The following is a 57671-nucleotide window of genomic DNA, read 5'->3' on the forward strand; positions in this document are numbered from 1 at the left end:
CCAAGACGAACTTGCGCTCGCCCACCGCGATGTGGGATTTCTGGTCACTCTCGCCGGAGTCGTTGCATCAGGTCACCATTCTGATGTCCGACCGGGGGCTTCCGACGGACGTGCGGCACATGAACGGTTACGGAAGTCACACTTACAGCTTCATCAATCATGACAACGAACGCTTCTGGGTGAAGTTTCATTTCAAGACTTTTCAGGGGCATCGTCACTGGACGAATGCCGAGGCTGAGGAAGTCGTCGGAAAAACTCGCGAATCGACTCAGGAGGATCTCTTTTCTTCGATCGAAAACGGAGACTTTCCCAAGTGGAGAGTTTGCGTGCAGGTGATGCCGGAAGAGGAAGCGGACAAGACTCCTTACAATCCGTTCGACTTGACTAAAGTCTGGCCACACGGTGACTACCCGTTGATTGATGTCGGGGTGATGGAGTTGAATCGCAATCCGCAGAATTACTTTGCGGAGATCGAACAGGCTGCGTTCTCTCCCTCGAACAAGGTTCCAGGAATCGGTTTCTCTCCGGACAAGATGCTTCAAGCGAGAATCTTTTCTTACGCGGATGCTCATCGTCATCGCCTCGGGACGCACTACGAATCGCTGCCGGTCAACACTCCCAAGTGCCCGGTTCATCACTACCACAAAGATGGGCAGATGAATTTTGCGTGTCACAATGCGAACGCTGATGCTTACTACGAGCCGAATTCGTTCGGAGGACCTGTCGAACGTCCCGAGTTTAAAGAGCCGCCGCTTAAGATCTCAGGAGATGCGGACCGGTATGATCATCGCGAGGGGAACGACGACTACTCGCAACCGCGTGCTTTGTTCAATCTGTTCAACGACGATCAGAAGAATCGCCTGTTTTCGAACATCGCCGATGCCATGCAGGGAGTTCCCGACTTTATCGTGGAACGCCAACTCGGCCACTTCGAGAAAGTTCATCCGGACTATGCGGAAGGCGTGAAGAAGGCTCTGGCGAGTAAGTCAGAGCAGTCGTGAGGATAGTCTTCGATACCTGAAGATATTGCCCGTCGCGGAGTGAATCGCAGATCGTGATCGCTACCTCGACGGGCACTCTTTAATGCAGTCCCTACTACTTAATGCAGTCCCTACTACTTAATGCAGTGCCTACTACTTAATGCAGTGCCTACTACCGCGATTCGCAGGGAGTGACTTCGTTGAGTCGCAGCCATCCGGTACCGTGATGGGTCTCTGCTTCTTCGTGCAAAATCTCTTCGAGAATCTCCGCCGACTCAACAACACGTGGGCCCGGCCGATTGAAGTACTGGTTTCCATCGGTCAAATAGACGCGGTCATTGCGAACAGCTTTGAGGTTCTTCCATTCCGGACGATTGAGGAGCAGGTCGAGTTCCTGAGCGGTTCGCTCGATGTCAAATCCGCATGGCATGACAGCGATGACATCAGGGTCCAGCTCAGCGAGTTCTTCCCATCGCTGATATGGCGAATGCTTGCCGACCTCCGCCATGATGGCCTTCCCGCCAGCAATTTCGACGAGTTCCGGAACCCAATTGCCAGCGATCATCAACGGTTCCAGCCACTCCACGCAAGCGATCGTCGGAGTTGAAGGGCGATTGGCGTTTCGAGTTTGAATCTCGCGAAGTCGCTCTTTGAGCTTGGCATTCAGGTTTGCGCCAGCTTGCGGGTCGTCGAGAGCGACAGCGACTTTTTCGATATCTTTCCAGACGTCATCGAGCTGCATCGGTTCGCATGCGACGATTTCTGGATTCGAATCGACGAACTCACAAACGGCAGCTTGCACGTCCTTGAGATTGACCGCACAGACCTCGCATTGGGTCTGCGTGATGATCACTGTTGGCTCGAGTTGTTCCAACTGATCTTTGAACACCGCGTAAACGGAGAGTGCCTCTCGAACTGCGTTTTTGACAGCGACATCAATTTCGAGGCTCGTGCCTGAGACATCGATGCGTGGTTCCGAGCAGACCGGAAGATCAACAACATTCGCGGGGAAATCACACTCGTGCGATCGACCAACGAGTTGATCCTGGTACCCGAGTGCCGCCACGATTTCCGTTGCACTGGCAATCAGGCTGACGATCCGGTGAGACATCTTGAACTCGCTTTTATTGAAGCTTTGAACGCACTCGCATTGCAGGAATTGATTGATCGCGGTGAAGTCTTGCTCACCAGTGATCTGCGATGACAGAAAACGGAGCGAGCAACTTCATCAGGAAAGAACGCGATGACCGCCGGGGCCGAACGCGTCTCTCCGAGATGAGTGAGAATCAAAAGAGTTATGTGCTTTGCGCTGGAGCCAGAGTATTCGCTGAACGTGCTGCTGGAGCCATCAGGCTGACGCACATTGGGCTGAAGAGAACCGCACTAAACAAACCTGTCGCGATCAGTGAGTTTCTGAGAGTTGGAAGTGCTGCGATGTAGCACGCGAGAAGGCCTTGAGCATTCTGTGGGTAAGTCGTAGATCCGAGCCAGACGGCGTAGTTTGTGATCAGGTAAAACGAAAGGCAACTTGCAATCCCGGCGAAAGCAATGTGTTGAACTCGGCGGTGATTTCGCAGGAAAAATCCAATGGCTGCACAGAGAGCAAGTGCCCCGTAGACGACGAACTGGTCGACTCCGTAAAACGCCCAGTCGGCTTTTCCGGTGACTGCCCAGATTCCGAGATCAGCAACCAGCATCAATCCCATTGGGATGAGCAAAGCTGAGACGCGGGATTGGTAGAACGCTCCGCCAAATAGGCAGACTGCGAACATCGGCGTGAAATTCCAGGGGTAGATGGCGAAGTTCTTCTCGACATCCATTCCGTACTGGAAAAGAATGTACGGCAACAGCTTCACAAGAATCGTGTACACGAGGATGAAAGCCACCCAGTTCCAGTGGAGAACACTTTTCGAAGTCGAAGGCTGACTGTCGGAAGACGGTTGCGAAAGATCTGTCGGTGTAGATGCTGGATTGTTCATATGTTCGAGGCTCCTGCTGTCGCTGATTGATGGTGAGACAAAGTTATCTCTCGAAAGAGAAACTGTCTATCGTAGTGAAATTCGCCAAACTCGATGGCCAGGGATGCTTCCATTTGCGGAGCATCCACAAGAAGTGAGTGAAATTCCCCGTTTTCACCGCATGGATCGATGGAATCGGGTAAGTCTTTGAGAAAGTCTCGGTCGATCTCACGACCGCAAAACGCTTCCGGAAGACGCTCGGTATCGACGCAGCATGTCACCGCGCGAAATCCCCTCTCAATGAATTCTTGAGCGAGCTCCGAAGTATCGCGTTCCCAGAGTGGATAGATGGCTGTCATTCCGACTTGTTCGACGAGTCGATCTCGATAGTCACGGATCTCCTGCAAAAAGAGATCACCGAACGCAACAACGGAAACATCTTTCTCACGCCAATCCGTGAGCGCGGTTTGCATCGCTGCTTCATATCGAGCGTTATCGCATTGAGGATCGATCCAGACTTCGTCTAGGGGGAGACGCAGTTGCCTGGCCTGCTCCTGAATTAATTCGCGTCGAACTCCGTGCATGGATACACGTTCCACATCACGTGTGAACGTCGTCAACAGAGAGACAACTTCGTAATCGCCTCGCTGTTGGATAGCATCCAGCGCGAGCGCACAATCCTTGCCTCCACTCCAGGAGAGGATGCAGGTGCGACTCATTCGGTCTCCTCCTGCTTAGCCGCAATTGAATTGTTGACCCCTTGAAATTCAATGCTTTGTTCTGGCAATGGGCCCTCAAAGCTGAGAGGAGTTCCATGCTTGCGACACTTTCCTACTCCGGGAGTTCGATGGATTTGATCGAGCGGAGGAGCGGGATACCAGCGAGCGCATTCGGGGCAGTACATCGCCAATTGAAGGTTTGATCCGGGGTCTTGCGGATTCTCGGAAGGGAGGTGAATTGAAGCAGGAATGGTGAAGGCCGATCGAGATTTCAAATCGAACGCCACCTGCACTTCGGGCTGTGAAACATTCGCCACCTCCGCGGAGCCGCAACCGGCAGCGAGAATGATGCAAACGCAAATCAGAGGTTTGATTGACATCGTGAATAGTCCCGACGGAATACGATTGATTGAGAAGCAAGACGCTCTTCGGTGGGCTTTTAGCCGCATGTACTTCGAGTACTTCGAAGAAGTCCGGAGATCTGCGGATCGGTTAGTTGTTTGAACATGCGTTCGTCGTGAACAACATCAAAGACGCAGATCGTGGCCCGAAGAGCCCGCCTCAACGAACCTACTTGCGGTCATAGAATTTGTCGGGATTGTCCGTGTCACCGTCAGTCACATGTCCGAGCCGTTTTTCATCCATCAGATTCGCTTGTTCCTGCAAGACGAAATTCGGTCCGGGGACCTGAATGGAGAAGTTGCGTCCGAAGGTTTCGACATGACCATCGAGGAAGGCAACGTTCGCGGAATCAGAGTGACGGAAATGGGTGTTCGGGAAGTTGCGGCTGGGAGCGTCGAGAATCCAGTTTTCCTCGAAGCTGAATTGCGGCGGAGAGAAAGAAGTCATTTTCACTTGTGCACTGTCAGCGAACGCAATGGTTTGACTCATCGATACCACATCTCGGAAGCGACGTGTCGCTGGTTGCCGACTTGGCTGAGCTGCGTAAGTGGGGGGATCCCAACTGATCCCCGAAGACCGGGATAGCTCGTAGCCGTTGAATGCAAATCCGGAAGCTGGCCGGCCGAACCGAACTGTATCCATCTGAGGAGGACCGAAATTGGGGCACTGGAATGAGGTGTAACTCGTTTCCATGTACGAAGCCAAAGGGCCTTTTGCATAGTCGAGTTGCTGGGAGATGTCGGTTTCGTCATAGTCAACAACGCCAAACCAGAACTGAGCAGTCCCCTGCCCGCCGGAGAAGTTCGTGAGGTAGTTCAATCGCTCGGTGTCTTCGATGACGTATGGCACCATCATCTCGTAATGCACATCAGCGTAATTGTGGAGTGCGAGAACGATTTGTTTGAGCCGGTTGCGACACTGAGTTCTGCGTGCAGCTTCGCGGGCCTGTTGTACAGCTGGGAGCAGAAGGGCGATTAGAATGGCAATGATCGCGATGACGACCAGCAATTCGATGAGTGTAAATCCACGCTGAGTCGACAGTTTGCGGGCATAGAAAGATCGCGGATGCCTTCGCCGCAGGCGAGGCACAAGAGAAGTCCACATGACAATTCTCCGTTGTCAATTGAGTGCATTCTGACGAACCAGCATCCGATCAGTTCGACAGCGCGTTTAGCCCTATTTATTCGAACCCACTCTGATCTGTTTCGACGCTTTGATCACATGCGAGAACAGACAGGAAGCAGTTTCGTCTCAAGCAGAGCTAAAACGTTTTCAGCGACGTCCAGGCAGGTCTTCTGACTTCCGGATCAACCGACTCACCGCACCTTCCCGAGATCTGGAGCAGATTCATTAGCTGCTGATGATCTCAGTGGTCTTAACGGCTTTTGTCCCCGGTTACAGCGGCGGGACCGCGACGGATTCGCACCGTCTTCCCTATTCTCTCACCTACAACACGCAAGCAAGCACCTGTGTCGAAGCTGGATCATACATCGCGGAGAAGGGTTGTCAAATCACGTTTTGAGTGTGTCGATTCCCTGTCGCCGTTCGATCGGACCAAACTTTTGTGGCGAAGTTAGATGGTGTTCGGAGGGATTCATTGTGAGTTGCTACTGTCCAACCGGGGGGCTCACTACAATCGCAATAACTTATCTTGATGGGTTCTTCTGAGGAAACATTGAATGCCGATTGCCAAAGTTCGCCAGCAGGTGCGGTCTCTCTCTTTGATCGCTTTGACGATTTGTTTACTCGCGGCGAGCGGCTTGGCTGCAGATCGTCCGAACGTGCTGTTCATCATCTCTGACGATCTGAATAACTCGCTGGAGTGCTACGGGCACGAGTTTGTGAAGTCTCCGAACATCGATCGCCTCGCAGAAGGAGGAGTCAAATTCGAGAAAGCATATTGTCAGTACCCGCTATGCGGACCGAGTCGAAATTCAATGCTGTGCGGGCTCTATCCGAACAGCACCGGAATTCTTTCGAACAGCCAGATCTTTCGACAGACAATTCCCAGCCATCGAAGTCTGTCACATTCATTTCGGATGTCTGGGTATTTCGCAGCCCGGATTGGAAAGCTCTATCACTACAACGTCCCCAAATCTGTCGGGACAAATGGTCACGATGATCCCGGTTCATGGGAATTGGAATTAAACCCTGCCGGGTGCGATCGGCTTCTCGAAGAGCCGGATATCTTCACGTTGAAGCCAAATAACTTTGGCGGAACACTGAGCTGGTATGCATCACCGCGGGAAGACAAGCTGCACACGGACGGAATGCTCGCCAGCGACGCAGAGTGGGTTCTGGAACGCTGTGCTCGTGAGGGGGAACGTCCCTTCTTTCTCGCTGTCGGCTTTTATCGGCCACACACTCCTTACGTGGCCCCTGCTCCCTACTTCGACAATTATCCGGTTGAGGACATGCCGCTTGTTGCCGGAGTCGAGGAAGATGTGAAGGACCTCCCAGCAGATGCACTCGGATCACACAAGAAAGAGCACGACCTGCTCAACGATTCGCTTCGGCAGCAAGCCAAACAAGCTTACTTTGCAAGCATTGAATTCATGGACGCCCAAGTGGGGCGGATTCTCAACAAGCTGGAAGAACTTGGACTCGCGGAGAACACCATTGTCGTCTTCACCAGTGACCATGGGTATCACCTTGGTGAGCATGGGTTGTGGCAGAAGATGAGCCTCTTCGAAGAGAGCGCTCGTGTGCCACTTATCATGAGAGTTCCGGACATGAAAACAGCCGGAAGCGTCGCGGAAACGCCGGTTGGTCATATCGATCTTTATCCAACGCTCTGCGAACTTTGCAATGTCGAGGCTCCCTCGAATCTTCAGGGTCAAAGCCTCGTTGAAATTTTGAATGACCCATCTGCAACCGGCAGAGGTTGGGCGCTCACCGAAGTCGTCCGCGGAGGGAATGCAAAGCGTCGTTTCGGATATTCATTGCGGACGCCACGATGGCGGTATACGGAATGGGATTCCGGAAAAGCGGGGCGAGAACTCTATGACCACGACGCCGATCCGTTGGAGCAAACAAATTTGGCAGAGCGAGAAGAACACCAGTCGCTCATCACGGAATTGTCCTCTCAGATCAGTCAAGCAGTTCAGGGAACGTTTCCCGAATCCGGTGAAATTCCACCGGTTTCAAAATCGACCTGGGCTCCGAATCTGACCGATCCGTGATTCATTGATTTGGATGAGAATCCCGAGAAACTTCCGGGAGTGCTCTCCGGATCTCACTTGTTCTCAGATTCTTGCATCGCGAGCAATCCAAGCGCGCCGTAAACCTTCTGATCGACCATGGTGCGCGAGGTCTGTTTGCGTTGCAACCAGCGAGCAATGCGACCCATCGGGATGACGTGGACCTTGATGTCTTCGGACTCATCTCCGCCACCAGCTTCGACTTGAACGACGTCACGAGTGAGGTAGAAGTCGACCACTTCAGACGTCATTCCAGCGGATGATGGACTTCTCAAGAGAAACTCGAACTTCTCTCCCTGAAAACCTGTTTCCTCCAGCAGTTCGCGTCGGGCTGCCTGCTCGAACTGCTCCTGTTCCTGACCGGGGATGTCTCCAGCGAGTCCGGCGGGCAGATCGACGACTTTTTTCTGAACCGGGGGACGATACTGTTCGGTCAAAACAAGACAGTCGTCGGTGGTCACCGCAATAATGGCCACGACTCCCCTGGCGTTGACGCGCTCTGCGAACTCCCATTTTCCCTGTTTGACCAGTTTGAGATGTTTTCCGGCGAACAGTTCCTCTGTGCGTTGGCGTGGCATCCGGACAAGATCCTCGGATTGAATAATTGGGAGCGTAGAACTGCGTGGTCAGACCATTGCAGCATTTGGTTTTGCGATCGACAATAGAGGAAATTCTCGCCCACCGCACTTGGGAACGAATTGTCCGGTTGCTTCACTTGCGTCCAGCGACCTTCCCTTCAGAATGACAGCGTCATGAACGAATTTCACGAATCTCCATGGGCAGATCGCAATTTGACGACAGGAGTCGTTCGAATTCTCGAGCGAGTCACTGAAGCCCGCTGCGAAGAGGTTTCGTGTTCACTCTTTCAGCTTTTGCTGCATGAACTTTTCATCGATGAAAACCAGGCGAGCACTCTGATCTCCCTGTCTGACGAGTCGATCGCTTCAATCCTCAACGACGCCCAATGGCCAATCGAGCAGGAAGCAGCTTCGGAGCGTGAGTGGCAAATGACGCTGCTTCGCCATGCTGATCGAATTGCGATTGAACATTCCGAGGAAGGTGTGACGGGCACCGAGCATTTGTTGCTCGCTGCGATTGGTCTCAGCCCAGCGATTCACAAGTTTCTCGTCGAACAGGGTGTGGAGCCGGAGAGTCTCGCTGGCCAACTCGAAACTCCTGAGAACACTTTAGAAATCGAAGTCAAAGAGGAATTTCAGATTCGACCGGTTCAGATTGGAGCGGTCGACGAAGCGACGCTGTTCCGAGTCTTGGATGCGTCGTCAAACCGCTGCCGAGAAGGAATTCGCGTCGTTGAGGATTACGTTCGATTCGCGCTCAACGATCGACTTCTCTCTAAATCGCTGAAGAGCTTGCGGCACGACCTGACAACGGTGCTGAACTATCTTGGGCAATCACAGTGGGTGAGTTGCCGCGACACTATCCGCGACGTTGGAACTCAGGAAACGCTCGGATCAGAAACTCGACGGGAAACTTCACTCGACGTGCTTCGGGCCAATCTCAAGCGGACGGAAGAGTCGCTTCGAACGATCGAAGAGTTCTCAAAACAACTCAACCCCGAGTGGAGCCAGCAGCTCGAGCAGATTCGATATCGGTTTTATACGATCGAGAAAGCTGTCGAAACGTGTGTGCACAGCCGAATCCGTTTGGCCGATGCCCGCCTGTACCTGCTCGTCACCTCCGAAAGTTGTCGATACGGGCTTGAGCAGACGGTTCGCAACACAATTACAGCCGGTGTTGACGTGGTTCAGCTGCGAGAGAAGTCGTGGCCTGACCGAAAGTTAATTGATCTCGCAGCCCAGGTGAGAAGCTGGACAGCCGAACACAATACCTTGTTCATTGTGAATGACCGCCCAGATATTGCCGTCGCTGTCGGAGCTGACGGAGTGCATCTCGGTCAGGATGACATGAGCGTCGCTGAGGCCCGGCAGATTGTGGGAAGCCGAGTGTTGATTGGTGTTTCAACGCACAGCCTCGAACAGGCTCGAACTGCAATCTTTGACGGTGCTGATTACCTGGGAGTGGGGCCGACTTTCTCTTCACAGACGAAGGAATTCACTGATTTTCCCGGACTCGACTTCGTGTCCGCCATGGCGAGAGAAACCTCAATCCCCTGGTTTGCGATTGGCGGGATTGACGAAGATCGACTGCCTCTCGTGCTTCAGGAAGGGGCGAGTCGAGTCGCTGTCAGCAATGTGATCTGCAATGCGCCCCATCCAAGAGGGGTCGCCAGAAAGTTTGCGACCGAACTCGCTTCCAAATCGTCCATCTCGTCAGAAATGTGATCTGTGGCACAGACTCGTTGGCGGAATGTCTCGATAATTTAAAGTGTGAAAGTCGATTGAGTCGGTTTTCACTGAGCAGAATACCTGGCGGTTTTGAAAGCCTTCAGAAAACGAAAATCTCAGCGACATCTGTTCCCCAATTTAACGAACTTGGAAGCAGGCTGGTGATGAAACCAATCTTGAGAGACATCTCGCTTCGGTCGAGTTGATCGGGTAAAATCGTCTGCTGTTGTTGAGATATCGAGAACCTGAAAATGACAGGTTTCGAAGTTTCTAAGAGTCGATCAGAGATCGAGGATACATTGATGCAACGTGCATGGTTCGCGGCATTTGCTGTGATTTGCCTATTGTTCCAGAGTTCCGCAACACCTGTTTCGGGACAAGATGCTTTTCCCGGGTTGTTTGAGGTCGAGCAGAAACCTGCTTTTCAGGGCTTGGCTCCAAAGGAAGCAACGGTTGAGGCTGCGCTTCGCCCGACGGATAAGCCAGGTGTCGTTCAATTTGAATTGACGCTGACGATTCCCGAGGGTGCCAACAGCTATTCTCAAAGCAAAGACTTTGCAAAGCCGACTGTGATCGAGCTTTCGAACATCAAGGGCTGGACCGCTCTCGATGACAAGTTCACTCCGAAACCAAAGCCGAAGAAGCAATTCGACGAACTCTTCAATAAAGAAGTCGAGAAGCTCATCGGAACAACAGTCTTTTCACGACGGTACCTCGCTCCGCAAGGGACCGATATCCGCAGCGCCAGCTTCTCCGGAACAATTGATTTTCTCCTGTGTGATGCTGGAAGCTGTACTCCTCAATCTGAAAAGTTTGTGGCCAAGTACTCGCCAGAAAAGAAGGCAGAGTCTGAATCGAACGTCTCCGAATTGTTCGCTCCTCCCGGCGAAGTGATTGACGCTCCCACGGTTCAAATTCCGTCGGTCTCGTCAGAAGAAGTGACCCTTGATGGTCCGTTTAAATACGGGTACGAAATCACCCCACAGCGTAAAAAGCTCGGAGAGCTTGAGGGCGACCCTGTTCGTTTGGGGATTCAACTGACTCCGGCCGACTTCAAAGTTGGCGATGAAGTCACCTTGTCGCTGCAGATGAAGTTGTTGGATGACTGGCATACATACGGGTTAAAAAAAGCTGAGACCCAAATTGAGTTGCCGACCGTCATCAAACTCAAGGAAGTCTCTGGTCTCAAGGAACTCACGGAATTCAAGTCGACACCAGCACCTGAAGCAAAAACTTCGGACTTCGGAACTTCAAACGTCCACGCGGATCATGTGACGTTCAGCAAGACATTCCGAGTCACGAACCCGAGTGAAGTTGGAATCCAGGGGTCGATCTCTTATCAGATTTGCAAGACATCGTGCCTGCCACCCAACCCGACTCTATTCTCGCTGGGGACCTTGCAGCTTCCCGCCGATATTGCCAACGCACGTCCGATTCTTGAGTCAGCCGTGACCTCGACCGAGTCGGCGGAAACTGCAACCGAAGCCGACTCAGGTGAACAGGTCGCGTCATCAGATGCGAAGAGTCCCTCGCCGGTGGACGACCTCTTCGCCTCTGAGACTGAAGGAGCGATCGAATCTCTCGGGGTGGCGATTCCTCTCGCTTTTCTTGGGGGGCTTTTGCTGAACGTAATGCCGTGCGTTTTGCCGGTCCTGGCGATCAAGATTCTCAGTCTAGTGCAACAAGCTGGGGAAAGCCGGTTGCGCGTGCTCTCGCTGAATCTGTCTTACACAGCTGGGGTTCTTCTGGTCTTTCTCGTTCTCGCGGTGGTCTCATCTGCGATTGGTTGGGGAGGACAGTTTCAGAACGACAACTATGTCATTGTGATGACGTTGGTCGTCTTCGCGATGGGGCTTAGCTTGCTGGGTGTCTTCGAACTTCCAGTTCCGGGACTTGTTCCGTCTGCCAATGAGCACAACGAAGGTCTGATCGGTGCATTCAACACTGGGATCGTCGCAACACTGCTGGCGACTCCTTGCACCGGCCCGTTTATGGGTGCTGTCATGGCTTTCGCAGCGAACCAATCAACCGCTGCGAACTTTTTGATTTTCGCCACAATGGGACTCGGGATGGCCTCCCCGTATGTCCTGGCTGGATTCTTTCCACGGATCGTTGACTGGCTTCCGAAGCCCGGTATGTGGATGGTTCGCTTCAAGCAGTTCTCTGGCTTCGTCTTAATGGGGACAGTCATCTGGTTGATGGCGACGGCGTTGAGTGACTCTTATCACATTCCTGTTCTGATTCTGTTGCTAGGCGTGGCACTCTTGTTGTGGATGATAGGACTTGCTCCCGCTTCCGGAAAAGCGATCTGGGGAAAGCCATTATTGACCGCTGTTCTGGTATCCGGTCCGGTGATCGCGGCTGGGCTCTATGGAATGCAGACGTCCGAAAGGCTTGCTGACACGAAACAGGAACAGAGTGAGAAGGTGTCATCGGACGTTCCTGCTGGAATCGACGAAATGCCGTGGGAGACATTTTCAGAGGAACGGATGGTCGAACTTCGCCAACAAGGCGTGCCGATGTTGATCGACTTCACAGCTGACTGGTGCAACGTCTGCAAACAGAATGAGCTTTGGGCGTTGAATCGAACGGAGACGGTCGAGTTCGTCCGGAAACACGGAGTCGTTCCAATGGTCGCCGACTTCACACGTGAGGATCCGGAGATCAAGAAATGGCTCGAACGATTCGGTGTCGTGAGTGTCCCGCTCACGGTGATCTTCCCGGCCAACGTCAATGAGAAAGCGGTCGCTATTCCCGGACCGTATACGATGGATGGAATCATCAGTCGGCTCGAAAAGGCGGTCACCAGCTCCAATGAGAATATGGACGCCGAGAGAGTTTCCATGAAGAGCGACGACGGCAACGCACTTTAGAAGTCACCCGCAAATTCTAAATGACTCAACTCGCGACAGGTTGAACGATTCGCTCCCGACTCTTGGGGGGAGTGAGTTAGAGATCTTGCCCTAACAAGCTGTTCGAACGAAGGCACGCTCGAACAGCTTTGGCGAGAGTAGTTCTAAAACTGGTTTGCACCAATTCGCACGAGGAAACTCAGCTTCCGAATGCGTTAGACCGCGTAAGTGAGTGCACTGGAAAGACTACCTGCTCGAGGTGTCCGGCTTTCTTCGTGAGGAAAGAGGCTCTAAACTCCGTCGAGAGTAGTTCTCCGGAGTCTGGTTGCGGAAGAGTTCATTGTCTGAGTTGCTGCGCCTGAATGGGGTCGAAATCGCTGACACGTTTGCCGAAGCGTTCCCGATGAAGGGAACTCGGGTGATCGTGACCGCGCACAACGAAAAGTGGGCTCAGATCGCGGCCGCAGAGATGTCCGGCAATGCGACGAGTGTGATCGCGTGCGATTGCGAAACTGCACTCGAAACGACGCTTCTCCCTGAAGAGTCTCCCGACGGCCGGCCGGGAGTTTCACTTCTCGTCTTTGCCTTCGATCGAGATTCACTCGCCAAAGCTGTCCAAGGTCGTGTTGGACAATGCGTTCTGACAACTCCGACGTCCGCTTGCTTCAATGGAATTTCCGATTGTCCATCGGATAAGAAGATCTCAGTCGGTGGAGCCCTTCGCTACTTCGGCGATGGATTTCAGTTCTCCAAGAAGCTCGGGAATCGTCGCTTCTGGAGAATCCCGACCATGGACGGGGAATTTCTCTGTGAAGACACCTTCGGGACGGTCACCGGTGTCGGCGGCGGAAACTTGATTATTCTCGGTGAATCACAGGCCTCAGCACTCGCTTCAGCAGAGGCAGCTGTTGAAGCTATCTCGACTGTTCCAGACGTGATCCTTCCCTTTCCCGGCGGGATTGTTCGATCGGGAAGCAAAGTCGGTTCCCAGTATCCAAAGCTCCGAGCCAGCACGAACGACGCCTATTGCCCCACGCTTCGCCCACTCGTTGAATCCAACCTCCCCGAAAATTGCCAGTGTGTCTACGAACTTGTGATCGATGGATTGAGTTTTGATTCCGTTCAAGCTGCGATGCGGGTCGGAATTCAGGCTGCGACTCAAGTGCCCGGAATTCTGCGAGTTACAGCAGGAAACTATGGCGGCAAGCTTGGCAAACACCACTTTCATCTTCGCGAACTCCTGTAACGACAGGACCGCCCAGACATTCAGAGCCCACCTTGTCTACCTCCTCTCAATCGAACTTCCGTTTGTTCACGCTGATCATGCTCACCACATTTCTTGGCGTGATCACCGCTCGACTCGTTGCGACAGCACCTCTCAAGAGCGCGAATGACCGGTCACGGTGGTGTACGGTGTACTCAATCGTCGAGAAGAACACGTATCAAATCGACGAAATCCGGAAGCAATCGGGATGGGACACAATCGACCTCGTCAAACACAATGATCACTTTTACTCGACGAAACCCCCGCTTCTCCCTCGCATCGTGGCTGAGATCTATCGGGCGGTGAAGACGGTTACAGGGCTGACACTGCTCAAGAACACGGAAGCTGTGACCAGAATCATTCTGTTCATCATCAACATCGTCCCGATGACGATTGCGTTATGGATGATGTTTGGTCTGATTCAGCGACATTGCGAGAACGCATTCGGTCAGTACTTTCTCGCCGCTGCAATCACATGGGCCACTCTGCTGGTTCCCTTTTTGACCGTCTTCAACAATCACACCATTGGGGCTTCGTTTCTGATCTACTCGCTGGTCTTGGGGATCTCCATTCTTGTTGAGGAGAAGGTGTCGGGTTGGCGATTCGCCGTGTGCGGTCTGACGGCAGCTTTTGCAGTCTGTAACGAACTTCCCGCTGCTGCCTATGGGCTGATTCTCTTCTTTCTGCTTGTCCGCAAATATCCGAGTCAGACGTGGTCTCTCTTTGTTCCGGCGGCGCTGGTTCCCATTGGACTGTTCATGCTGACTAACTATCACGCGACCGGCGGATGGAAACCGTTCTATATGTACTACGGGACGGAGAAATACCGGTTCATTCACGAAGGCAAGCCAAGCTACTGGATGGACCCGCAAGGAATCGATCAGGCCAAAGAGTCTCCGTTGACCTACTTCATGCACTGCACAATCGGGCATCACGGAATTCTGTCGCTGACGCCGGTTTTCGTTCTGACTGTCCTGAGTTGGCTCTCGGTTGCACTCTGGTGGAAGAACTCGCTTCGCAATATTCACATCGCGGGGATGATGCTGACTGCGATTGTCCTGGGCTTCTACATGACGAAGACAGACAACTACAACTACGGAGGAGTGAGTGTTGCTTTGAGGTGGATGCTGTGGCTGATTCCGTTTTGGATTCTGGCTGTGCTGCCGCTGATGAATCGATTCGGCATGAATCAATTTTTTCGAGGCTTGTGTGTAGTACTTCTGCTTCCCTCGCTCTTCTCAGCTTGGTATCCGGCAGACGCTCCTTGGACGCAACCGTGGATCTTCCAAGTGATGGAGTCAAAAGGCTGGATCGACTATTCAACGCCACGGCCGAAATTCGATCGCAAGTACTACTCGTGGATTGGCGAACTGCCGACGGGAGAGCTCGACGAAGACTACTGGGCGGAGTTCTCAACGGTCACGACAGACGGGGCAACGCAAACTCTGCGACTCGAAGATGCTGGTCCAGCAGATGATGGATGGAGAGCGGTTCGCGTCGTGCTGAATGGAGAAGCAACTGAATATCTCGTGTATCGACCAACTATGCTGAAAGGCCTTCCGCCGGCTGACTACATCAAGGCGAGAGACGGGGGAGCACTGACTGAAGAACAGCTGAAGTTCTTCTACGGAGTCCCCAAGCGACGAGCTTATGCCAGTTCTCGAGTTCGATACATCGACAACATCTTGAAGACTGACGCCATTAAGTCTCACATTGGCTACACATATGTCGATGTCGAGCAGCCAGAAGGCGAGCTTCAGCGATTTCAGCGCGATGTCTGGTTCTCTTCAGAGGTTCCGTTCGGTGTCTTCCAATGGGAAGATCGAGTCAGCGACCCGAAGAGCAAAGCTCAGTTCAGCCGAGCCGCCTGGTCACTCGACAAGGTCGGAAAGTTCCTCCCGCGCGATGGAGAGGCTGATTCACAACCAGCCGACGAGGAGTGACGGAACGTCAAAGGCTTATTGTGAGACTTCGCTGCGCGGATACGATCCGAGAACTTCCAGCCGGACAGCTTTCTTCTCAAGAAGCGTGAGTGCCTTCTTGATTTTCGCGTCCTTGGAATGTCCTTCGAAATCGAGGAAGAAGAGATAACCGGTTTCCGGTCCTCGCAGTGGGAACGACTCGATCCAGGTCAAGTTGATCTTGTTCAACTTGAAGGCATTGAGTGCGTCGGTCAATGAGCCAGGCGAGTGTGGGATCTGAAGCAACAGCGCTGTGCGGTCGCGTCCAGTCGGCTTTGTTTCCTGATCGCCGATGATGGCAAACCGTGTCACGTTGTGAGCATTGTCTTCGATCGACTCCGCAACGATTTCCAATCCGTACTGGACAGCTGCCTGCCGACTGGCGATGGCTGCAGCACCGGGTTTTGTCTGAGCGAGGGCTGCAGCTGTCGATGTGCTAGTCACATCGTAGAGTTTCGCTTGTGGCATGCTTCGGGCAAGCCAGTCGCGACATTGTGAAAGGGCTTGCGGCTTACTGTAAATCTCGGAGATTTCGCTGCGCGGTGAGCGAGACAAAAGATTGTGGTGGACCTCGATTTGGACTTCACCACAAATCCGTAGCGGCAGCCGCGTGAACATGTCGAGGGTATCGACGATGCGGCCATCAGTGCTGTTTTCGATCGGGACGATTCCGTATTCCGCGTGCCCCTTGTTGACCTCTTCGAAGACCGAAGCGATGGAGTTGACCGGGATGAGGACTGCCGTTCGTCCAAATTTCTCGAGAGCAGCGAGGTGCGTAAAACTAAACTGTGGGCCAAGATAGGCGATGCGGACTTCTTTGACCTGTTCGCGAGCTGAGCTGAGAATCTCCCGGAAGATGCTCTTCAAAACGTCCCGACTGACAGGTCCTTTGTTGAAGCCTTCCAGCCGCTCCCAGAGTTCGCGTTCCAGATCAGGATCGAACCAGATATCCCTGCGGTCGGTCAGACCCTGGAGTTCTGAAATCGTGAGCTTGAGCCGCTCGTTGATGAGCTTGACCAACTCTCGGTCAATCGACTTGAGTTGTGCAGCCGGACTTTGAGTCCGCGGCTTTGACGCACTTGCTCCTGAAGAAGAGGGCTTGGTCGCCGCCGAGCGGGACTTGCGAGTGGTCGATTTCTTAGCCATCGGATGCAGTCAAACAAAAGGTTGTGTGTACGCTTGAACAACAAGCGGTGCATCCGTGCGCCCCAGATTGGTCTTAAGTCTTTGAATTCTATGCCAAAGAATCTCAGTTTTTAATGGGGGCATTCATGAATGTCAAGCATCGGAGATCATTGAAGGAGATTGATTCGATAGTTGTAAGTGTTTTCTTTCAAAGTGGTTAAGTTCTGTTTTGAGATCAGGTTTCAGGGAGAGTATTGCGCTGTTTCAAAACATGAACTCGCAGAATCTTTCTAGGTTCTCGAAGCTTTGCTGTTTTCCAGTCTTGCCCGTTTGTTCTGGGTTGTCAGTCGTCCGGAGGTCGAATGGCGGCCAGTTGCGAGTCGGCAACGATCGTTTCTCATGTCATTTGAAGTGCATCGTTAATGAGGCTGACGTACCACAACACGACACGGAAAATGACAAAGATGATAAACCCGGCCACCATCGTCCAGATGGCCCAACCGAGAGCTTCCGTGAGTGACTGCAGGCTCCGCTTGGCGTTTTCCTCAAATTGCGGACTGAGGCGATGTAGTGCTTCGGGAACGGTGCCGGCTGTCTCTGCGACGTCGACCGTCTGAATGAAGTCTTCGGGGAATAACTGGGTGGCATCGAGGGCACTGGTGAGTGATTCTCCTTGATTCACGTCACGGATGACGTGGTCGGTCGACGCAATAAAAGCCCCGTTGGAAGTCGCCCGCATGCTGGAATCGAGGCTCGGATCGATCGCCATGCCAGCATTCTGAGTGAGGTGAAATGCCCATGAGAATCGTGCAATCGCGAAGTCTTGCATGCAGCGACCAACGAACGGAATTCGCATCATTGTGCGATGCATCGATTTTTTACCGACGAGGCTGCGGTTGAGGATCTGGTAGGTGACAAACAGCACGACCGCACCCATCGCCCAGAATCCCAACCACTTCAGAGCGCCAGAGACGCCGACGAGTCCCCAGCCCAGGATGTCGAGGTTCATTCCACTCGAAGCTGCGATCCAACCAAGAATTGTGATCAGACCAGCGACGACGATAATTGCAACGACCAACTGAATCAGCGATGGAGTGATCTGTGAAATGAAGTTTTTCCTCAGGCGAACGCTGTTTTCGTAGTGATCCGCCAAAGCCCGCAGCACTTCGGGCAATGAGCCTGTCTGCTCTCCCACCTGGATCATGTCGCTGAACAGATCGGGGAAGTAAGTTCCGTGAGATTCGACAGCTGTAGCGACGTCTGTTCCCGATTTGACCTGATCGAGAATGTCGTCAAGGATCACCCGGAAGCTTCCCGACGTTCTTCGACTGGCTGACTGGAGGGCCCGAACGACATCAATTCCCGATTCCAGAGAGGTTCCCAGAGACCGGCAGAAGAGCGCCAGTTGTTTCTGTGATGCAGCTGCGGACAACAGGCTCACGATGCGGCTCCTCGTTTGGGAAAGGTTGGGGGTGGTATGTTGAGTTCGGCAAACCTCAGAATTTGTCTGAGCGATCAGGTTGCCGCGAATTTGCAAAGGTCTCCCGCTTTTCTATGATTGCGAAAGTCGATTGACAATCAATTACGTCCCCGGAAAGAGTTTGTTTGTTTTTCGGGAAACTTTTCTGCGGATGATCGTTTCAGCAGCGAGTTGATCACCCCGTATGATGACTCACCGGCTGCGTTTATGGCCGTCAATCGATCCTTCGACGCACCTTCACTTTCCATCCATCCGTCTTTTCGTGCTCTGTTTTGCTGGCTCAAGACTTCGGTATTCACGATCATCAATGATCAATGTCCGCCGATAACGGTCGCGTTTACTTCATGACTGTGAATTCGTGTTTCGCGAGCGAGCGATCGTGAAGACGGTTGCGATAAGGTGCTGGAGAAGTTCAGAAGACAAGACAGACGAAACTGCTGGCGAACACCACTGAGCAGAAATCTGGCTCGGTTCGCTCGGAGTTTCGGATTCGTAATTTGATATGCATTTGTCAGGAGAGAGTTTTGAGCGATCAACTTGGACAACTTTGCAGCGATGCCCGAAAGGCGTTGGACGAACAAGCCGTTCGAATCGTGCAACTTCATTTCGATCCTGAGCTTGGAGCTCCATACTGGCTCGAGAAAGCCAAGGAGCTCGACTTCAATCCACTCACAGATGTGAAGTGCTTCGACGATCTCAAGAAGTTTCCGCTGTTCGAAGACGATGCTTTGCGGGGCGGTCCTGTCCAACGTTTCCTGCCGAAGAAGTGGCACGGAGATCACAAGTACACCTTCGAAACGGGCGGAACGACTGGGGTTCCAAAATCTCGCTGCGTCGTTCGCGATCACTTCATCGACTACGAAGAGTTCTCCAAGACTCTCAGCGACGAAGATTTTCCTCCGGGATCGAACTGGCTCATGCTCGGACCTTCCGGACCTCGCCGCTTGAGACTCGCAGTAGAGCATCTGTGTCAGGTTCGTGGTGGAATCTGCTTCTGCGTGGACCTCGACCCTCGCTGGGTTGTGAAACTTTTGAAGAAAGGCGACGTCGAAGGCGCGAAGGCTTACGCGGATCACGTGATTGATCAAGCCTACACCGTGCTGACAGCTGGGCACGACATCAAGTGTATGTTCGCGACTCCAAAGCTTCTCGAAGCATTGGCAATGCGATTGCTGGATGAGGGGACGAGCATCGCCGAGATCGGCATCAAAGGGATTTTCGCCGGTGGAACTGAGTTCACTCCGCAGTGGTATCGCTTCTGCAAAGAAGAACTTCTCGGCCCCGACGTTTTCGTAACTCCGACTTACGGAAACACATTGATGGGACTGGCCTGCGGTAAGCCATTCGATCCAGCAGATGACTACAAAATCACCTACTACGCACCACAGCCACGAGCGGCAATTGAAGTGGTCGACTTCGATGACTATTCAAAGGTCGTCGACTACGGAGCGACGGGACGCGTTAAGCTGACGACGTTGACCGATGAACTCTTTATTCCCGGGTTCATGGAACGCGATGAAGGGGAACGCGAAAAGCCACACATGAAATATCCTTGGGATGGAATCAGTGGAACTCGACCGTTCCATGTGTTTGCCAAGAAGACGACCGTCGGCGTTTACTAAGACAGCCGCGAGGAATTCTCCGAGAAGTTGTTCCGTGATGCCTGTTGATCTCAGGCGTTTCAGGGACAACTTCACTTTGGAGAACACGTGACACACGAGTCGGTGGACGCAGTGGGTCCGTCAGAGAATTTTGGCGTGTCACTGCGTTTATTCGGTTGTCACCATTTGACCGGCGAGCCGGAGAAAAGCGGATGACGACAGTTTCGAAAGAGCGTCTTCAAAAGAGAATCGAAAAGTACCTCGGCTCTCCTGAGGCTGCGAGACGGTTCGAAGAGGAAACGACTCCACTCTGGATGGGACTGCTCATTTCAGCGGGATCGATTTTCATCGGCTCGGTGATGATTGCCACTGTGCTCGGCGCGTGGCACGGCATCAAACTCGTCTGGTTCGGTCTGCGAGGAGGCGGATTTCAAGGGAACTGCGGAAAGAAGCTCATCGACAATGCCGAGCGAATCCAAGGAGTGATTGGTACGGTTATCATTTCGGGGCCTGCAGTCGGTTCGAAGGGCAAACGTCCGTCGCTCGTTCTCGGTTCGTTTCAGGAAGTTCCACTCAATGACCTCGATCGCTTGGGGACATTCTTAGGGCAACTTTACACGGGAGAAATCGACGACTCCAAACACGAAGAGCTCTCTGAGTTGCTTCACGATGATGTCTATCAACCCGATCGACGTCGCGTTGTTCCCAAGAAGTATCGCATGGGCTATCGGCTCTACTTGTTCGATGTCTTGATCGATTCTGAAGAGGTACATCTGACTGACGATCAGGCCATGGTTGCACTCATCGCACTGGCTGGTCCCGATGGGGCTGCGATGCAGATTCCCTGGAGCGTCGTTCAACCGTTGTTCCGAGAAGGTACTGCAACGGCCAGTCGAGAGATTCTGTAGTTCAATTCTTTCTGAACGTCAGCCTCGAACTTGATTCGAGCCCGCCGTGTCCCTCACACTCTGCAATTTCCTCGATCGCCGAAGCAATTTCGTGATCTCCATTGCTCTGGACACGAATGAGCAGGCGAATCCCGATCCCGAGGCGTCCTTGATCTCGTGCAGCACCGCCAAATGAGTGTGTCACGAACGACCCATACTTCAGTCACTGCGATAACTTATTAGATTTGATTTCATGACCGCTCCGGAAGTCTTTAACTCTGAATCGTGGATCACGCGAATCGATAAGGCGATGATTACGGATCGTCATGAACTTCGCCGCATGGTCAAGACGGTTGAGCGTCGAGCCAATCAAGGACAGCCGTTCGATCGAAGTCTGAATAAACTTCAGCGGAAGATTGAACAGTCCGAAGCTGTTGCCAGCACGCGAAGTGATTCAGTCCCCGAACTCAAATTTGATGACGCCTTGCCCGTCAGCCATCGGCGCGAAGAGATTCTAAAGGCAATTCAATCACACCAGGTGATTGTTGTTTCCGGAGAGACAGGCTCGGGGAAATCGACACAGCTTCCGAAGATTTGCCTCCAGGCCGGACGCGGCGTGCATGGGATGATTGGCCACACACAGCCACGACGAATTGCTGCTCGAAGCGTCGCAGCCCGCGTCGCGGAAGAACTGGGCTCAACCGTCGGAACTCAAGTCGGCTACAAGATCCGTTTCACGGATTCCACGTCGGAAAAGACGTTGATCAAGTTGATGACCGACGGAATTTTATTGGCGGAATCTCCTTCGGATCGTTACTTCGAGCAATACGATACGATCATCATCGACGAGGCACATGAGCGCTCGCTCAACATTGACTTCCTCTTCGGATACCTCAAGCGAATTCTCCCGCGGCGTCCCGATCTCAAATTGATCATCACCTCAGCGACCATCGATGCTGAGCGATTCGCGGAGTTCTTTGCTGATGACGATCAACCCGCCCCGATTATCGAAGTCTCCGGGCGAACCTATCCTGTCGAAGTGCGTTATCGCCCCCCTGTCGACTCTGATGAAGACGACGTCGACTGGCATCGTGCTGCGGCGGATGCGTGTGAAGAACTCGCTGCGGAAGGACCAGGCGATATTCTCGTTTTCATGCCGACTGAACGAGACATTCGAGAGACCGCCCGGGTGTTGAAAGGACGGCACTTCGCCGGCGACTTTGAAAACCGAGCGACTGAAATCCTCCCGCTGTTCGGACGACTTTCCGAGAAGGATCAGAATCGAGTCTTCAAGCCGCAAGAGCACCGACGGATCGTCGTGGCCACAAACGTCGCTGAGTCCTCATTAACTGTTCCGGGAATCGTCTACGTCGTCGATCCAGGAACCGCGAGGATGAGCCGCTTCTCAGCGACATCCCAAGTTCAGCGTTTGCCGATTGAGCCAATTTCCCAAGCTTCAGCAAATCAGAGAAAGGGCCGCTGCGGACGTGTTGCGCCCGGTGTTTGCGTTCGCTTGTATTCAGAAGGCGATTTCAACTCTCGCGATGAGTACACTCAACCTGAAATTCAGCGAACGAATCTCGCGTCTGTGATTCTGCAAATGAAGTCGCTGAAACTCGGGAAGATCGAAGACTTCCCCTTCATCAATCCGCCAACACCGTCGGCGATTCGTTCCGGAGTGAAGTCGCTTTTCGCACTCGGTGCCATCGACGAAGAAGAAGAGTTGACCTCAATCGGTAAGACGATGAGTCGTCTGCCGGTCGATCCCCGGATCGCTCGCATGATCCTTTCAGCTGAAGAGGAACAATCACTTCCAGAAGTATTGATCATCACCTCTGCTCTCGAATTACGAGATCCACGAGATCGACCGATCGACAAACAAAAGCAGGCGGATCAGGCACACGAGCAGTTTAATCATGAGAATTCCGACTTCTTGTCGTTGCTCAAACTTTGGGACTTCTTCACGGGTCTCGAAAAGAAACTGTCGCAAAGCAAACTCCGAAAAGCCTGTGCTCAGAACTTCCTCTCCTACAACAGAATGCGGGAGTGGAAAGACTTGCATCGTCAGCTCCGAGACGTCGCCAAGAACAACGGGCTGAAATTCGCTGATCGGCGTAACAACGAAGATGCTGTCCATCGTGCAATCCTTTCCGGCCTACTTTCGAATGTGGCGTTGAAAGGTGAAACACACGAATACACCGGGTCTGGTGGTCAGAAGCTGTTCATCTGGCCGGGGTCGGTCGCATTCTCGAAGAAGCCGAAATGGATCATGGCTGCCGAGTTGGTTGAAACGACCAAACGCTATGCTCGCTGTGTTGCTCCCGTTCAAACAATCTGGATTGAACGTGCTGCGAAGCATCTCGTCAAAAAGACTTACAGCGACCCGCACTGGCATGAAAAATCAGCGTGTGTCATGGCGTTTGAGAAGGTGCTGCTGTTCGGCCTTCCGATTGTCCCTCGCAGGCGTTGCCGATACAGCCACGTCGATCCTGAGTTTTGCCGCGAGCAGTTTATCAATCAGGGACTGATGGAGGGGAAGTATCAGTCTCCGGGAGAGTTCTTTCAGCATAACGTTCAACTCAAAGAAGAACTTGTTGCATGGCAGGCGAAACTCCGACAGGGGCAGTATTTTTCCAGCGAAGATTTGGAGTTCGACTTCTATGATCAGCGGCTTCCGAAAGACATCTTCGATGGTCCGCGATTTGAGAAGTGGAGAAAAGTTGCCGAAGAGAAACAGCCTGATCTGTTGTTCCTGCAAAAACATCATCTCGAACTCACCGATGAACACGTCCCCCGGCAGTCAGCATTTCCCGATGAAATTCGAATCGGGACAATGCAACTTCCGGTTCAGTACCATCTCGATCCCGGTTCGGACATGGACGGGGTGACGCTTCAAGTTCCCGTTGAGGGGCTGAATCAACTCTCGAGCGAAGGTCTCTTCTGGCTTGTTCCGGGATTGCTCGAAGATAAGGTCGCTGCGCTGATCAAGACGCTTCCCAAGGCTCTGCGAATTCTGTTCGTGCCTGCGCCGGAGACGGCCAAAGAAGTCGTCCAGCACTTGAACTATGGTCAGGGAGACCTTCTGTCTGAGCTCGCGGTTCAACTGCGAAGAGTTTCTGGAGAACACGTTCCAGTTTCGGCATTTGAACCGGATCGGATTCCTGATCACCTGCACTTCAATATTCGAGTCGTTGACGATCAGAATCGGGAAATCGCATCCGGTCGAAATCTTGAGAAGCTTCGACAAGAGGCTCGTCAGAAAGCGACCGGAATCGTTCAGTCGATCGAAGACAAGCGTTGGAAGCGTGACGGGATCACCAGTTGGGAGTTCGGAGATCTGCCGCAGCAGGTTTCGTTTAGTCGGGGAGGAGTGACGGTCGTGGCTTTTCCGATGCTCGTCGACCGAGGCGAATCGGTGAGCCTCCGGCTGGCTGAATCACAATTCGACGCCCAGATGCAAACACGTCGAGCACTTGTTCGTCTTGTTCTGCTTGAAGATCAGAAGCGAATTCGCGAACAGGTCCGACATCTCCCTCGACGTCAACAAATCCTCCTGCAAGCTTCGACACTGCCCGATGGGAGAAAATTTGAAGAAGAGATTGGTTTTGCCATCGCTCAGGCAGCATTGTTTCGCACAAACGATCTCCCGAGGAATCGCGCGGAGTGGGATGCCCGGCTTCTTCAAACCCGGAATCAATATGCCGTCGCTGTGCAAGATTTGATTGCAGTGCTTGAACCACTCTTGCAAGGCTATCATTCAACACGACGACTGCTCGAGAGGAAGATGGCCCCAGCGACGCAAGACCTCGTCCTCGATTTGAAAGATCAACTGGCTGATCTGGTGGCTCCCGGATTCTTGTCCGACTATCCACTCGGCTGGTTGGGGCAGTATCCCCGGTACTTTCAGGCGATGGAAATCCGTTGGAATAAAGCGACGACGGGAGGCTTCCAGAAAGATCGCACCCATCAACGTCGAATTGACGTCTACTGGAGACGCTGGAAGCACGCGAAGGAGCAACTCGGTTCGGCTGTTTCAAAAAACTCTCGTCTTGTTCAGTTCCGTTTTCTGATCGAAGAGTTCCGGGTTTCGACATTTGCGCAACAACTCGGAACAGCTGTCTCGGTTTCGGAGAAAAAGCTCGACGAGGTCTGGCAGTCAATAACGCAGCCTGCTGGTGGGTAAGCGGCGGAACGGACGCCCATACAACTCTTCGAATTCGATGCGCTCTCGATGGTGCTTTCGCTCTCAGTCCTGCGATTCGCAATTCTCGGATTCCGCCTATAATCGAGTCGTAAAGCAGAACGATTGAATCTCGATTCAGCAATGAGCGGAGAATGGCTGACGCAGCATTTCACCAGCGAATACTCGTGACCGGAGGAACCGGCTACGTCGGAGGCAGATTGCTTTCCCGGCTTGAAGAGTCGGGATGTCATGTGCGATGTATGGCAAGGCGGCCCGAGAATCTTGTTTCTCGTGTTGCACCGACAACGGAGATTGTTCAGGGAGATGTCCTCGATCGAGATTCTTTGAAAGAAGCAGTTGCTGGGGTACATACAGCGTATTACCTCGTCCATTCGATGGGGACTCGCAGCGACTTTGAAGATGATGATCGTCGGGGGGCGAAGAATTTCGCGCTCGCATGTCGGGCGGCCGGTGTGAATCGGATCATCTACCTGGGCGGTCTTGGCAGCGAAAGCGATCGACTTTCCAAACATCTTCGCAGTCGACATGAAGTGGGGGATTTGCTTCACGAGTCAGAGGCTCAGGTGATCGAGTTTCGAGCGTCGATCATTATCGGGTCGGGTAGTCTTTCCTTCGAACTGGTTCGTTCACTCGTTCGCAAGCTGCCGGTAATGCTCTGGCCGAAATGGGTTTCAACCGAAGCTTCGCCGATTGCGATTGAAGACATTCTGGAGTACCTCACTCAGGTTTTGAATCATCCGGTTGAGGAGAGCAAAGTCTACGAGATTGGTGGCCCTGATCGAGTTTCGTACGGGGGCATCATGAAGGAATACGCCCGCCAGCGAGGGTTGCGGCGATTGGTGATTCCGGTTCCGTTTCTCTCTCCCTGGCTAAGCAGTTTGTGGCTGGGGCTGGTGACGCCGGTGTATGCAAGGATCGGGCGAAAGCTGATCGAGAGTTTGAAGAATCCGACGGTGGTGACCGACTTCTCAGCTCTCGACGACTTTGATTTTCAGCCGCGTGGATTCAGTGAAGCTATTGCGAGAGCTTTGGCCAACGAGGATCGTGAAATTGCTGAGACTCGATGGACAGATTCTCTTTCTTCTGCGGGGCCTGTGAGATCCTGGGGGGGCGCCAAGTTTCGAAACCGGCTGATGGATTCTCGAACTCGCGAGGTTGAGCTCTCTCCTGAGCAGGCATTCGCTCCCATTCAAAGAATCGGTGGAAAGACCGGTTGGTATTACGGGAACGTGCTGTGGAGGCTGCGCGGATTCATCGACTTGCTTGTCGGTGGAGTCGGATTGCGTCGGCGACGAAATCATCCGGTCAATCTGGCTGTCGGTGACGCTCTTGACTTCTGGCGCGTTGAAGCATTCGATCCGCCGAAGCGACTTCGCCTGGCTGCGGAGATGAAACTTCCCGGAAGAGCATGGCTGACGTTTGATGTCGAAGATCTCGAGAACGGTCAGTGTCAAATTCGACAGACTGCCGAATTCGATCCGGTCGGCTTGTTCGGTATCGCTTATTGGTACACCATCTGGCCGCTTCACCAGTTTGTGTTCACCGGGATGCTCAACGGAATTGTCCGCGAGGGCGAACGTCTGGCGAAGGAGTCTGCCACAGACGAGTTAACGCCAGCGACATAACAAGCTGTCAGTCACCCGACGGAGCAGACCATTGGTTTCCCCAACCGCTATAGAGGTCGTGAAGAACCGCTCTCCAATCCTGAGTTGAACGCGATGGTGGATATGGTGCAGGTGCAACCGGTTTGGCGTCGGTCCAGATGATGTCGAATTGCCCATTCGGTCGAATCTGTCCGATTCGTGGAGTTTTGAAGCAGTGTTGTGTCGCGGGGTCGATTCGAATTGGTCCCTCGGGTGCTTCCAGTTTTTGGTTCAGGAATGCTTTTCGGATCGCAGGCGGATCTGTGCTTTCGGCTTGTTCCACAGCTTTGGCCCACAGCTTGATGCCAGCGTACTCCGCTTCCATCGGATCTGTGATGACATGTTGAGGTCCGTACTTTTTATGAAAGCGAGATACGAACTCTTCGTTCACCGGTGAATTGATCGACTGAAAATAGTTCCAGGCGGCGTAGTCGCCGACCATTTCATCGACGTTCAACTGGCGAAGTTCTTGCTCACCGATACTGAAAGAGATCGTCGGACAATTTGCTGGAGTCACTCCTGCTTTGCGAAGCGCCTGGAAGAAATCGGTGTTCGTGGAACCATTGATGCAGTTCAGGATGACATCCGCTTTCGCAGCGACAATCTCTGCAACGACTTCGTCGACGCGATGACTTCCCAGCGGCAGGAATCGCGTGCCAACGAGTTCCGTTCCCAATTCTTCCAGTTGATCCTTGGCGATTTCGTAAGCCACGCGAGGAAACACATAATCTGATCCGACAAAGAAGAATCGACGCCGATTGTCGAATGCGTACGCCCACTTGATGGCTGGCAAAATTTGTTGGTTGGGAGCGGCACCCATGTAAATGACGTTGGGGGACTCTTCGACTCCTTCGTACTGCAGCGGATAGACGAGCAAATGATTGGATTCTTCGAAAATCGGGACAATCGTTTTTCGGCTCGCTGAAGTCCAGCAGCCGAAGACCGTCACCACTTCTTCGTCATGAATGAGTCGCTTAGCTTCCCGCGCGAAGACGTCCCAGTCGGATCGTCCATCAGCCACGACTGCTTCCACTGGTCGACCGAGGACTCCTCCGTTTTGATTCAGTTCTTCGATCGCAAGCAGAGCTGCATCTGCGACGGGGCTTTCACTTTGAGACATCGTTCCCGAGAGCGAATGCAGCAGGCCGATTCGAATTGGTTCTCCTTGAGGAGGAGTAATTGCTGCAGTGTCAGGATCAGCAGGGTTGCCGGCACCAATCGATTCATTTCCTGGCGGACGATCCTGGTTTCGATTTGCGAAGAAGGCGAACCCAGCGAGCAGCAACAGCAATCCGGCAGCAAGGGCCATCGGAAGTCCGAACGATCGCGAGCTCTTCTGGGAGTTGAGAGCAGGTAGTTTCGAATAGCTTCCCGATTGACTCGGAAGTTGAATCCCATGCCCGGAAATTGCCGCAAGCACTGCTTCGAGATCGACACGCATCTCGTCGACCGATTGGTAACGATCCTCGGGATCAATCGCCATCGCCTTGTTGATGATCTCCGCACACGCAACAGGAACGGTGGCCCGCACGACTCGTGGATCGGGAGGCGGAGCGTGGCAGTGCGAATACATCACCTGAACGATGCTCGTACTCTCTTCGTACGGCGATTTCGCAGTCAGCAGGCTGTAGTAGGTTGCTCCCAATGAATAGACATCGCTTCGAGCGTCGACGGGTCGAGACTCACACTGCTCAGGACTCATATAGTAGGGAGTGCCGACGACTTGCCCGTCGCGAGTCATTTGCAGCGTTTCATGCTTCAGGCTCTTTGCGAGACCGAAGTCAGAGATCTTGATTTCGCCTTGTTCATTGAACAACAGGTTGGCGGGTTTGATGTCGCGGTGAACCAACCCCAGTCGATGCGCAGCTGAGATCCCCTGACAGGCCTGAATGATGGCGAGGGTCGCATCGCTAATCGGCAATGGTCCCTGCTTTGAAAGTCTCTCCGAAGCGCTTCCCCCTGAGACCAGTTCCATGACCAGGAAATTCGCAGACTGGTCTTCACCAACTTCGTAGATGGAAACGACATGATGATGCTGGAGTTTGCCAGCACTTCTCGCTTCAGCTTGAAACCTTTGGAGGAGAACCGGATCGTTTGCCAGTTCGTTGGGAAGCATCTTGATGGCCACGTCTCGATCGATCGACACATCGTGAGCGAGGTAAACGATTCCCATTCCCCCGCGGCCGACCAATTGCCGAATTTCGTAGTGACCGAGTTTTCTTCCGATCCAGTCTTCGGGACTTTGCGGGGAGAAAGCTTCGTTCGGGCCCGATGACGTCAAGCCACCCGAAATGAACGTCTCTTCATGGATACCTGATTCTGGCTTCAGACTTTTGTCGGAAGGGGAATCGCTCTCTTCAGGCAACATTGCTCAATTCGCTTTCTCGTCGACACAGAATTCCCGGAATCTGTGAAGCTTCAACACACCATTCGCCACTCGCAGGGTTTCGAATTCCATTCTCCCACTCGGTGAGTTTACAACTCAAATGGGAATCAGGGGCGATCAACGCTTGAAACTCTTCCCGATGCGGGAGACTTTTCGTTTTCGCGAAAACGGTAGAGTGCGGAATCTGTCCGAATCACGAGGGAGTCTTCAAACACGATTGGAGAGGCCATGATCTGGCCGGACAATTGATTCTCTGCGATGACGCTAAAGTCGTTCTCCGGGTCGAGTATTGTCACAACGCCTTCCTGGCTGGCAAGAAACAGCTTCTGGTCGACAAGGACTGGAGAAGCAGAGAAATTCCCACCGATCCGTTCTCGCCAGATTGTCTCTCCAGTTTCTGAATCGAAGCAAGTGGCGATGCCGGTGTCGTTTATTACGAAAATGTTCTCGTTCACGACAATTGGTGATGGTTTTGTGGGGATATTTCGAGTCTCTTTCCAGAGGACATGGGAGTCCGTGACATCACCGGAACCGTCGATTCTGATCGCCCACATCTCGGCTTTCATGAACCCGGTCGAAATGAAGATGATGTCGTTCTGGACGACGGGACGTGGGACAACAGAGAAACCCTTGCCGTGTCGGACTCGCCAGATTTCTTCCCCGGTCTCCGGAATGTAAGAGACGATCCATTGTGAACTCATGCAGATCAACTGCTCGCGGCCCTGAGCGTCAGTGACGAAAACGGGAGTGTTGTATGACTTTTTCTGTTCGCCGTCCGATGCATCCATCTCCGGTCGGTCAACTTCCCAGGCTGTCTCGCCGGTTTTCTTATCCAGGGCGATGACAAACTGTCGGTTGATTCCATCGCAAATCAATACGACGAGGTCTTTGCAGATGAACGGGGAACTGCCCGGTCCCACGCTGTGAACGACTGGAATTGTTCGCTCCCAGACAGTCGACAAATCGGACCTGTTGAGACAGACCGTCCCGTAGGTTCCGAAGTGGCAGTAGAGAAAATCTCCGTCGATCACAGGGGTTGGAGATGCATAGCTGTTAGTCTTGTGAATGGAGTCCGGTCGGTCGATCGTGAACAGATCTTTGACTGCTTCGACTTCTCCGCTTTCGCTGTCAATCTGGATGACTTTTAGTGTCAGACTCTTAGCGACTTGCTTTTGCGAGAACTGCTTTGGATTGTCACCCGAAGCGAGCAAAAGCTTTTCACGCTCGTCTTCGTCAGGGACGACTTCCACAGCGGTCGTCAACCAGATTTTTCCGTCTGCAACCACAGGAGACGACCAACCTTTGCCGGGGAGATCGACTTTCCACATCAGTTTTTCGGTTTCGGAGAACGTTGACGGGACGTTCTCTTCATGAACGATCCCGTCGCCGTTTGTGCCGCGAAACTGCGTGACGTCTGCGCCCCAAGCTGTGACGGAAAAGCATGTCAACGACAAGCTCAACATCATCAAACTGCAGCTCATGGATTTTCGTTGCATTGGTGTCTCTTTAATTCGTTGGGGGCATCAATCGATGTCAAAGTGCCAATTGAGTGTTCTTGAAATGGTCAGCGCAAATTTGCACGAGCAATCAGAGTGCGAACCAATTCAAGCGAGCGTGCAGACGCAGCAGTGATTCACGTCGAAGAATTAGCGTTTTAGTTCTCTTCGTCCAGAACCATAATCTCGACTTTACGGAACTGAATCGGATGGCTTTCCGACTGGAGTGAAATCGAGCCACCGTCCAGCATCAGTCCGCCGTTTTTCTCGGCGAGTTCCTGAGCGTGCTCATCGCGATTGTCGAGTTGAGGTTTCTGGTATTCCAGAACAACTTCTCCGTCGAGAATGTGGCGAATGACTTCATTGCCGCGGACTTCGATTTCGGCAGTGACCCACTGGTCACCGTGGTAAGTTTCTGAGCTTGAGCTGATGCAATGCTTTGTGACCAACTTGTCATCCATGACGACATTTGTTCCCGGGGTGCACAGGTTGGATGTTGTTCGCTTGTTCTTTCCATCGCCACCGAGCAGTTGGACTTCGATCGATGTCGGGAAGTCTTGATCTTTGGTCATTTCGCTGGGAGCTTCTCCGTGCACCATCACTCCACTGTTGCGCAAAGCCCAGCCTTCTCCTCCGGGACACTGTTCACCGATGAACCGATACTCAACCCGAAACCGGTAGTTGGAGAAATTGTCTTTGTAAAAGAGGTGACCAAACTGACGGTCGAAGCTGTCGTATCCATCATATGAGACGGTCAGCAGTCCATCTTCAACTCGGAACGTATTGGCAAAGTTTTCACCCAACTCATGCCCTTTGATTTTCGGCGTCCAGCCTTCGAGATTTTTCCCATTGAAGAGTGAAACCCATTCTCCTTCTTCGCCGTGAACGGACGTACAGAAGCAGAGCAATGTGAGCACAAACAATGAGCGAGTGAATTTCATGGATGATCCTGAGTCTTGCTGAGCAAATTCGTCTGGCGAGGAGCACATCAATCGAAGATGCAATCCTGCAGAAATGAAACATTTTCAACGGGATCTTCGACGAGGTGTCGAGAGCTACCGGAGAGTGCGAAACATCATAACTCTCGGAGGGAACGATCAACAACGTTCCGGCAGATTCTGCATCAAATTGCTCGACTTCTGAAGCTCAACTGGCATTGAAATCCGGGTTTCCGTTACACGTTCCGCCGGCGGGAAAAATGCGTACACAGGTGAGACAGATGACTCAGAAAGCCAATCGACGAAAATTCCTCAAAACGAGTGCCGTCTATGGAGTCGCAGCTGCGGCTTCCGGCTGTGGAACGATTCTCTATCCTGAGCGAATGGGACAGCGACGCGGCACCATCGACGACGTCGACTGGACGATCGTCGGGATGGACGCCATCGGGCTGGTTTTCTTCTTCGTGCCCGGAGCGATTGCCTTCGCCATCGACTTCCAGAACGGAACGATGTTTTATCCCAGCCAACAGCAGTACGCAGCCAACGAAAAACCTCAGCTGAAACAAGTCAGCCTGCCCGAGAAAAACCCTTCCGTCTCGATGGTTGAGCATGCTGTGGCTGAGGAAACGGGCGAGCAGGTTAGCCTCGTCGAAGGAAATTTCGTTTCGCGCCGATTGAAATCAATCAAAGAATTCTGGACCGCAAAGCGACAAGCTTCATCAAGTTCCGCTCCGCAAACTCCAGCTCCCGAAACCACCGAGGAAAATTCCTAACAGCCTTCCGGGAACGTGGTTCGGCCTCGAGGGATCACTTGATTCCATGCTTGTGCAGGGCAGTCTTGAACTTCTCTGCGGTGGTGAACAATTCGACTTGAAGGCCATGCTGTCGGCCGGCTTCGATGTGTCCAGCGATGTCATCTGTGTAGAGACACTCCGACGGTTCACACTGGATCTTTTCCAATGCGGCGTCGAAAATCGCTGCGTCGGGTTTCGATGCGCCAACTTCGTACGAGAGAACGAGATCGTCCATCAAGGAGAGAGTCTCGTAGTGTTGGCGAATCCATTCGATATGTGTGACGCAGGTGTTTGAGAGCAAGACCGTTCGCAATCCCCGCTTTCGTAGATCGCGGAGAAGCGAGTGCATTTCGAGATTCGGTTCGAAGATGTCACCCGCTGCCTGCTGCAGATTGCTAAGAGCAACGTCCCGTCCAAAACGCTGCTCCAACTGACGCAGTACGTCTTGCTCAGTCAATTGTCCGCGATCAAACTCCGCATAGATTCCGGAGCTCAGAAAGACTTCCTGAACTTCGTCAGCTGAAACGTCGAAGAGGGCTGCAATCTGTCGACACATTTTCTCGTGTGAGAAATTCAGCAACACATTTCCGAGGTCGAACAGAATTGTCTTGATCGCCACCAGCGTTTCTCCTTCCGCGATTCCAAACGCTGAGGTCAGGAGTCGGACCCGTTGACGACGCGAAGCCATTCGCCAGCCATGAGTTGAGCACCATACGGCGACGGATGAACTCCATCCTTTGCCCAGTACTCTGCCGGAGCGTACTGAACGGCTTCGTTGAACATGTCCTGAAAGGCTACGAATCGTGCCCCGAACTTCTCAGCGATTTCGCGAGATGCTTCGCGAAACGGATTGAATTCCGGCCACCAGGATTCATCGATCACGCCACATTCCAGTAGGAACGGCTCACACACGACAAGTTTGACTTCTGGAAGCTCTTTGACCGTGCGAGCGAGAAGTGCGTCGTAGTCTTTGCGGTAAGTGGCGATCGTTCCGTCGTAGTTTCCGTTTCGGTGATGCCAGATATCGTTCACACCGATCAGGATGCTGAGAACTTCCGGTTTGATTTCGAGGCAATCAGCCTCCCAGCGATCAGCGAGTTGGAAAACCTTGTTGCCGCTGATGCCACGATTGAAAATCTTGAGCTGGTCGTCTGAGTGAGCAACCAGCATTTGAGACGCCGCCATCCAGGCGTATCCGTTCCCTAGACCGGGTTGCTTGTTGGGGATGGATGCGGTGTCGCGTTGACGTCCAGCATCGGTAATGGAATCTCCCTGAAACAAGATTGTGCTTCCCGGTTGAATCCAACTTCCCCCTGCGGAGTCGGTTTTCTGTGCAGAAGCAATCTTCCCCATTCCAACAGCACCGGCGCCAGCTGCTACCGCTTGAATGAACGTTCGTCGATCAAGATTCGATGGTGTCATCGGTTTCCTTTTCACTTGATTTCAAAGTGCAGTGGGATTTCTGTAGGTGGATGAAAGCGACTCGCTCATTGTTTTACTTCAGCCAGTCGGCGGTCTCTTAACTGACTGGTTGCAATGTCAAACAGTGAGGTGAGTGGACCTGACTCATTCTTTGTTTGAGTAATCTTTTTCAGCGTCGCTGTTCGCACACGAGTCAATCCAGGCCTGAATTTCTTCGGCCATCGCTTTGACTCGATCTGGATGATCGGCAGCGATGTTTTGTTCTTCGCTGGGATCCGTTGAGAGGTCGTAAAGTTCCCATGTCTTGCCGGAATCGGACGAGTACAATTTGAACTGGTCGGTCACCCATGATCGCTGTTTCTGGAACTGAAACCCGATCGGTTTGCCTCGCTCAGGAGAAGAGCCATCAAAGTAGTGGGTCAATGAAACTCCGTCGATTGGTCGGTCATCGGGGTAGGTCAACTCCATCGCTTCGAGAACCGTTGGAAGGTAATCACTGGTGACAGCAGGAGATGAACATACGGCGCCTGCTGGAACGTGCCCCGGCCACTCCACGATTGCAGGGACGCGCACGCCTCCTTCGTAGAGCGAACGCTTTCGTCCACGGAATGGAGATGCAGATCCCGGAGCTTTTCCGGACTGCCCTTCCGGTCCGTTGTCGGAGCAAAACCAGATCATGGTGCTCTGGTCGACTCCGAGAGTTTTCAACGTTGCACGCAGTCGGCCAACCTGTTCATCCAGAGCGGAAATACAGCCGTAGTAATTGCGCTCATACGAGTCATATTTCTCATACGGAGCAACATGCTCAGGGCCAGCCACGACCGGGAGATGCGGTGCGTGAAACCAGATGGCTGCGAAGAAAGGAGTATCGCCCCTGGCAGCTTGTTCAATGAAGGGGATCGCCCGATCCATAATGATTCGAGAGTCGTCACCGTTGAGGTTCTCTTCAACGATTTCGCCTTTCTCGTTCCAGTAGCGGGTTCCATAGGCGACGCCTTCGCTGCGATCTTTGAGATAGTCCCAACCCTTCTGTCCTCCTCCGGGAGGTTTGATCATTGGGTCGTAAGTGGGGACTTTTGACTCAGTGACGAAGCAGCGATCGTATCCGTTCATCTGAGGAGTCGAAAAATGTTCGACTCCTTTCGGGCCTCCCCGATTCGCGTCTTTGATTTCAGTGGTCAATGTCCCGAGGTGCCACTTTCCAAAGTGACCGGTTGTGTAACCTTGTTCACGAAGAATTTCAGGCAGCGTGATTTCACCTGCTTTGAGGTGTCCGGTGTTGGCCGAATAGACGCCGTATCGATGAGGATGCCGCCCGGTCAGGCACGATCCGCGGGTTGGGCTGCAGACTGATCCAGCGGAGTAAAACCGTTCGAAACGCATTCCCGACTTCGCCATCTCGTCGAGATGAGGAGTGTTGATCGGGGAGTCCGGATTGTTGAAGCGAACGTCGCTCCACCCTAGATCATCACACATGACAAGAATGACATTCGGCCGCTCGGACGAGATCGCCTCCTGGCACCAACACGCGAGGAACGAACCGATGAGCAGAAGTCGCATGAATGTCATTGCAGTCCAATCATAAAAATGAAGGTGAGCGCTGGAAGTCGGACGGACTATTCTTCGGGGGTGTCGGAGGGAATCACACCGTTCGCTTTGAGGTGCTCCTCGAACCATGCGTTAATCGCACTGCGGCTGGTGGATGGATGATAGTCCGCTTCCGTCTTAGGAAAGTACTGACTCAGATGCTGCGCAAGTTCGAAGTTGACTTCCATCGCAGCCCGGCTGGTTTGAGCAGGACCGGCGAGATTGTTCCACTCTTCGGGATCGGAAGTGTGGTCATACAACTCGAACCGACCATCTTCGTAGCGAATGAGACGATGAGTTTCAGTACGTAGTGCGTGATTGCCTTTGGCGTAGGTTGTTAGAATGGCTTCGCGCCAACCATCGACTTGCGGTTGGAAGAGTAACGGGACGAGGCTTTCGCCTTCATTGGAAGGATTCGCGGGGAGACCACACAACTCGAGCAGAGTTGGATAGATGTCGATGAGTCCCACGGGCAGTTGGTTTCGCCGTATGATTTCACGCGGATCGTTTCGATGAACGGGCAGCGAGATGATTAGCGGGACGTGAGTCGACTCTTCCCAAAGGCTGTGCTTGGAGACGCGATCTTTCTCGCCGATGTGATAGCCGTGATCGCTGCACAAAACAATGACCGTATTGTCTGCGTAGTCACTGGCCATGAGTGACTGGAGCACTCGACCAATCTGGAAGTCGACAAAGTTGATGCACGCCAGGTAAGCCTGAACACACTTTCGATACTGTTCGTCGTTGTTCGCTTGCAGGAAGGCGAGATCCGGATACTTCGGCAACTCGTGAATGCGAATTCCTAGCTCTGGAATATCGTTTTGGTCCTCTCGATAGAACTTGGGAAGGACGACACTTTCGAGAGGAAATTGTTCGAACCACTTCTCCGGGACGTAAAACGGAACGTGTGGCCGAACCATGCCGACCGCGAGAAAGAACGGTTTGTCGTGATCGCTTTCCAGTTGCTCGATCGCCCAGCTTGCCGAGCGGAAATCGGGCATTTGTTCATCTCGTTCGGGAAAGGCTCCCCAATCGGTTTGTGTGCCTGAATACGGGCTTGAAGGAAGTTCGTAATTGAAGCGTTTTCCCCCCTCAGGTTTTGGGCCGAATCCATCTTTCCAGCCCCCGTATTTCTGAAAAGCCACGTCTTCGGGATACCCGTGAGTGATCTTTCCCACGCCGAGCGTTTCGTAACCATTTTGAGCGAAGTACTCAGGCAGCAGTTTGCCGCGGAAGTGCTCTTCGTCTTTCCCGAGATTGTCTTTTGTTGGCTGTTGATAAACCCCGGTTGTGTGAGGGAAGAGCCCTGACAGCATCGACGCACGCGACGGACCACAAATCGGGCCCTGGCAATGTGCGTTCATGAACAACACACCTTCGCGTGAAAGTGCATCAATGTTCGGAGTCTGAGTTCCGGGATGCCCACGCATGCATCCAATCCAGTCGTTCAAGTCGTCGACCATGATCAGTAGAACGTTCGGCTTGGGCCGTGCTTCGCGATCCGATTCTTCGGCAGTTTGCTGTTCCTCCTGTGCTTTGCTGATTCCGTTCAATGAGAGCAAGCAGATGAGTGCAGCGAGCAGGGACCACTTTGCGAATGAACGTCGAGGATGTACCGCTTGAGAGTATGTGGGGCGCCTCGATGAGTTCGTGAACTTTCGACGTTCACCCGAAAAAGCAAGAAACATATGAACAACCTGTTGGTATCTCGATCAATGCAGCCCTCGACAATACACGAGACTTACCATCGCTTTCAATGAACGCGAACAGCACGCGCAGAAACCGCTTCCCCCTCAGGGCGTGTACTGACCGTTCCGATTGAAACAGCACACATTTCGAAATGAGATTCCAACCAAATCAGGAGCTTCGAGTTTGATACTCTCTGGCAGGTTCAGGAACACGATGCGAGAAAAGATCGTCGATTGCGGATGCGATCATGCAGCCTGATCAAGTTGTTGGAGCGTCTTGGAGATTGCTTCAACTCAGAATGTGATCGTCACGCAGAAAGACTATCCGGGTGAGTGAGCTTATTTCAGAGAAGTTGCTTTCCACTCAGCTGCAAACTCGCCTCTGCTAATTGCTTGGTGAGATCGGGGCGATCTGACTGACGAAATTGGGCGGCTGGCTTGCCGTTGCTCGCGATGCTGAACAACTGGGATCACGAGGTCGCGTGAATCGGTTTCCGTCTTCTGAAGTGTCAGAGAAGTATGCAGAAGACCTTGCCCGGTGTTCTTTGTCCGAGCGCGTAGAACGGCGTGGCGTGCTTCCCCCGGTTCCAGTCGATCGATGGTGTGCTGCACCGTTTCGCCATGCTTGTGACGAAACTCATCGGACAATTTCACGACCAGTAAGACGTTCTCAGCGGGGGCATTTCCAATGTTCGTGACTGTAAAATCGAGGCTTAGGTTTTCCCCAACCTCAAGCGTTGAAGGGTCTTCGATGACGAGTTCCAAGAGTGGGGCTCGCACCGGTTCAACGACTGGCTCTTCGATCATCGGTTCCATCGGTGCCGTTTCGACTGGACGAGCGATGGGAGGTGGTGTCGTTGCGAGAGGTTCTTCGGGCATTGCCGGTTCAGGCTTCGGTTGCGGCTCGCTGACTTTTTCTGGCTCGGGAAACACGGGCAGAATTTCTTCTTCGTCTTCTGCGAGAAGGACGGGCGGTTGAGAATCTTCTTCCGGAGGCAGTTCAACGGTGGCGAGTGCGCCAATCGACGAGACTACTCGGGCAGTCGTGTGTGTTTCGATCGTAGAGCTTTGCGACGGCAGAACGCTTACACTCAGTTCCCGCGTTTCGCCTGCTGCGAGGCTTTCTATTGTCCACTGCAAAGAAGAACCATTGATCGCTGCCAAAGGGCGAACACTTTGAACATCTTCCATCGACGAGAGTTGCTCGTTCACAACCACCGCATCGATGTCGTTCAGCGATTCGTTCGTCACCAGAATCCGATAAGTGGAAACTTCTCCTTTGAGCATCACTTCAGGGAGAATCTTTTCGATCACAATTCCGGATTGCAGGGTTGAGGTGAACCTTTCAAACGGAGTCAGGACATCTCGCGAAACGACTTGCAACAGCGGTTGCACCGGTGGAGCCATTCCGGAATCGAGATAAGACTCTGAAGGAGGAGAAGTCCGAGTATTGAATGCCATCGCCGACCAGTTGTCGGGGATCAACTGTTGCGGTAGTCGAACCGGTCGAGCGACCGACATTGCAATTTCTCTCTGGTCCCATGGAGAACGAAATCGAGTTCTGTCGAAAGTCGAGGCTGAGAAGTCAGGACGCTGAGGAGGCGGTTCTGCAGGCAGACCGAGGTCGGGAAAGACGAGGTCTTGTTTCGGAATCGCGGGCTCGTCGACGGCCAGAGTCGGAGTCAGTTCTTCTTCAGCAGAATCAGGCATGCTCAGAAGCGCGCGTGCAGAGTTCTCCTGCATTTGTGAATCGGCAGAGAGCCTCGGTCCCTGAAGAAAGAACAGAAACACCGCCATCATAATTCCGGCGACACCAGCAATGGCACCTATTGACCAGACCGGTTCCCAAGTGTCATCGCCCTTCAGCCACCAGAGACATCGCAGAATTCCCCGCTTAACAGCGATCGCCAGCGCAGCCACCTCCGGAAAGAGATGACGTGGACGTGGGATAGGTTCAGGTTTCTGCATCGTGATCCTCCGATGATCATACGATCACTATGTCGTTTGGGACATCAGACAATAAGCGATCGGAAATCCGTCTTGGACGCGATATTACTAGCAAAAATTGCCGATGGCGAGAATAGAGCATTCACAAATGCCCTCCCGGCTCAAGAAAAAACGATCCGGCTGGTCAAAACTCGCGGAGAATTTCTTGTTTGGGCAATTCTTGAATCGACCAGATTGCGAGACGTGCTGCCTTCGCGGACTCCTCTGCCTTGAGGAACCTGCGTTTGTAGTCGCCTCGATAGGGGTATTGTGGCTCTGCCGTTGCCAATCCGGCAGCGACTAGCTCTTCGTTGAGCATGCGATCATTGACGAAAACGAAGGCGAGAATTCTTCCGTAGTTGTCAAATCGTTCTCGGTCAAATTCAAGCCGCACATCGCCTGACTGTATGAAACGTTCTGTGAATTGAGTCGCTTCCAGCCCGAACGGTTGCGGAGGGAGATCCGGGTGTTTGGTTTCGGGAGTGTCGACTCCGAGAAGCCGCAATCGGGCACCTGAGTCGAGCAGCAAGGTGTCCCCATCGACAACGCGCGCCACAACGACGTTCTCGTAAGTCGCGACTGGAGCCTGTTGTTGCTGCTCCGAAACAGAGTAGAGCCGATACGCAATCCACAGGATCAAGAGGACGAAGAGAACTGGTCCGGTCCTGGATGGACGACGAAAACGCTTTCGGCTCATGGCTGATCATTCCCGCGACGAACTCTTAGAGCGTTTTTCGACTTGGTGTGCACGATCTCGTACGAGCAAGCTCGGCGTTTCGGCTTGTGAAACATCGAAACCGAGTGCACAGGAAAGAGCAACTTGCTCTTGGCGATCCATGCTTTGTCGAATGATCGTCAGTGGTGTGAGAAGAGAAGCTGGCAGTCTATCGGAGTGAGCACAGGAAGTGTCTGTGTCGTCGCCGGTGTACTTCTCTTCTCAACAGTGAGCGATTGCCTGTTTGAATCGCTGCGAACCAGAGTTGAAGATGCTCTAGTTCTCGCTGTACCGGACGGCCCGAGTCATTTTCGGATGTAGCGGCGTTTTCGCAAAGCGATGTGCGCAGGCCGTGCAGAAGTCGAACTTCATTCTTTTCGGGCCGGTTTCTTCGAGCTCAAATTCTTTCGTGGAGCCCATTTTGGAGATCTCTTCTCCGATCTGTTGAAGATGATCGATGTCGAGATCCTCTTCAGTCAGTTCATCTGGATCATGAACTGGAGTGATTTCAATGTTCGCTTCGTATCGTTCTTTTCCCAGCGACTTTCCGCAGAGATCGCACGAGTAGTGGATCATATTTATTCAGACCTCGATCGAGGATGATTGGCAGTAAATTGCAGTCAGAATGATTGACCATCAGAAGTGATGGAGCTGACGTGTTCCCGAATTTAACCAAAAAATGACGGTGGGGTGTAGTCTCTCTTCTGCGAATTTTAACAGTTGAGAATCTTCCACGATGCCATTGAGAGTCTTTGCAGCCTATTTGCTTGGCAGTTCGATCACGCCTTTCCAGTTCGACGGGGCCCGACGATTGCTCTGCGTGATCGTAGCCAAGAGGAAGTCTTGAGCTTGATCACTGGATGGCATGGAGTGCAGGGATCGATAGGCGGCTTCCCAGTCTCCATCAACGAATTGCTGGACGCCTTCTTCGTAGTTCTCGATAAGCGTGTCCGTCAATTCTGAGTCTTCACCAAATGGCGGAAGTAGTTCGCTGACGGAGAGAACATTTTCCAACCCGTACGGCAGGACGCGAGCGAGCGTTCTCACTCGACCTTCTTCGGGAGTGAGTCCTTTGCGAGCCAGTTGTGCTGTTGCATCGTCCATGACAATCGGGACGCGCAGCTTCTTCGTCAGTCCTTCTAGTCGACTTGCAAGATTCACCACTGGACCGAACACGGTGACAGCCATTCGTCCGCTCGTTCCGATTTGCCCTGCCACAGCGCGGCCGTGAGCGATCCCGATTCCCATCTGAAAATCGGTCAACGGATGATTGGGATCACGGTGGATTTTCGCAAACGCGCGGCGGATGGAAACCGCTGCGCGACAGGCTTTCAGCGGGGAGTCTTCCGAAGCAAATGGCCATCCCCAGAAGCCGAGTACAGCGTCTCCCAGAAAGTCTCCAGTCACTCCACCGAAACCAAGGATCTCCTGAGACATCACTTCCAGAGCACCGTTCACCCGATTGAGCAAACCGGTGAGATCATCACTCGAAACTTCTGCACGTTGACTGAATCCACGCAAGTCGCAAAAGAGAACGGTGACATCGCACTCGCGCGGTTTCAGGAGATCAATGTTCAGTTCGCGTCCGTGTCCTGTTTCTTCGAGTGCTGTCAGAATGGGAGGCGAAAGGAACCGCCTGAGAACGGAAAGCTGGCCTTCGAGCCGGTTCATCTTTTGAGAACTGCTTATGACCTCGCCGACGAGTTGTGTAAATCGGACGTCCGATTGAATCGTCTTTCTCGTGGGATTTGCTTCTAGAATGGGCGAGTCCAGCTTGCCAGTCACGTAGATGCACCAGCTTTCACGGTCCGAGACTGTGAACGGAACGCAGAACGCCCAGTCCAGCTCCGGGGCCATCGTATACTGTTCGGTCGTCGTTTGGTTCTTCTCCCAGATGTGCATCACTGATCGGTCATCCTGAAGTGAATCACGCACCAGTCGCACGCTCGGTTTGAATGGTCCCTGAGTTTCGTTGCGGCGGTCCCAGGCATGAATATCGATGCTTCCGGAATCGTTTAGTGAAACGACAGCGGCGCCCTCTGAGTACCGGATTCCAGCCAGAATCATCGCCACGAGTTGCGTCGCACATTCTGAACGAGACATCGATTCGCGAATCAGTTCCGGCAGCCGGGCGAGAGCTTCCAGTCGTCGGTCTGCATCTTCGAACTGAACTTGTCTCAGTTCCTGCTGAGTGAACACCAGTTCCTGAAACGGTCCGCTGGGGGAAGTTGATGATGGAGCGATCTTGTTGAGGAAGAAACTCGTTGTGCCGACCACAAATCGTTCGGGAGCAGAGTGTCGTCCCGGCTTGAGGGCCACTCCGTGTGAGAAGACGGGATTTCTGGCTGCTTCAGAAATTAGAAGCTGGGGAGTTCCGTTTTCGACGAGTAGCTGAAAGTGTTGTCGTGAGAGTTGGTTTTCCCAGGCGACTGGCAAATCGCAGTCGACGGACCGCCCGACCGTATAGGCCCGTTGATCTTCGAGACGCTGTCTCCAGCGCTGTCTAGGGTCATTCCCTTGTGCGATCAGTTGCCACATATGCAACACTCTCGGTCGAGTTCTGCGTTGAACTGAATTAGGTGGTGGAAGGGCTCGACTGCGGTTTCGCGGTTTTGGCGACTGGTTCGAGTTGAGTCAATTCTTCGAGACGCAACTGACCGCACGCCGCATCAATGTCCGCTCCCTTGCGTTTGCGGACTGTCGCGTTGACGTTCCAGGACCGCAGGATTTTCACGAACTGATCTGTTCTAGGAGCGGAGGGAGCAGTCAAATCGAGTGACGAAACATCATTCATCGGGATGAGATTGACGTGAGCATTCCGTGTCTTCAACAGCCTCCCCAACTCCGTCGCATGCTCATCCGCATCGTTGACTCCGGAGAGGAGAACGTATTCATACGTGATTCGTCGACCGGTCTTGTCGAAATAGTTGTCCGCAGCTTGCAGGATGCGTTCCAGCCGAATCTTCTTGTTGACGGGAACAATCTGGTCTCGAAGTTCATTCGTTGGGGCATGCAGCGAGACAGCGAGATTGAACGGAATGTTCAGTGCAGCCAGCTCGGCGATTTTCTCCGGCAGTCCCACAGTCGAAACAGTGATTCGTCGTGCGCCGAGTCCCATGCCCCCTTTTTCATTCAGAGTGAGCAAAGCTGGAGTCAGGTTGCGCAAATTGGCGAGCGGCTCACCCATTCCCATAATGACGACGTTCGTGATTCTTTGATCAGCGCTGAGCAGTCGGTCCATCAGCAGGATCTGACTGAGAATTTCACCGGTCGTCAAATCGCGTTTCACGCCGAGGAGTCCGCTGGCACAAAAGACGCAACCCATCGCGCAGCCAACTTGTGTGCTGACACAGATCGTGTTGCGGTCGCTTTCCCGCATCAAGACGCACTCAGTTTGCTCTTTGTCGTCGAATTCCAGCAGAAGTTTTTCGGTTCCGTCGACGGAGACTTGATGCCGAACGATTTTCGCGCCGAGAAGTTGAAATTCCTCCTTCAACGCGGAACGCAAGCTCGCGGGAATGTCGTGCATTTCGTCGAAATCGTTGACGCGTTTCCCGAAAATCCATCGACGAATCTGATCGGCCCGATAGCTCGCGTGACCAGCCTGCTCAACCCAGGCAATCAACTCATCACGAGACAGATCGTTTAACAAACCGAGAGACATATGTGCGCAACTTCGAAGTGCGAGGAATAACTTGCTGGCGATTGAACTTCCGTTTTACCGGATCGGCCCTGTTTGGCAATGGTCGGAGTCGAATGGTTCTTCTTTACCGGCGGCAATTCCGCATGCCTGAAGACTCTTCAGGTATGCCGCATGTTGAATCACATCCATCACTTGAAACATCGACGCACTCATCGAACTCGCGGATTGTCAATCTGTTTTCGGATGGGAGATGTTTCCGAACTTTATGGACTTGAAGAGAAAATCTCTGACGTTGCTGGCAGATTCAATCTGTTCACTGATAGGGTATCGTGGTCAGCGAATCTTGAAACTCGGTCGTGCATTGTACGACCCAATAATGAGCGCAGATATGAAACCGTTTCTCTCACTCGTTCTTGGACTTTGTGCCTATTGGTCATTCTGCTTTGGTTCGTTGGCCGTTGCTGAGTCATCTCCGAATGTGATTCTGATTCTCGCAGATGATCTCGGTTACGGGGCGCTCGGTTGCTACGGACAGGATCAGATCAAAACTCCTCACATTGACCGGATCGCAGAGGAGGGAATTCGGTTCACGCAGTTCTACGCTGGCTCGCACGTTTGCCAGCCTTCGCGAAGTGTGTTGATGACGGGGCTTCACTCGGGGCACACCCCTGTTCGGGCCAATGACACGCGTCAATTCCTGCTCGATTCGGACGTCACTCTCGCGGAACGGTTTAAGGCTGCCGGCTATGCCACAGGTGGTTTCGGAAAGTGGGGGCTGGGATACGAGGGGACTTCGGGACATCCGAATCGGCAAGGTTTCGATCAGTTTTTCGGCCAGTATCTGCAGGTCCATGCTCACTTCTATTACCCCTACTGGCTTTGGCAAAACGATAAAAAGGTGATGCTGGACGGCAATTCCACCGGAATGAATCAGTACGTCAATGACGAACTTCATGACTCTGCGATGGAATTCATCAGATCAAACCACGACAAGCCGTTCTTCGCCTATATCCCATACATCATTCCACACGTCGAAATTGTCGTTCCGGAAGAATCAGAGATTCCGTACCGAGGCCAGTTTCCGAAGGTCGCGATTCTCGATCCGCGTGAAAACTATCTTGGTTCCGAAGATGGGCTCACCACTCTCGCGGGAATGATTTCCCGGATGGACAGTCAGGTCGGAGAGATCCTCCAACTCTTGAAGGAAATGGAAATCGACGACAACACACTCGTGATTTTCACGTCTGACAACGGAGGTCAGAGTGGAGGAAAAGATGGTGGCTGGACGACGATGACCGACTACTTCCAGAACAACGCGAATCTGAGAGGTTACAAGGGAACGTTTTACGAAGGTGGCATTCGCGTTCCCTTTGTGGCCCGCTGGCCTGATCGAATTGCTCCCGGAAAAGTGAGTGACGAACCGCTCGCGTTTTGGGATGTCACACCGACACTGTGCGAAGCCATTGGAGCCGACACACCCGAAGTTACCGATGGAATTTCCTTTCTGCCGACGCTTTCTGGGGAAGGTGATCAGCAAAGTCACGAAGGACTTTATTGGGAATACCTTTCGAATCGCGGATTGGGACGAGCTGTCCGCATGGGGAAATGGAAAGGCATTCAAGCGGCTGGGAAGGAGACGCTCGAACTGTTCGATCTGAACGCCGATCCCGCAGAGGAGTATGACATCGCTGCTCAAAACCCTGAAGTCCTCAAACAGATTCAAAGCTTCATGGACGCATCCCATGCTGATCCGCGGCCGTACCCCGGACCTGTTGTGCCGACGAGTGTGAAAGATTTTGTGAATGGTCCGTGGATCAAATGAAACGTCCTAGCCCGAAGAGAATGCTGTTCGAACGTCAGACCGCGCGATCCGGAGTTTCCGCTTCGGAAGTTGTGGTCGTGTTGCTGATTCTGTTTATTGTGATCGGTCTAGGGGCTCCGGTGCTGATGAGGCTTCGAGAGCAATCTCGAGACATTCAGTGTCAAAACAACCTGAGGCAGATCGGTGTCGCGTTCTTGCAGTTCGCCGATGAAAATGATGCAACACAGCTTTCCACGGGATCGCATGACTTTCTCTCCGATGGATGTCCGATCGAGTTTGGATGGGTCTCGGATCTCTATCACCTCAAGCGACTTTCGGGAGCAACGCTTCACTGTCCGAGTCACAGCCTCAGCCATGCTGACGGCATCGCAGATCTGGTCGGGACTCCCGGAACACCTTCAGTGACTCAGATGCCCGCTGAACTGAACTTTCGTCTTGAAGGCGAGTGTGCTGACTTTCTTGTGGAATCCAAAGATGGTCAACCAGTGGGGAGCGGGTCATTGACCCCCGGAGACTCTGAGCGCATCAAGATGGCTTCGGAGATGATTCGAAGTGGCATGACTACCAACTACACCCCGAGTTGGTATCTGGCCCGATCTGGCATCGCCTGGGAGAGGGCTGCTGATGGACTCTGGCAAACTTCCTCTAACTGGCCGATTGATGAACGAGGTGCGACGCTCGGACCGCTCAACTTGCGACTCCTCGCGGTTTCTCCAATCCCGCAACAGAATATTCCACTCCTCGCCGAAGGGGCTCCGACGATCAAAGTTTCGGAAACTCTCGCCAACGTCGATGGTCTTACTCGCGGAGAGCAATTGGTGGCGACAATGCTCAAGGGGCCGGCAGCTTGGGACCTGTCGACCGACTCGTTCGTCAGTCTTCCGCCTGGAACGGTTGCCGATCGTTTGCCCGTCGATGAATGTGAAACAGGCCCTTTCTGTGGAGACGAACTGCCGACAGCGGACGCTGAAGGCGACGGAGGTGTAGACGGGAAGATCTGGCTTCAAGACACGCGAAACTGGGCTCCACAACATCCAGATTTTGCGGCGGGAGTGATGACACTCAATATTCTGATGGCAGATGGAAGTGTCAAAAAAGTTCGGGATCAGAATTCAGACAACTGGATCAATCCAGGATTCCCTATTCCGAGCGACAGCAATCGACCCGTTCCGACGGTCGAACTTCTTCCGTTTCAGGTCTATTCCGGTTCAATCATTCCCCGCTCGATGAGTCGAGAGAATTTCCTGGAATAGAGCAAGTTGCTCTTTCCGATGCACTCGCTTTCGCTGTTTCATCAATTCACAGGCTGTGTTTGCTCGCGAGAGAGTGCAATCCAAACCCAAATGTGCACTCAGACGTCCTCATCGTTTCTCCTCGCTCGCTTAGATCTCATGAAAAACGACTCGTTTCTCATCAGTTTGAAGATTGCTATCCGCAGCCTCTTTGAAGCGGCAGCGACCGAGCGTAATTTTCGAATTCAGCTGGCTGTTGCTGTTGCGGTCATCGTAGCGGGAATGGTGCTCGGACTGACAACTTTAGAGTGGATCGTGATCTCGATCTGTATTGGCGGAGTTCTCTCTGCGGAACTCATCAATACCGCGATTGAGTCCGTCGTCGATCTGCTTCAACCTGATATCGACGAACGAGCCCGTCGAGCGAAAGACTTTGCAGCTGGAAGCGTTTTAGTCGCTTCGATTGTTGCAGCGATTGTCGGGCTGCTGATCTTCAGCCGCCATCTGCGTGAATGGCTTCAGTTCGGCACATGAGCGGCTGTCTTCGAATTGCTTGGTTCGAGGACGAGACGCCCGTGAAAGTCGCTAGCCGTTTAAGCTCGGGCGAGTGAATCTGTCGCAGCGTGTCTTCGCGTTCGAATTGTGTTCGGACGCGGGATCAGATTGTTTTCTGCGGCAAGTCTTCGAAACAGCCTCAAACCTGCGCGCTCCGCTTCACCCATTTTGAAATACAGATTCTTGGTCAGGTACTGCTGAGTCATCTCTTGTGGGAGCCCTAGAGTGTTGGCGCCATCGATGGCGATTTCATTGATGCGCTCGAGGCCTAAATCTCTCGCTTGTTGCAAGATTCGTTCGACTCCATTGAGCGCAAGTCCTGAACGAGTCGTCCACATTGCAAAGACGAATGGCAAACCGGTCCACTTGACCCATTCCTCGCCGAGGTCCCATACCGAATGAAAAGTTTCCTGCGGAGGAAACATCGCTCGATCTCCAATCAGCAGGACTGCGTCAGCAGCTGTGTCGGAGGTTGTCTGATTGAGCGGAAGCTGGATTCGATCCGGATGCACTCCGTATCGTTCTGCCAGCATGATTTGGGCAAGTGCTGCGCTGGTTCGGGAGCCTTCGTCGAGAGCCAGTGTTTTGACCTTCCCGGGAGGAACACGGAAATACAGTTTTACCGACAATACGGGGCCATGCGTTGCAACGCAGGCATCAGAGACGGTTTTGTAATCGGAATCGACGAATGCTTCGACAGATGGAATCAGGGCAACATCCAGATCGCCGATGGCGAGTTGATCTGCAAGCCGACTCGGAACGTCCAGTGAGAGCGCGATTTCTGGCTGATAAGTGTCGAGTGATTCAACAAGCGGGCGGCTGTTCAGATAGCTGACCGCACCGACTCGAATCGTTTGATGGGGCTTCGTTGAATCTGCTTCCATGCGCTCAGGATTTCTGTTTCGGCTGATCATGACATCAACTGCCTAATGAGAGGAGTTGTTTGGATTATAGGAAGCAACACTCGGCTCGCAATCTCCTTGACAGTGCGAGAAATTCAGATCCGCGTAAAAGTCACAGATCAGGAACCGCAGATCCATGGCGTGAATAACTGCATCTCCGGCATCTTGACGAGTGAAATCGTCGAGAAATCGCCCTTGTGCCTCCCGTCAACCCATTGATCCCGTTAATCTGATCGTGCGCCGGTCGGAGAGTCCCGGCCGCAGGTGTACTCATATTTTCAATGGTGGTCTTAAACCTCAAATGTCAGATTCATTGCGCGTCGGTTTAATTGGTCTTGGAACAGTCGGCTCAGGCGTCGCCCAGATTTTGACGGAACACGCTCAACGCACTGCCCAGCGAGCAGGACGTCCCATTGAAATTACCGGAATCGTGGTTCGAGATCCGTCGAAGCCTCGGCCAGTCGACCTCGCAGGAATTCCAGTAACAACCGATCCGTTGTCACTCGCGAAGTCCACGGACAACGATGTGATCGTCGAGTTGATTGGTGGTTTGTCACCAGCGAAAGAGATCGTGGAAACTGCTCTTGAGGCTGGCAAAGACATCGTCACCGCCAACAAAGCTTTGCTCTGTGAACACGGTGACACATTGTTCTCGAAAGCTCGTGAGTCGGGGCGGAGCATCGCCTTCGAAGCGGCGGTTGCGGGGGGATGTCCCGTGATTGCAGCGATCGGGCAAGCCATGGCTGGGAATCAGATTGTGGCTCTCGAAGCAATTCTGAACGGCACGAGCAATTTCATTCTGACTCAGATGCTCGAGAATGGAGTCTCCTACGAAGATGCGGTCGCTGAAGCTCAGGCGATGGGCTATGCGGAAGCCGATCCATCGATGGATGTGCAAGGCACAGACGCAGCCCAGAAGCTCGGGATTCTGACGCAACTCGCATTCGGAGAGCGACTCACCCCCGACAAGTTCCCCGTGCAGGGAATCGACGAGTTACTACTCGAGGATCTTCGATTCGCTGACGAACTCGGTTACGCCATCAAGCTGTTGGCCACCGCAAAGCTGGTCGACGGATGCCTCGAGCTGCACACACAGCCGACACTCATTCGTCACTCAAGACCGCTGGCTCAGACCAATGGGCCGTACAACATGATTGAGTTGACAGGTGATGCCGTTGGAAAAGCCTGGTTCTCAGCGATGGGGGCCGGTCAGATGGCAACTGCCTCAGCGGTTGTCGCGGACCTTGTTGATGTCGCTGTGGGACGTGCTGCGTTGACCTTCCGAAGGCTCAATCTCTGGCAAGCCGAACAACAGTTTCCGTTTCAGAATATCGAAGACATCAAGCGTCGATACTACTTCCGATTCCATGTGGAAGACCGTCCTCACGTAATTGCCGACATCGCAGATATTCTGGGACGAAACGGAATCAGCCTGTCCTCCGTCATTCAGAAAGAAGTTTCGGACGAAGAAGCTCCTGCCAAGCCGCCGATCGTGCCGCTTGTGTTCATGACTCATCTCACAACCGAGGGAAAAGTCCGAGCCGCTGCGAAAGAATTAAATCAACTCGCCAGCGTTCGACCGCCGTGGTTGTGTCTCCCCGTCAGCGATCCACAGGTCGCGAGCGGAGAATAACGGAACCGACGATTGGGATTGCCCGGTTCGGAATGACTCACAGTACAGCCTGAAGAGGACAATCTGCTGGACATTAAGGTCGAGCGCTTGGCCAACTCATAACCCGTGCCACATCGATGAAGACTCAGTACTACACCGCATCAACCCTCGATGGATTTCTGGCGACGGAAGATGACTCTCTTGACTGGCTCTTCCCGCTTGGAAGCATCGAAGAATCCAGCTACCCCGAGTTTATTGAGAACGTCGGGGCTTTGGCGATGGGATCGGCAACCTACGAATGGGTCGTTCGAAATTCTGAGAAGGCAGTCGAAGAGACCGGTTCTCGATGGCCATACACTCAGCCCACATGGGTGTTCTCAACTCGACAGCTTCCCGAAATCCCGGGCGCGGACGTTCGATTCGTCGAAGGTGACGTGAGTCGTGTTCACAAGGCGATGCTCCAAGAAGCTGACGGCAAGAATATCTGGATTGTCGGTGGTGGTGACCTGGCGGGACAATTCTTCGACGCCGGTCTGCTGGACGAGTTGATCATTCAAATTGGCTCGGCAACGCTGGGTACGGGGAAGCCATTGTTTCCAAGGACGGTGTTAAGCCCGACTTTGCATCTGACCTCTGTTCGAGCATTTGGATCAGGAATGGCGGAGCTGCGATACGATGTTCGGAGAGACAATGTTGATCAACCGGACGAATCGATTGCGTAGATTGAAATTTGTCGCATTCACTGAGCTGTTTTCGTGAAGGTCTGAGAAAGTCAACGTTTATGATTCCTTCGTGCTTCACCAACTCATATGGTCGCTTTGGCCCACCGGCTGCCTTTGAATTTCTCGCGTCCACCGGGATCACGCATGTTGAACTGGCGATCAAAAATGCTGGCGTGCCATCCTTCTTCGGTGAGCAGCCGGTCGCCACAGATCAGTCGACGGAAGCAGAGATCGATGCTCTCTCCGAAACGATTCAGCAATCCGGATTGAAGCTTTCGTCCTGCAATGTGACTTCAGGAAATCCATTGCTCCCCGAAGTTCTCAATGCCACGTTGAAGAAGATCGACCATGCAGCACGATTGGGGGTTTCTCTCATCGTTGCTGGCGGAGGCGCTATCGAAGACGAATCTGAGTGGCCAACACTGGTTGCGAACATGCGACAAATCGGCGACCGCTGTGCAGAATCTGGAATCACGTACTGTTGTGAAACGCATCCCGGAACATGCCAAAACGCCGAGAGGATGCTCGAATTGATGGAACGCGTTGATCACGACGCTGTCCGTATCAACTTCGATCCCGGAAATCTCTTCTACTACAATCAAACTGTCGATCTCTGGGCAGAGCAGCAGAAAATAGCTCCGTTCATCAGGCATGTTCATCTGAAAGACTGCCGAGGAAGGTTTGAAGACTGGTTCTTTCCCGCACTCGGAGATGGAGGGGCTGTCGACTTCGCAAAACTACGAACAGTCTTGACTGAACAGAATTACTCCGGGCCATGCAGCCTTGAGGTAGAGGGTATTCAAGGGGAAGTACCGCTGACGCTTGAACAAACGCAAGAACGGATCGTTCAAAGTGTCGAACACCTGAAGCAGACTGGTTGGACCATCAACTGAGGAACGCCCATGCTCGCTGCGAACACGTCAGATTTTCATCGACAAAAGCTCTGTCGCATGATTGCATTCTGGGCTGCCTGCTTATGGTTGGCGACTGCATCTGCTGCTGATCCCGTAGCAACTGAGGAAAAACCGAACATTCTGCTGATCGTGGCGGATGATCTGGGGTTCAGTGACCTGGGTTGCTACGGAGGAGAAATTGAGACTCCCGAACTCGATCGTCTGGCTTCCAACGGAACGCGACTGACTCGCTTTTATACGACCGGCCGCTGCTGTCCTTCGCGTGCAAGTTTGTTGACCGGACAGTATCCGCATCGAGTTGGCGTTGGTCATAAAGTCGAAGACTTGCGTCGCCCCGGCTATCGTGGCCGCATCCCGGAGGGAACGCCGACCATTGCAGATGTCCTTCAGGCGGGTGGTTATCGCTGTTTTCACTCCGGTAAGTGGCATCTCGGAACTCCCGATCCGACAGAGCACGGGTTTGAAGAATTCTACGGAACACTAATTAGCGCGCAGACGTTTTGGGACCCCGATCACTACTTGCGGTTGCCGGCGGGAAGGGAACGGATCGAATATCCCGAAGGAAGATTTTACGGAACAGATGCCGTCACCGATCATGCGCTGCAATTTCTTGAGATGTCGCAAGCAACTCCAGGTTCTCCCTGGTTTTTGTACGTTGCTTATCATGCTCCACATTTTCCGCTTCATGCACGCGAGGAAGACATCGCGAAATACGCGGACACGTATTCCGTCGGTTGGGACCAGATTCGTGAGGATCGATTGACTCGCATGAAGGAACTGGGAATTGTCGATCAGGATACGAACCTTACTCCCCGTTCGCAGTATTGGAATTTCGGAGAAACGCACACCGGCTTGAATCCCGAGTGGGGAACTCTCAGCTCAGAGCGTCGTCTCGATCTTGCTCGTCGAATGGCAATCTACGCAGCGATGGTTGATCGTGTCGATCAGAACATCGGACGGATCGTGGATGCACTTCAAGCAACAGAGCAGTTCGAAGACACCCTGATTATTTTTCTCTCCGACAACGGAGCATGTGCGGAATGGGATCCGTACGGGTTCGACGGGAAATCAAGTCCGAACAATGAGCTTCATGTCGGTGAGCAACTCGATGAAATGGGAGGCCCGGAAACTTATCATAGCGTCGGTTCAGGATGGGCGAATGCTTCAAATTCGCCGTGGCGATTGTATAAACATTTTAATCACGAAGGAGGGATTAGCTCACCCTGTATCGTGCATTGGCCAAACGGATCGGTTCCTCGGAATGTGGTCTCGCATCAACCGGCACACTTGATCGATGTCATGCCGACCGCAGCTGAAGTCGCAGATACAGAACTGGCCGACAATCAAAAGGGGCCAGGCGAGAATTTGATCTCGCTTCTCAATTCGGAAGACGATCGTGGTCGAATCCTATTCTTCGAACATGAGGGGAATCGTGCTGTTCACGCGGGAGACTGGAAACTTGTTTCCCTTCGCGACGAACCATGGGAGCTCTACCACATTCCCACTGATCGAACTGAACTCGTTAACCTCGCTGACCATCATTCAGAACTCGTTGAGGATCTCGAACGTAAATGGAACGAATGGGCGGCCGAAAATTTTGTCACTCCTCTTCCAGACGACTACGAAGTGAAATATCTCAGAAGACCAGGACAACAACCGCCACAACTCTCGTCGGAGTGAATCGCTATCCTAGCTCAAATGTTAATATCTAGGTTCGAACTAACTTCGACCGTAGTGCTAAGAATGAAAACTACGATTGAAGGCACTATTCGTTGCAGCAGATCTTTCGCTGCAAGCTGGAATCGCTCACGGGAAGAAGATGATTGAGGAACCGTCTGAATTGAACCAGTCCGAAATCATTGTGGAAACGATTCCCTGCCCTCTCTGCGGAAGCAGCGAGTTTGATCATGTGATGACCAATCGAGACTGGCTGTGTGGCGTTCCGGGTGAATACCAGTTTGTTGAGTGCAGTTCATGTACTCACGTCTTCCTGAACCCCTGCCCGATCGATGCCAGCTTGCCAGCGTGCTACCCGGACGATTACGGGCCTCATCAGCAGGCCACTCAGTCGAGTGATCCTGATCTGGATTACAAACCATGGTATGCACGTCCGCCGATTCGGTGGATTCCGGGAATCCGACCGTTGTACCACTGGCTGTCGCGGGATGACTCGCAAGTCATTCCAGTCCCTGATCCTCAGCACAATCGTGCACTGGAGGTCGGAACCGGTCGTGGAGATTTTCTGACGAAGCTGCGCGATGCCAATTGGAGTGCTCAGGGGATCGAACCATCCCCCGCTGCTGCTGACATCGCGCGCTCCCTTGGACATTCGGTCGAGACGGGAACGATTGAGAGTTCGAATCTGCCCGATCATACGTTCGATGCTGTCTTTGCATGGATGGTTGTCGAGCACGTGAAGAGCCCGCCTCAGTTTTTTGAACGAGTCAGTCGATTTCTGACTCCAGGTGGAAAGTTGTACTTCAGCGTTCCCAACTATGAATCGCTCGAACGTCGTTTTTTCGGTAAGTATTGGCCTGCTTGGGATGCTCCACGGCACCTGCATCAATTCCGACCGAGGATTCTGAGGCAGCTACTCAGCGATGCTGGCTTCACCGAGATTCGCGTCTCAAATCACCGGAGTGTGCGCGACTACTTTGGAGGAACCGGTCTCTGGTTGCTCAATCGGAATCCGAATTCGCGGCTCGGGAAAACTCTCCTGAATTGGTTTCTCGTAGCCCCGCCGATGTTTGTTCACCTTGCATGTGCACCGGTCGCCATTCTGCTCAGTTGGTTGAAGACAACGGGGCAATTGACCGTGACTGCCAAAATGCCAACTGGCGAATCCTGAAGCACATCAACAAATCCGCTTTAAAGATGTTTGCGAGAGGACTGTGTGCAAGACATGTGTCCCCAAACGAAACCATCGCATGTCGACAGGTCACTTTGACCGACGACATGCGATGGCGATAAGCAGTCGAGTTGGCGGGCTTATTTCGGCGGTGGGGCCAAACCAACGAAGATAATCAGGCCGTCGCCACCAGGGTTTCCGTCCGTATCAATAATTCCGGAATCGAATCCCAGGACGTCGGTCGCAAACTTCGGTTTCCAGTTGTTGACGGTCCAGACGTTGCCAGCTTGGTCAATCTGAACACTCGTCTGCCGCATCATGGGAACGTAGCTCGGAAGATTGCTGTCCGGGCCGTTGAGCGGAGTTCCATCATGCAGCAAAACTTCTTCACCTGCTGAGTGAACGGTGTAACCCGTCGACGGGGAAATCGGATCACCCATGGCTGCATTCACAGGACGCGTGGCAGGATTGGCTCCGGCGAGTTTGGACAATCGTCCCTGTGTCAGCACGCTGTCAAATCCGAGTGGTCCAAAATTCGAAACCCAGATGTTGTCTTCACCGTCGACAGTAAGTCCCCACGGACCAAAGATTCCGCCGCCAGTGTAGGCACCAATTTGAGTTCCATCAGGTGCGTATGCGTAAACGGTGTGGTTTTCCTGAGAAGCGAACCACGCATTCCCCATTGAGTCGACGTCGATGACTTTCAGTGTATGGCCCACATCGTGAGTGAACTCGACGATCGGATCGCCGTTGTTATCCAGAACGATCTTCGCGACGCTGCTCTGTTGTCTGCCTGACAATCCCCCTGAGTTCGTCACCCAAACTGCTCCGTCTGGTGCCACAGCCAATCCGAATGGAGCAGCGCCTGCGTGGAAATCAACCTGAACAGCCTGTTCCGGATTTCCACCTGGATACATCACAACAGTGTTGTTGCCGAAACTGGCCGACCAGACGTTTCCTGAATCGTCGACCTTGATTGCCTGAACGCGATAGGTTCCGCCAAAGAATCCGATTGGAATGGAGAGTGGAATGCCTGCTGGTGAAATCAGAGAGGTGCTTCCGTTCGCGTCATCATCTGTTCGGTCGGCCGTCGGCAGAAGATCACCCCATCCGAAGTTCCCGACCCAAACATGGTCATCCGGTCCGATGGTGATTCCCCAACCAACTCCGAGAATTCCTCCGCCGGTGATCGGTGAACCGGGAAGTCCATCACCACCCTTGGCAGGTTTTCCGTTTGGCTGCAGTACCATGATGTTCCGGGCGGAATTGGGAGTTCCCTGAACAACGTTGTTTGCGACCCAGACATATCCGCGTGAGTCGAACGCGACGTTTGCCGGACCACCGAGAAGAAATGCGTCGTCACCGGAGTCATTGACCTTTACAGTGACAACCCAGGAATCCGGCTCGCGATGCAGGACTGGCGTATACACTCGCTTGGCTTTTGTCAGCCAGTAGATCAATGAAGCATTCCAGCTGGGATCACGAGCCAGGTTGGCCAAAGCAACCACTGTATTGCGAGGCCGTTCTCCGCGATCGGTCTCTGTTAAATACAGCAGAGTCGATCGAATCAGATAATTGTTAGTTGTGGCCACGAGCAGGTTGGCGAGAGATCGAACTGTTCGAATGGAGTTCGTTTGATCAGCATTGGGTGACTTCTGGAGAACGGAAGACGTCCGTCCGCTTCTGGATGAGGCGATGTTCTCCGCCATCATCGCAGCGATTCGCAATGAGAATGCGTTGCCCGAGATTTCTCCGGTTCGATAAAACTGAGCCATCGAATAGGCAGCTGCGACGGTCGTCAGTTCGTTAATTGTCACATCTGAAGGAAGTCGATGACCAAGGATGGCCACATACTCGTCGCCGTATCCGACTTCCGCTGTGACAAAGAAAATGCTGTCGGTCTTATCTTTCCGTGCCTTCAGTTTGAAGTCGCCGTTTTTCTTCGAAGTCGTTTGTCCGACGACATTTGGTCGTCCTTCGGTAGCTTCATAGAGCGTGACACGGACTTTGGAGTTCGGTTTTGAATGCTTCGTTCCTCCAGTCTGAACAGTTCCTTTCAGCCAGTCGCTTTTCGCTTCAAGTTCTCCTGGCATCGTCAGGAATATTCCTGTGATCACCATGATCATTGCGGCAATGTAGTTGGAAGCCGTATTCATTGAAGAAAACTTTCTCTCACATTGAGTCAACGGAAGAATGGAAGGGTGAGAATTAGGTTGACTATAGAACAAGGTGTGAGGGAACGTGTCGACTAAATACAACACTCGCCGGACTTAGGGAGAACCCTAATCGCATCGGCGATCGAATTCATGTTGGACGGTTTGCAGCGATTCAACCACCGCCGCGAATGAATCCGCACGATCGAATGAACTTGTATGACTCATCTAACGCGAGTAATCAGCGTTACTGGAGAGCTAGACTCTCTGCTCGAAAGACTGGCCCTTCGATACAAGTCCGACGGTAGTCCCAGCCGTCATCGGTGACGACTTTTGTCACACAGCTGAAACAGGCACCGAAGCCGCAAGCCATAGGAGTTTCGAGGGAGAGCCAGCAGGGAACATTTTCTGCCAGACAAATGCTCGCAACAGCTGCCATCATTCGCTCTGGTCCGCAGCAGTAAACGCCGTCGGGGCGATCATCACCTTGTGCTGAGAGGTTCCGAGCAACGAGTTCGGTGACAAATCCGTGATGCCCGGCCGATCCATCGTCGGTTGATGTTTGAATGCGAAATCTTGAACTCTCAAAGTCGTCGAAGTCAGACAGATCGGCGAGATAGCGCTGACTTTGGGCTCCATAACAGAGAGTTACTCGGCGTTCTGAATTTGTCGAGGCAAGTGACCCGCGTGAACTCTCTTGGAGTTCTCCATACGTCCGTTTTCCGAGCGTCTCCCTCGTCACAGCGAGAAACGGGGTGTAACCGATTCCTCCTCCGACACACATGAGGTGATTTCCTTCGTAGAACGGAAACCCATTGCCCAGCGGTCCCCAGATGACGACGTTTTCTTCGCTTTCCCATTCGCTCATCAGGTTGGTCATTTTCCCAACGACGTGATAGGCGAACTCAAGAGCGACGGGCGATCCCTGCTCGTCGACAATTGTGTCGTACAGCGCAAATGGGCGGCCGAGCAGCGGGTCCGTTCCTTGCTCGGGCCGGATCATGAAGAACTGTCCTGGCGTGATTGTCTGGGCCAACTCGCTCGCATCAACACGAATCGCGAACGTCTTGTCGGCGAGGACTCGCTGAGACAAAATTTTTGCTGTGTGTTGCTTCGCATAGTCGTTTTGGCCGGGGAGCGCGACTGGCTCGCAAGACTGAGATTCGGGATTGGAATATTCACGGTTCATGGATTGTTCTCTCTGGCCCGAGACGTCAGTTTGAGAAGGCACTTTTTGAGCTGAGTTTGTCGACGATCAGTTTACCGATATTCAAAGAGGAGGTCGCTGCCGGAGAAGGAGCATTTCCAACATGCACGATGCGATCTGACTCCTGAAACAGGAAGTCATCGATCAGCATTCCGTCGCGACCGAGGGCCTGAGCTCGGACTCCGGCGGGAGCTGCGATCAGGTGTTCTTTTTTGATGTCGGGAATCAGTTTTTGAAGCGCGGTGACGAATGCAGATTTGTTCCACGATCGCCACATTTCGTCCAACCCTGCTTTCCAGTTTCGGGCTGCAAGTTTGAGAAATCCGACATGTGAGAGTGACTGCGAGAGGTCTCGGAACCGGACATCGGTCTTTTGATAGCCGTCCCTGGCGAATGCGAAAACCGCATTCGGTCCACACTCGACCCCCCCGTGGATCATCCTGGTGAAGTGGACGCCGAGAAACGGG

The 57671-nt window shown here is 53.0% G+C and carries 44 protein-coding genes and 1 riboswitch (2 of these 45 cut by a window edge); of the genes, 19 read left to right on the forward strand and 25 right to left on the reverse strand.

Going from position 1 to position 57671, the window contains the following annotated elements; genetic code table 11:
• On the forward strand, positions 1–1001 hold the 3' portion of the coding sequence (locus AB1L42_RS10600; protein WP_367054399.1) for a catalase. The gene continues 454 nt to the left of window position 1, outside the view; the window shows 1001 of its 1455 coding nt (coding positions 455–1455); the start codon falls outside the window, past its left edge; the stop codon is at positions 999–1001.
• A gap of 151 nt (positions 1002–1152) precedes the next feature.
• Here the strand turns inward: AB1L42_RS10600 and AB1L42_RS10605 are convergent, their stop codons facing one another.
• The 5 genes from AB1L42_RS10605 to AB1L42_RS10625 form a co-directional block, all read right to left on the reverse strand.
• Positions 1153–2091 carry a cobalamin-binding protein gene (locus AB1L42_RS10605; protein WP_367054402.1) on the reverse strand — a complete coding sequence of 313 codons (939 nt, stop codon included), beginning with the start codon at positions 2089–2091 and terminating at the stop codon, positions 1153–1155.
• Positions 2092–2275: 184 nt separating this feature from the next.
• Positions 2276–2959, reverse strand: coding sequence for a DUF6580 family putative transport protein (locus tag AB1L42_RS10610; RefSeq protein ID WP_367054405.1), 684 nt, complete (start codon positions 2957–2959; stop codon positions 2276–2278).
• A complete protein-coding gene (locus AB1L42_RS10615; protein WP_367054408.1) occupies positions 2956–3657 on the reverse strand; it encodes an ATP-binding protein in 702 nt (233 codons plus the stop codon). Before AB1L42_RS10615 ends, AB1L42_RS10610 begins: the two co-directional genes overlap by 4 nt.
• On the reverse strand, positions 3654–4037 hold the full coding sequence (locus tag AB1L42_RS10620) for a hypothetical protein (protein ID WP_367054411.1): 384 nt from the start codon (positions 4035–4037) through the stop codon (positions 3654–3656). The genes AB1L42_RS10615 and AB1L42_RS10620 overlap by 4 nt, the downstream gene beginning before the upstream one ends.
• Positions 4038–4227: 190 nt before the next feature.
• Positions 4228–5163, reverse strand: coding sequence for a DUF1559 domain-containing protein (locus AB1L42_RS10625; RefSeq protein ID WP_367054414.1), 936 nt, complete (start codon positions 5161–5163; stop codon positions 4228–4230).
• 163 nt (positions 5164–5326) lie between these two features.
• A riboswitch (cobalamin riboswitch) is annotated at positions 5327–5545 on the reverse strand.
• Between the two features lie 193 nt (positions 5546–5738).
• Between AB1L42_RS10625 and AB1L42_RS10630 the strand changes: the two genes are divergently transcribed.
• A complete protein-coding gene (locus AB1L42_RS10630) occupies positions 5739–7241 on the forward strand; it encodes a sulfatase (protein WP_367054417.1) in 1503 nt (500 codons plus the stop codon).
• Between the two features lie 53 nt (positions 7242–7294).
• On the opposite strand, the gene AB1L42_RS10635 is transcribed toward AB1L42_RS10630, so the two are convergent.
• Complete coding sequence (locus AB1L42_RS10635; RefSeq protein WP_367054424.1) at positions 7295–7837, reverse strand: NUDIX hydrolase; 543 nt, start codon at positions 7835–7837, stop codon at positions 7295–7297.
• 174 nt (positions 7838–8011) lie between these two features.
• On the opposite strand from AB1L42_RS10635, the gene AB1L42_RS10640 reads away from it, so the two are divergent.
• The 4 genes from AB1L42_RS10640 to AB1L42_RS10655 all read left to right on the forward strand — a co-directional run bounded on the left by AB1L42_RS10640 (position 8012) and on the right by AB1L42_RS10655 (position 15624).
• A complete protein-coding gene (locus tag AB1L42_RS10640) occupies positions 8012–9562 on the forward strand; it encodes a thiamine phosphate synthase (protein ID WP_367054429.1) in 1551 nt (516 codons plus the stop codon).
• A gap of 305 nt (positions 9563–9867) precedes the next feature.
• A complete protein-coding gene (locus AB1L42_RS10645) occupies positions 9868–12438 on the forward strand; it encodes a cytochrome c biogenesis protein CcdA (protein ID WP_367054433.1) in 2571 nt (856 codons plus the stop codon).
• Positions 12439–12769: 331 nt separating this feature from the next.
• Positions 12770–13663, forward strand: a complete 894-nt coding sequence (gene fhcD, locus AB1L42_RS10650; RefSeq protein ID WP_367054832.1) for a formylmethanofuran--tetrahydromethanopterin N-formyltransferase — start codon at positions 12770–12772, stop codon at positions 13661–13663.
• 32 nt (positions 13664–13695) lie between these two features.
• On the forward strand, positions 13696–15624 hold the full coding sequence (locus AB1L42_RS10655) for a hypothetical protein (RefSeq protein WP_367054436.1): 1929 nt from the start codon (positions 13696–13698) through the stop codon (positions 15622–15624).
• A gap of 15 nt (positions 15625–15639) precedes the next feature.
• Here the strand turns inward: AB1L42_RS10655 and pheA are convergent, their stop codons facing one another.
• On the reverse strand, positions 15640–16788 hold the full coding sequence (gene pheA / locus AB1L42_RS10660; protein ID WP_367054444.1) for a prephenate dehydratase: 1149 nt from the start codon (positions 16786–16788) through the stop codon (positions 15640–15642).
• Positions 16789–17164: 376 nt separating this feature from the next.
• Complete coding sequence (locus AB1L42_RS10665; RefSeq protein ID WP_367054451.1) at positions 17165–18208, reverse strand: type II secretion system F family protein; 1044 nt, start codon at positions 18206–18208, stop codon at positions 17165–17167.
• A 563-nt stretch (positions 18209–18771) separates the two neighbouring features.
• Between AB1L42_RS10665 and AB1L42_RS10670 the strand changes: the two genes are divergently transcribed.
• From AB1L42_RS10670 to AB1L42_RS10685, 4 genes are all read left to right on the forward strand, one after another.
• Positions 18772–19869: a hypothetical protein gene (locus AB1L42_RS10670; RefSeq protein WP_367054457.1), complete on the forward strand. Its 1098-nt coding sequence runs from the start codon at positions 18772–18774 to the stop codon at positions 19867–19869.
• 191 nt (positions 19870–20060) lie between these two features.
• Positions 20061–20756, forward strand: a complete 696-nt coding sequence (locus tag AB1L42_RS10675; RefSeq protein WP_367054463.1) for a hypothetical protein — start codon at positions 20061–20063, stop codon at positions 20754–20756.
• A 232-nt stretch (positions 20757–20988) separates the two neighbouring features.
• Positions 20989–24918 (forward strand): ATP-dependent RNA helicase HrpA, encoded by a 3930-nt coding sequence (gene hrpA, locus AB1L42_RS10680; protein ID WP_367054470.1) that lies wholly within the window; start codon positions 20989–20991, stop codon positions 24916–24918.
• A gap of 152 nt (positions 24919–25070) precedes the next feature.
• On the forward strand, positions 25071–26564 hold the full coding sequence (locus AB1L42_RS10685; RefSeq protein WP_367054475.1) for an SDR family oxidoreductase: 1494 nt from the start codon (positions 25071–25073) through the stop codon (positions 26562–26564).
• 7 nt (positions 26565–26571) lie between these two features.
• On the opposite strand, the gene AB1L42_RS10690 is transcribed toward AB1L42_RS10685, so the two are convergent.
• From AB1L42_RS10690 to AB1L42_RS10700, 3 genes are all read right to left on the reverse strand, one after another.
• Positions 26572–28950 carry a transporter substrate-binding protein gene (locus AB1L42_RS10690; RefSeq protein ID WP_367054480.1) on the reverse strand — a complete coding sequence of 793 codons (2379 nt, stop codon included), beginning with the start codon at positions 28948–28950 and terminating at the stop codon, positions 26572–26574.
• Between the two features lie 125 nt (positions 28951–29075).
• The gene (locus AB1L42_RS10695; protein ID WP_367054483.1) at positions 29076–30464 is read right to left on the reverse strand and encodes a PQQ-binding-like beta-propeller repeat protein; all 1389 of its coding nucleotides are present in this window, start codon (positions 30462–30464) and stop codon (positions 29076–29078) included.
• Positions 30465–30622: 158 nt separating this feature from the next.
• On the reverse strand, positions 30623–31405 hold the full coding sequence (locus AB1L42_RS10700) for a DUF1080 domain-containing protein (protein WP_367054486.1): 783 nt from the start codon (positions 31403–31405) through the stop codon (positions 30623–30625).
• 278 nt (positions 31406–31683) lie between these two features.
• Between AB1L42_RS10700 and AB1L42_RS10705 the strand changes: the two genes are divergently transcribed.
• Positions 31684–32175 (forward strand): twin-arginine translocation signal domain-containing protein, encoded by a 492-nt coding sequence (locus tag AB1L42_RS10705; RefSeq protein ID WP_367054493.1) that lies wholly within the window; start codon positions 31684–31686, stop codon positions 32173–32175.
• 34 nt (positions 32176–32209) lie between these two features.
• Here AB1L42_RS10705 and AB1L42_RS10710 read toward each other — a convergent pair whose 3' ends face one another.
• From AB1L42_RS10710 to AB1L42_RS10755, 10 genes are all read right to left on the reverse strand, one after another.
• A complete protein-coding gene (locus AB1L42_RS10710) occupies positions 32210–32815 on the reverse strand; it encodes an HAD family phosphatase (RefSeq protein WP_367054496.1) in 606 nt (201 codons plus the stop codon).
• A 35-nt stretch (positions 32816–32850) separates the two neighbouring features.
• Positions 32851–33618 carry an SGNH/GDSL hydrolase family protein gene (locus AB1L42_RS10715; RefSeq protein ID WP_367054501.1) on the reverse strand — a complete coding sequence of 256 codons (768 nt, stop codon included), beginning with the start codon at positions 33616–33618 and terminating at the stop codon, positions 32851–32853.
• Positions 33619–33762: 144 nt separating this feature from the next.
• Positions 33763–35187, reverse strand: coding sequence for a sulfatase-like hydrolase/transferase (locus AB1L42_RS10720; RefSeq protein WP_367054507.1), 1425 nt, complete (start codon positions 35185–35187; stop codon positions 33763–33765).
• A gap of 47 nt (positions 35188–35234) precedes the next feature.
• Entirely contained in the window at positions 35235–36893 is a 1659-nt protein-coding gene (locus AB1L42_RS10725) for a sulfatase (RefSeq protein ID WP_367054512.1), read from the reverse strand.
• Positions 36894–37232: 339 nt separating this feature from the next.
• Positions 37233–38861 (reverse strand): hypothetical protein, encoded by a 1629-nt coding sequence (locus AB1L42_RS10730; protein WP_367054515.1) that lies wholly within the window; start codon positions 38859–38861, stop codon positions 37233–37235.
• A 163-nt stretch (positions 38862–39024) separates the two neighbouring features.
• Entirely contained in the window at positions 39025–39576 is a 552-nt protein-coding gene (locus tag AB1L42_RS10735) for a thermonuclease family protein (protein WP_367054521.1), read from the reverse strand.
• Between the two features lie 294 nt (positions 39577–39870).
• Positions 39871–40170: a hypothetical protein gene (locus AB1L42_RS10740; RefSeq protein ID WP_367054528.1), complete on the reverse strand. Its 300-nt coding sequence runs from the start codon at positions 40168–40170 to the stop codon at positions 39871–39873.
• Between the two features lie 183 nt (positions 40171–40353).
• Complete coding sequence (locus AB1L42_RS10745; RefSeq protein ID WP_367054533.1) at positions 40354–42132, reverse strand: adenylate/guanylate cyclase domain-containing protein; 1779 nt, start codon at positions 42130–42132, stop codon at positions 40354–40356.
• Between the two features lie 37 nt (positions 42133–42169).
• Positions 42170–43258 carry a 23S rRNA (adenine(2503)-C(2))-methyltransferase RlmN gene (gene rlmN, locus AB1L42_RS10750; protein ID WP_367054536.1) on the reverse strand — a complete coding sequence of 363 codons (1089 nt, stop codon included), beginning with the start codon at positions 43256–43258 and terminating at the stop codon, positions 42170–42172.
• A 54-nt stretch (positions 43259–43312) separates the two neighbouring features.
• Complete coding sequence (locus tag AB1L42_RS10755; protein ID WP_367054539.1) at positions 43313–43438, reverse strand: hypothetical protein; 126 nt, start codon at positions 43436–43438, stop codon at positions 43313–43315.
• Between the two features lie 187 nt (positions 43439–43625).
• Here AB1L42_RS10755 and AB1L42_RS10760 point away from each other — a divergent pair, with 187 nt between their 5' ends.
• From AB1L42_RS10760 to AB1L42_RS10770, 3 genes are all read left to right on the forward strand, one after another.
• On the forward strand, positions 43626–45059 hold the full coding sequence (locus tag AB1L42_RS10760; RefSeq protein ID WP_367054544.1) for an arylsulfatase: 1434 nt from the start codon (positions 43626–43628) through the stop codon (positions 45057–45059).
• Complete coding sequence (locus tag AB1L42_RS10765) at positions 45056–46312, forward strand: hypothetical protein (protein WP_367054550.1); 1257 nt, start codon at positions 45056–45058, stop codon at positions 46310–46312. Before AB1L42_RS10760 ends, AB1L42_RS10765 begins: the two co-directional genes overlap by 4 nt.
• A gap of 138 nt (positions 46313–46450) precedes the next feature.
• Positions 46451–46825, forward strand: coding sequence for a diacylglycerol kinase family protein (locus AB1L42_RS10770; protein ID WP_367054557.1), 375 nt, complete (start codon positions 46451–46453; stop codon positions 46823–46825).
• 59 nt (positions 46826–46884) lie between these two features.
• Here AB1L42_RS10770 and AB1L42_RS10775 read toward each other — a convergent pair whose 3' ends face one another.
• A complete protein-coding gene (locus AB1L42_RS10775; RefSeq protein ID WP_367054562.1) occupies positions 46885–47760 on the reverse strand; it encodes a menaquinone biosynthesis protein in 876 nt (291 codons plus the stop codon).
• A gap of 289 nt (positions 47761–48049) precedes the next feature.
• Here AB1L42_RS10775 and AB1L42_RS10780 point away from each other — a divergent pair, with 289 nt between their 5' ends.
• The 5 genes from AB1L42_RS10780 to AB1L42_RS10800 all read left to right on the forward strand — a co-directional run bounded on the left by AB1L42_RS10780 (position 48050) and on the right by AB1L42_RS10800 (position 53844).
• Positions 48050–49381 (forward strand): homoserine dehydrogenase, encoded by a 1332-nt coding sequence (locus tag AB1L42_RS10780; RefSeq protein WP_367054565.1) that lies wholly within the window; start codon positions 48050–48052, stop codon positions 49379–49381.
• A gap of 116 nt (positions 49382–49497) precedes the next feature.
• The gene (locus AB1L42_RS10785) at positions 49498–50082 is read left to right on the forward strand and encodes a dihydrofolate reductase family protein (RefSeq protein WP_367054572.1); all 585 of its coding nucleotides are present in this window, start codon (positions 49498–49500) and stop codon (positions 50080–50082) included.
• A gap of 59 nt (positions 50083–50141) precedes the next feature.
• Positions 50142–50975, forward strand: coding sequence for a sugar phosphate isomerase/epimerase (locus AB1L42_RS10790; RefSeq protein ID WP_367054577.1), 834 nt, complete (start codon positions 50142–50144; stop codon positions 50973–50975).
• 9 nt (positions 50976–50984) lie between these two features.
• Entirely contained in the window at positions 50985–52676 is a 1692-nt protein-coding gene (locus AB1L42_RS10795) for an arylsulfatase (RefSeq protein WP_367054582.1), read from the forward strand.
• A gap of 76 nt (positions 52677–52752) precedes the next feature.
• Positions 52753–53844, forward strand: a complete 1092-nt coding sequence (locus AB1L42_RS10800) for a class I SAM-dependent methyltransferase (RefSeq protein WP_367054587.1) — start codon at positions 52753–52755, stop codon at positions 53842–53844.
• A 140-nt stretch (positions 53845–53984) separates the two neighbouring features.
• Here the strand turns inward: AB1L42_RS10800 and AB1L42_RS10805 are convergent, their stop codons facing one another.
• The 3 genes from AB1L42_RS10805 to lhgO form a co-directional block, all read right to left on the reverse strand.
• Positions 53985–56000 (reverse strand): hypothetical protein, encoded by a 2016-nt coding sequence (locus AB1L42_RS10805; RefSeq protein WP_367054593.1) that lies wholly within the window; start codon positions 55998–56000, stop codon positions 53985–53987.
• A gap of 244 nt (positions 56001–56244) precedes the next feature.
• Positions 56245–57186, reverse strand: a complete 942-nt coding sequence (locus AB1L42_RS10810) for a dihydroorotate dehydrogenase electron transfer subunit (protein WP_367054598.1) — start codon at positions 57184–57186, stop codon at positions 56245–56247.
• A gap of 25 nt (positions 57187–57211) precedes the next feature.
• Positions 57212–57671: the end of an L-2-hydroxyglutarate oxidase gene (lhgO, locus tag AB1L42_RS10815; RefSeq protein ID WP_367054601.1), read on the reverse strand. The gene runs 749 nt beyond the window's last position; 460 of the gene's 1209 nt are visible here — the last part of the coding sequence; its start codon lies beyond the right edge, outside the window; its stop codon occupies positions 57212–57214.

Source organism: Thalassoglobus sp. JC818, from assembly GCF_040717535.1.
GTDB lineage: Bacteria > Planctomycetota > Planctomycetia > Planctomycetales > Planctomycetaceae > Thalassoglobus.

Bases quoted from the DNA above. Each gene is read 5' to 3' on its own strand.
- AB1L42_RS10605 (WP_367054402.1), bottom strand. From the start codon at position 2,091: ATGTCTCACCGGATCGTCAGCCTGATTGCCAGTGCAACGGAAATCGTG.
- AB1L42_RS10610 (WP_367054405.1), bottom strand. From the start codon at position 2,959: ATGAACAATCCAGCATCTACACCGACAGATCTTTCGCAACCGTCTTCC.
- AB1L42_RS10615 (WP_367054408.1), bottom strand. From the start codon at position 3,657: ATGAGTCGCACCTGCATCCTCTCCTGGAGTGGAGGCAAGGATTGTGCG.
- AB1L42_RS10620 (WP_367054411.1), bottom strand. From the start codon at position 4,037: ATGTCAATCAAACCTCTGATTTGCGTTTGCATCATTCTCGCTGCCGGT.
- AB1L42_RS10625 (WP_367054414.1), bottom strand. From the start codon at position 5,163: ATGTGGACTTCTCTTGTGCCTCGCCTGCGGCGAAGGCATCCGCGATCT.
- AB1L42_RS10630 (WP_367054417.1), top strand. From the start codon at position 5,739: ATGCCGATTGCCAAAGTTCGCCAGCAGGTGCGGTCTCTCTCTTTGATC.
- AB1L42_RS10635 (WP_367054424.1), bottom strand. From the start codon at position 7,837: ATGCCACGCCAACGCACAGAGGAACTGTTCGCCGGAAAACATCTCAAA.
- AB1L42_RS10640 (WP_367054429.1), top strand. From the start codon at position 8,012: ATGAACGAATTTCACGAATCTCCATGGGCAGATCGCAATTTGACGACA.
- AB1L42_RS10645 (WP_367054433.1), top strand. From the start codon at position 9,868: ATGCAACGTGCATGGTTCGCGGCATTTGCTGTGATTTGCCTATTGTTC.
- pheA (WP_367054444.1), bottom strand. From the start codon at position 16,788: ATGGCTAAGAAATCGACCACTCGCAAGTCCCGCTCGGCGGCGACCAAG.
- AB1L42_RS10675 (WP_367054463.1), top strand. From the start codon at position 20,061: ATGACGACAGTTTCGAAAGAGCGTCTTCAAAAGAGAATCGAAAAGTAC.
- hrpA (WP_367054470.1), top strand. From the start codon at position 20,989: ATGACCGCTCCGGAAGTCTTTAACTCTGAATCGTGGATCACGCGAATC.
- AB1L42_RS10685 (WP_367054475.1), top strand. From the start codon at position 25,071: ATGGCTGACGCAGCATTTCACCAGCGAATACTCGTGACCGGAGGAACC.
- AB1L42_RS10690 (WP_367054480.1), bottom strand. From the start codon at position 28,950: ATGTTGCCTGAAGAGAGCGATTCCCCTTCCGACAAAAGTCTGAAGCCA.
- AB1L42_RS10695 (WP_367054483.1), bottom strand. From the start codon at position 30,464: ATGCAACGAAAATCCATGAGCTGCAGTTTGATGATGTTGAGCTTGTCG.
- AB1L42_RS10700 (WP_367054486.1), bottom strand. From the start codon at position 31,405: ATGAAATTCACTCGCTCATTGTTTGTGCTCACATTGCTCTGCTTCTGT.
- AB1L42_RS10705 (WP_367054493.1), top strand. From the start codon at position 31,684: ATGACTCAGAAAGCCAATCGACGAAAATTCCTCAAAACGAGTGCCGTC.
- AB1L42_RS10715 (WP_367054501.1), bottom strand. From the start codon at position 33,618: ATGACACCATCGAATCTTGATCGACGAACGTTCATTCAAGCGGTAGCA.
- AB1L42_RS10720 (WP_367054507.1), bottom strand. From the start codon at position 35,187: ATGACATTCATGCGACTTCTGCTCATCGGTTCGTTCCTCGCGTGTTGG.
- AB1L42_RS10725 (WP_367054512.1), bottom strand. From the start codon at position 36,893: ATGTTTCTTGCTTTTTCGGGTGAACGTCGAAAGTTCACGAACTCATCG.
- AB1L42_RS10730 (WP_367054515.1), bottom strand. From the start codon at position 38,861: ATGCAGAAACCTGAACCTATCCCACGTCCACGTCATCTCTTTCCGGAG.
- AB1L42_RS10735 (WP_367054521.1), bottom strand. From the start codon at position 39,576: ATGAGCCGAAAGCGTTTTCGTCGTCCATCCAGGACCGGACCAGTTCTC.
- AB1L42_RS10740 (WP_367054528.1), bottom strand. From the start codon at position 40,170: ATGATCCACTACTCGTGCGATCTCTGCGGAAAGTCGCTGGGAAAAGAA.
- AB1L42_RS10745 (WP_367054533.1), bottom strand. From the start codon at position 42,132: ATGTGGCAACTGATCGCACAAGGGAATGACCCTAGACAGCGCTGGAGA.
- rlmN (WP_367054536.1), bottom strand. From the start codon at position 43,258: ATGTCTCTCGGTTTGTTAAACGATCTGTCTCGTGATGAGTTGATTGCC.
- AB1L42_RS10755 (WP_367054539.1), bottom strand. From the start codon at position 43,438: ATGTTTCAAGTGATGGATGTGATTCAACATGCGGCATACCTGAAGAGT.
- AB1L42_RS10760 (WP_367054544.1), top strand. From the start codon at position 43,626: ATGAAACCGTTTCTCTCACTCGTTCTTGGACTTTGTGCCTATTGGTCA.
- AB1L42_RS10765 (WP_367054550.1), top strand. From the start codon at position 45,056: ATGAAACGTCCTAGCCCGAAGAGAATGCTGTTCGAACGTCAGACCGCG.
- AB1L42_RS10770 (WP_367054557.1), top strand. From the start codon at position 46,451: ATGAAAAACGACTCGTTTCTCATCAGTTTGAAGATTGCTATCCGCAGC.
- AB1L42_RS10775 (WP_367054562.1), bottom strand. From the start codon at position 47,760: ATGATCAGCCGAAACAGAAATCCTGAGCGCATGGAAGCAGATTCAACG.
- AB1L42_RS10780 (WP_367054565.1), top strand. From the start codon at position 48,050: ATGTCAGATTCATTGCGCGTCGGTTTAATTGGTCTTGGAACAGTCGGC.
- AB1L42_RS10785 (WP_367054572.1), top strand. From the start codon at position 49,498: ATGAAGACTCAGTACTACACCGCATCAACCCTCGATGGATTTCTGGCG.
- AB1L42_RS10790 (WP_367054577.1), top strand. From the start codon at position 50,142: ATGATTCCTTCGTGCTTCACCAACTCATATGGTCGCTTTGGCCCACCG.
- AB1L42_RS10795 (WP_367054582.1), top strand. From the start codon at position 50,985: ATGCTCGCTGCGAACACGTCAGATTTTCATCGACAAAAGCTCTGTCGC.
- AB1L42_RS10805 (WP_367054593.1), bottom strand. From the start codon at position 56,000: ATGAATACGGCTTCCAACTACATTGCCGCAATGATCATGGTGATCACA.
- AB1L42_RS10810 (WP_367054598.1), bottom strand. From the start codon at position 57,186: ATGAACCGTGAATATTCCAATCCCGAATCTCAGTCTTGCGAGCCAGTC.